Origin of the sequence: Halorubrum marinum (assembly GCF_048381195.1) — an archaeon.
Lineage (GTDB): Archaea > Halobacteriota > Halobacteria > Halobacteriales > Haloferacaceae > Halorubrum.
The window spans coordinates 501608-549072 of sequence record NZ_JBLWMM010000003.1; the positions used below are offsets into that span (position 1 = coordinate 501608).

Annotated in this window: 43 protein-coding genes and 1 tRNA gene (1 of these 44 cut by a window edge); 11 read left to right on the top strand and 33 right to left on the bottom strand. The window is 67.2% G+C overall.

From position 1 onward, the window contains the following. Positions 1–366: the 3' portion of a S8 family serine peptidase gene (locus ACNSN4_RS06325; RefSeq protein WP_418284934.1), read on the top strand. 1455 nt of this gene lie to the left of the window's left edge; only the last 366 of its 1821 coding nucleotides appear in the window; the start codon falls outside the window, past its left edge; it ends in the stop codon at positions 364–366. A 24-nt stretch (positions 367–390) separates the two neighbouring features. Here the strand turns inward: ACNSN4_RS06325 and ACNSN4_RS06330 are convergent, their stop codons facing one another. Beyond that, positions 391–918: a DUF7984 family protein gene (locus ACNSN4_RS06330; RefSeq protein WP_418284935.1), complete on the bottom strand. Its 528-nt coding sequence runs from the start codon at positions 916–918 to the stop codon at positions 391–393. Positions 919–1146: 228 nt separating this feature from the next. Here ACNSN4_RS06330 and ACNSN4_RS06335 point away from each other — a divergent pair, with 228 nt between their 5' ends. From ACNSN4_RS06335 to ACNSN4_RS06345, 3 genes are all read left to right on the top strand, one after another. Then, a complete protein-coding gene (locus ACNSN4_RS06335) occupies positions 1147–3072 on the top strand; it encodes a beta-CASP ribonuclease aCPSF1 (RefSeq protein ID WP_418284936.1) in 1926 nt (641 codons plus the stop codon). A gap of 67 nt (positions 3073–3139) precedes the next feature. Beyond that, positions 3140–3508, top strand: coding sequence for a methylglyoxal synthase (locus tag ACNSN4_RS06340; RefSeq protein WP_418284937.1), 369 nt, complete (start codon positions 3140–3142; stop codon positions 3506–3508). Between the two features lie 89 nt (positions 3509–3597). After that, positions 3598–4167: a DUF7332 family protein gene (locus ACNSN4_RS06345; RefSeq protein ID WP_418284938.1), complete on the top strand. Its 570-nt coding sequence runs from the start codon at positions 3598–3600 to the stop codon at positions 4165–4167. 6 nt (positions 4168–4173) lie between these two features. Here the strand turns inward: ACNSN4_RS06345 and ACNSN4_RS06350 are convergent, their stop codons facing one another. The 10 genes from ACNSN4_RS06350 to ACNSN4_RS06395 all read right to left on the bottom strand — a co-directional run bounded on the left by ACNSN4_RS06350 (position 4174) and on the right by ACNSN4_RS06395 (position 15355). Next, complete coding sequence (locus tag ACNSN4_RS06350; protein ID WP_418284939.1) at positions 4174–4716, bottom strand: DUF6517 family protein; 543 nt, start codon at positions 4714–4716, stop codon at positions 4174–4176. Between the two features lie 96 nt (positions 4717–4812). Further along, the gene (locus tag ACNSN4_RS06355; protein WP_418284940.1) at positions 4813–5133 is read right to left on the bottom strand and encodes a transcription factor S; all 321 of its coding nucleotides are present in this window, start codon (positions 5131–5133) and stop codon (positions 4813–4815) included. A 65-nt stretch (positions 5134–5198) separates the two neighbouring features. Beyond that, the gene (locus tag ACNSN4_RS06360; protein ID WP_418284941.1) at positions 5199–5990 is read right to left on the bottom strand and encodes an alanyl-tRNA editing protein; all 792 of its coding nucleotides are present in this window, start codon (positions 5988–5990) and stop codon (positions 5199–5201) included. 129 nt (positions 5991–6119) lie between these two features. Then, entirely contained in the window at positions 6120–6929 is an 810-nt protein-coding gene (locus ACNSN4_RS06365; protein WP_418284942.1) for a DUF7289 family protein, read from the bottom strand. After that, positions 6926–7435, bottom strand: a complete 510-nt coding sequence (locus tag ACNSN4_RS06370; RefSeq protein ID WP_418284943.1) for a DUF7266 family protein — start codon at positions 7433–7435, stop codon at positions 6926–6928. Before ACNSN4_RS06370 ends, ACNSN4_RS06365 begins: the two co-directional genes overlap by 4 nt. After that, positions 7428–8411, bottom strand: coding sequence for a DUF7261 family protein (locus tag ACNSN4_RS06375; RefSeq protein WP_418284944.1), 984 nt, complete (start codon positions 8409–8411; stop codon positions 7428–7430). Before ACNSN4_RS06375 ends, ACNSN4_RS06370 begins: the two co-directional genes overlap by 8 nt. Next, complete coding sequence (locus ACNSN4_RS06380) at positions 8399–9004, bottom strand: DUF7288 family protein (protein WP_418284945.1); 606 nt, start codon at positions 9002–9004, stop codon at positions 8399–8401. Before ACNSN4_RS06380 ends, ACNSN4_RS06375 begins: the two co-directional genes overlap by 13 nt. A 2-nt stretch (positions 9005–9006) precedes the next feature. Beyond that, positions 9007–9579, bottom strand: coding sequence for a DUF7287 family protein (locus tag ACNSN4_RS06385; RefSeq protein ID WP_418284946.1), 573 nt, complete (start codon positions 9577–9579; stop codon positions 9007–9009). Further along, complete coding sequence (locus tag ACNSN4_RS06390) at positions 9569–11608, bottom strand: type II secretion system F family protein (RefSeq protein ID WP_418284947.1); 2040 nt, start codon at positions 11606–11608, stop codon at positions 9569–9571. Before ACNSN4_RS06390 ends, ACNSN4_RS06385 begins: the two co-directional genes overlap by 11 nt. A gap of 27 nt (positions 11609–11635) precedes the next feature. Further along, on the bottom strand, positions 11636–15355 hold the full coding sequence (locus ACNSN4_RS06395; RefSeq protein WP_418284948.1) for an ATPase, T2SS/T4P/T4SS family: 3720 nt from the start codon (positions 15353–15355) through the stop codon (positions 11636–11638). Positions 15356–15489: 134 nt separating this feature from the next. Between ACNSN4_RS06395 and ACNSN4_RS06400 the strand changes: the two genes are divergently transcribed. Then, positions 15490–16170, top strand: coding sequence for a DUF1405 domain-containing protein (locus tag ACNSN4_RS06400; protein ID WP_418284990.1), 681 nt, complete (start codon positions 15490–15492; stop codon positions 16168–16170). 46 nt (positions 16171–16216) lie between these two features. Here ACNSN4_RS06400 and ACNSN4_RS06405 read toward each other — a convergent pair. Together ACNSN4_RS06405 and ACNSN4_RS06410 are read right to left on the bottom strand one after the other, a co-directional pair. Then, a tRNA-Arg gene (locus ACNSN4_RS06405) sits at positions 16217–16289 on the bottom strand. Positions 16290–16342: 53 nt separating this feature from the next. After that, a complete protein-coding gene (locus ACNSN4_RS06410; protein ID WP_418284949.1) occupies positions 16343–16630 on the bottom strand; it encodes a Sec-independent protein translocase subunit TatA/TatB in 288 nt (95 codons plus the stop codon). A gap of 169 nt (positions 16631–16799) precedes the next feature. Here ACNSN4_RS06410 and ACNSN4_RS06415 point away from each other — a divergent pair, with 169 nt between their 5' ends. After that, positions 16800–17279: a redoxin domain-containing protein gene (locus ACNSN4_RS06415; protein WP_418284950.1), complete on the top strand. Its 480-nt coding sequence runs from the start codon at positions 16800–16802 to the stop codon at positions 17277–17279. Between the two features lie 27 nt (positions 17280–17306). Here ACNSN4_RS06415 and ACNSN4_RS06420 read toward each other — a convergent pair whose 3' ends face one another. The 4 genes from ACNSN4_RS06420 to ACNSN4_RS06435 all read right to left on the bottom strand — a co-directional run bounded on the left by ACNSN4_RS06420 (position 17307) and on the right by ACNSN4_RS06435 (position 25030). Then, positions 17307–19340 carry an AMP-binding protein gene (locus ACNSN4_RS06420; protein WP_418284951.1) on the bottom strand — a complete coding sequence of 678 codons (2034 nt, stop codon included), beginning with the start codon at positions 19338–19340 and terminating at the stop codon, positions 17307–17309. A 66-nt stretch (positions 19341–19406) separates the two neighbouring features. Beyond that, positions 19407–21971 (bottom strand): DNA gyrase subunit A, encoded by a 2565-nt coding sequence (gene gyrA / locus ACNSN4_RS06425; RefSeq protein ID WP_418284952.1) that lies wholly within the window; start codon positions 21969–21971, stop codon positions 19407–19409. Continuing rightward, a complete protein-coding gene (gyrB, locus tag ACNSN4_RS06430; RefSeq protein ID WP_418284953.1) occupies positions 21968–23899 on the bottom strand; it encodes a DNA topoisomerase (ATP-hydrolyzing) subunit B in 1932 nt (643 codons plus the stop codon). The genes gyrA and gyrB overlap by 4 nt, the downstream gene beginning before the upstream one ends. Positions 23900–24061: 162 nt before the next feature. Next, positions 24062–25030, bottom strand: coding sequence for a hypothetical protein (locus ACNSN4_RS06435; RefSeq protein WP_418284954.1), 969 nt, complete (start codon positions 25028–25030; stop codon positions 24062–24064). Between the two features lie 212 nt (positions 25031–25242). On the opposite strand from ACNSN4_RS06435, the gene ACNSN4_RS06440 reads away from it, so the two are divergent. After that, positions 25243–26454: an iron-containing alcohol dehydrogenase family protein gene (locus tag ACNSN4_RS06440; protein WP_418284955.1), complete on the top strand. Its 1212-nt coding sequence runs from the start codon at positions 25243–25245 to the stop codon at positions 26452–26454. 28 nt (positions 26455–26482) lie between these two features. Here ACNSN4_RS06440 and ACNSN4_RS06445 read toward each other — a convergent pair whose 3' ends face one another. The 5 genes from ACNSN4_RS06445 to ACNSN4_RS06465 all read right to left on the bottom strand — a co-directional run bounded on the left by ACNSN4_RS06445 (position 26483) and on the right by ACNSN4_RS06465 (position 33073). Then, on the bottom strand, positions 26483–27739 hold the full coding sequence (locus ACNSN4_RS06445) for a carboxypeptidase regulatory-like domain-containing protein (RefSeq protein ID WP_418284956.1): 1257 nt from the start codon (positions 27737–27739) through the stop codon (positions 26483–26485). Positions 27740–27907: 168 nt separating this feature from the next. Then, positions 27908–29410 (bottom strand): MATE family efflux transporter, encoded by a 1503-nt coding sequence (locus tag ACNSN4_RS06450; RefSeq protein WP_418284957.1) that lies wholly within the window; start codon positions 29408–29410, stop codon positions 27908–27910. Positions 29411–29532: 122 nt separating this feature from the next. Continuing rightward, a complete protein-coding gene (locus ACNSN4_RS06455) occupies positions 29533–29964 on the bottom strand; it encodes an EamA family transporter (RefSeq protein WP_418284958.1) in 432 nt (143 codons plus the stop codon). Between the two features lie 30 nt (positions 29965–29994). Further along, on the bottom strand, positions 29995–31785 hold the full coding sequence (locus ACNSN4_RS06460; RefSeq protein ID WP_418284959.1) for a sensor histidine kinase: 1791 nt from the start codon (positions 31783–31785) through the stop codon (positions 29995–29997). A 154-nt stretch (positions 31786–31939) separates the two neighbouring features. Further along, positions 31940–33073: a UbiA family prenyltransferase gene (locus ACNSN4_RS06465; RefSeq protein ID WP_418284960.1), complete on the bottom strand. Its 1134-nt coding sequence runs from the start codon at positions 33071–33073 to the stop codon at positions 31940–31942. A 191-nt stretch (positions 33074–33264) separates the two neighbouring features. Here ACNSN4_RS06465 and ACNSN4_RS06470 point away from each other — a divergent pair, with 191 nt between their 5' ends. Continuing rightward, entirely contained in the window at positions 33265–34029 is a 765-nt protein-coding gene (locus tag ACNSN4_RS06470) for a VOC family protein (protein ID WP_418284961.1), read from the top strand. A gap of 9 nt (positions 34030–34038) precedes the next feature. Here the strand turns inward: ACNSN4_RS06470 and ACNSN4_RS06475 are convergent, their stop codons facing one another. From ACNSN4_RS06475 to ACNSN4_RS06515, 9 genes are all read right to left on the bottom strand, one after another. Beyond that, a complete protein-coding gene (locus tag ACNSN4_RS06475; protein WP_418284962.1) occupies positions 34039–36834 on the bottom strand; it encodes a hybrid sensor histidine kinase/response regulator in 2796 nt (931 codons plus the stop codon). A gap of 124 nt (positions 36835–36958) precedes the next feature. Further along, the gene (locus ACNSN4_RS06480) at positions 36959–37405 is read right to left on the bottom strand and encodes a Zn-ribbon domain-containing OB-fold protein (RefSeq protein WP_418284963.1); all 447 of its coding nucleotides are present in this window, start codon (positions 37403–37405) and stop codon (positions 36959–36961) included. After that, entirely contained in the window at positions 37402–38568 is a 1167-nt protein-coding gene (locus tag ACNSN4_RS06485; RefSeq protein ID WP_418284964.1) for a thiolase domain-containing protein, read from the bottom strand. The genes ACNSN4_RS06480 and ACNSN4_RS06485 overlap by 4 nt, the downstream gene beginning before the upstream one ends. 72 nt (positions 38569–38640) lie before the next feature. Continuing rightward, complete coding sequence (locus ACNSN4_RS06490) at positions 38641–39393, bottom strand: proteasome assembly chaperone family protein (RefSeq protein ID WP_418284965.1); 753 nt, start codon at positions 39391–39393, stop codon at positions 38641–38643. A gap of 90 nt (positions 39394–39483) precedes the next feature. Then, a complete protein-coding gene (locus tag ACNSN4_RS06495; RefSeq protein WP_418284966.1) occupies positions 39484–39672 on the bottom strand; it encodes an RNA-protein complex protein Nop10 in 189 nt (62 codons plus the stop codon). 32 nt (positions 39673–39704) lie between these two features. Beyond that, positions 39705–40505: a translation initiation factor IF-2 subunit alpha gene (locus ACNSN4_RS06500; protein WP_418284967.1), complete on the bottom strand. Its 801-nt coding sequence runs from the start codon at positions 40503–40505 to the stop codon at positions 39705–39707. 17 nt (positions 40506–40522) lie between these two features. Then, positions 40523–40696, bottom strand: a complete 174-nt coding sequence (locus ACNSN4_RS06505) for a 30S ribosomal protein S27e (protein ID WP_418284968.1) — start codon at positions 40694–40696, stop codon at positions 40523–40525. Positions 40697–40698: 2 nt separating this feature from the next. Then, positions 40699–40980: a 50S ribosomal protein L44e gene (locus ACNSN4_RS06510; protein ID WP_418284969.1), complete on the bottom strand. Its 282-nt coding sequence runs from the start codon at positions 40978–40980 to the stop codon at positions 40699–40701. A 107-nt stretch (positions 40981–41087) separates the two neighbouring features. Continuing rightward, a complete protein-coding gene (locus tag ACNSN4_RS06515) occupies positions 41088–41768 on the bottom strand; it encodes a cyclase family protein (RefSeq protein ID WP_418284970.1) in 681 nt (226 codons plus the stop codon). Positions 41769–41901: 133 nt separating this feature from the next. Between ACNSN4_RS06515 and ACNSN4_RS06520 the strand changes: the two genes are divergently transcribed. Then, positions 41902–44019, top strand: a complete 2118-nt coding sequence (locus tag ACNSN4_RS06520) for an alpha/beta hydrolase family protein (protein ID WP_418284971.1) — start codon at positions 41902–41904, stop codon at positions 44017–44019. Between the two features lie 52 nt (positions 44020–44071). On the opposite strand, the gene mce is transcribed toward ACNSN4_RS06520, so the two are convergent. Then, positions 44072–44458, bottom strand: a complete 387-nt coding sequence (gene mce / locus ACNSN4_RS06525; RefSeq protein ID WP_418284972.1) for a methylmalonyl-CoA epimerase — start codon at positions 44456–44458, stop codon at positions 44072–44074. 86 nt (positions 44459–44544) lie between these two features. Between mce and ACNSN4_RS06530 the strand changes: the two genes are divergently transcribed. Beyond that, positions 44545–44859 carry a YbjQ family protein gene (locus ACNSN4_RS06530; RefSeq protein ID WP_418284973.1) on the top strand — a complete coding sequence of 105 codons (315 nt, stop codon included), beginning with the start codon at positions 44545–44547 and terminating at the stop codon, positions 44857–44859. A gap of 36 nt (positions 44860–44895) precedes the next feature. On the opposite strand, the gene ACNSN4_RS06535 is transcribed toward ACNSN4_RS06530, so the two are convergent. Then, complete coding sequence (locus ACNSN4_RS06535; protein WP_418284974.1) at positions 44896–46572, bottom strand: acyl-CoA mutase large subunit family protein; 1677 nt, start codon at positions 46570–46572, stop codon at positions 44896–44898. A gap of 124 nt (positions 46573–46696) precedes the next feature. On the opposite strand from ACNSN4_RS06535, the gene ACNSN4_RS06540 reads away from it, so the two are divergent. After that, positions 46697–47362, top strand: a complete 666-nt coding sequence (locus ACNSN4_RS06540) for an O-methyltransferase (RefSeq protein ID WP_418284975.1) — start codon at positions 46697–46699, stop codon at positions 47360–47362. Positions 47363–47465 lie beyond the last annotated feature (103 nt).

Consider the following 47465-nt stretch of genomic DNA (forward strand, 5'->3'; position numbering starts at 1 on the left):
GACACCGGGGGCGCCTCGGCGACGGACACCGCGACCGTCACGGAGACCGAGGACGGCGGTGACGGGGGCGACGGCGATACCGCACCCGTCGTCGACGAGTTCACCGTGAGCGACGACAGCAACCCGAACTGGTCGCGTCACATCGTCGACTGGGCGGTCTCGGACGCCGACGGCGACCTCGCGACCGTCACGAGCGAACAGCTCACCGGTGACGGGGGCGTCGTCGACGACGCCTCGACGAGCGTGAGCGGCGACGTCGCGTCGGGCACGCACGATCTCGGGAGCCGCCGGACGTCGGTCACGGAGGTGCGGCTCACGGCCGTCGACGAGGCCGGGAACGAAACGGTCGAGACCCGGAGCGTCTGAGGACCGACGAGACCGGTCTCCAGATTAGGCCTCATCGGCCGACTCGACCGCGAACGGGCTCTCTCCCTCTCGCCACTCCCATCCGGGAAGTCGCGTCTGGAACCCCGCCGCCAGCGCGGCGTCGAGGTCGTCGGAACCGGCGGTTCCCGCGCCCCCGTCTCTATCGGGGTCGTCCGCCGTCGCGCCCCCGTCGACGTGCACGTCGACGAAGTGGAACGTCGCCTGCGCGAGCAGCGACAGCGGCCGCCCGCCGGCGATCGTCGCGGCGAGCTCGCGGCCGAGCACCTCGTCGACGATGAACCCGGGATAATCTCCCTCGACGTCGAGGTCGCGAAGCACCCCGACGTAGCCCGCGACGTTGACCGCGACCTCGCCGTCCGCGAAGACGATATCGACCTCACGTCGGTAGGTTTCGACGGTCACTGCGTCGACATCGGTGTCGAACAGATCGCCGAGCCGCTGGCGGGCGTCGTTGAGAATCGGGACGACGACGGGCGCGCGGTCGCGGACCCACGCGTGCTCCTCGCGGACCGTCTGTGGCGTGACGCGCATGGCTGGCGATTGGCGGGCAGGGGGCTTGCCCTTTGCGAAGGGTTTTATAACAACCGGGATATATCCACAGCTAAGCGGGTTTTCGCTGGCTGTTCCCGCACGGTACCACCTACGGACAGTACTACCACTATGCCTACCCCGTCACGGTCGACCGTTCGGCGACGAGCCGCGTACCGGCACGCGGACACGTTCGACGGCGATGGCGACCCCGACGACCCGCGGTAAGATATGAGTCAAGTCGATAAGCAACTCGATACCCTGAAATCAGAGATCGAACAGGAGATTCCGAACGATATCACGGTTACAGATGTCAAGTACGAGGGCCCAGAGCTGGTCGTGTACACTCGCGATCCGAAGCGGTTCGCCGGTGACGGCGACCTGATCCGCCGGCTCGCCTCCAAGCTCCGGAAACGAATTACTATCAGACCCGACCCGAGTGCCCTCTCACCGCCGGGACAGGCCGAAGAGGAGGTTCGAAACGTGATCCCGGATGCGGCCGGGGTCACGGACCTCGACTTCCACGAGGACACCGGCGAAGTCGTGATCGAAGCCCAAAAGCCCGGGATGGTGATCGGACGCCGCGGCTCGACGCTTCGCGAGATCACCCAAGAAGTCGGGTGGACGCCCGAAGTCGTCCGGACGCCGCCGATCGAGTCCGCCACCGTCTCGAACGTCCGCGGCTTCCTGAAAAACGAGCGCGAGGAGCGGCGAGACATCCTCGAACGCGTCGGTCGCCAGATCCACCGCGAGGAGATGTCCGACGACGAGTGGGTCCGAATCACGACGCTCGGCTGCTGTCGCGAGGTCGGTCGCGCGGCCTTCATCCTCTCGACGCCCGAGACCCGAATTCTCATCGACTGCGGGGACAAACCCGGCGCAGAGGGTGAGGTCCCGTACCTGCAGGTGCCGGAGGCGCTCGGTGCGGGAGCGGCGACGATCGACGCCGTCGTCCTCACGCACGCGCACCTCGATCACTCGGCGCTGGTCCCGCTTCTGTTCAAATACGGCTACGACGGCCCGATCTACACGACGGAGCCGACCCGCGACCTGATGGGCCTGCTCACGCTCGACTACCTCGACGTGGCCGCCAAGGAGGGACGGACGCCGCCGTACGAGTCGGCGCAAGTCCGGGACGCGATCAAACACACCATCCCGCTGGAGTACGGCGACGTCACCGACATCGCGCCGGACATCAAACTCACGTTCCACAACGCGGGCCACATCCTCGGTAGCTCCGTCACGCACTTCCACATCGGCGACGGCCTCTACAACGTCGCCTTCTCGGGCGACATCCACTACGAGGACACGCGGCTGTTCAACGGCGCGGTCAACGACTTCCCGCGCGTCGAGACGCTCGTGCTGGAGTCCACCTACGGCGGTCGGGACGACTACCAGACCGATCAGGCCGACTCCGAGGAGGCGCTCAAGGAGGTCATCAACGAGACGTACGATCAGGGCGGAAAGGTCCTCATTCCCGCGTTCGCCGTCGGGCGCTCCCAGGAGATCATGCTCGTCTTGGAGGAGGCGATGCGGAAGGGAGAGATCCCGACCATGCCCGTCCACCTCGACGGCATGATCTGGGAGGCGACGGCGATCCACACGACGTATCCGGAGTACCTCCGCGACGACCTCCGCGACCGCATCTTCCACGACGACGAGAACCCGTTCCTCGCCGACCAGTTCAACCACATTGACGCCGGTGAAGACGAGCGACAGGACGTCGCCGACGGCGATCAGTGTATCGTCATCTCCACCTCCGGGATGATCGAGGGCGGCCCGATCATGTCGTGGCTTCGCCACATCGGACCCGACCCGGACTCGAATCTCGTCTTCGTGGGATACCAGGCGCAGGGGACCCTCGGCCGCCGGATTCAGAACGGCTGGGACGAGATCCCCGTCGACGGCTGGGGCGGCGGGAGCCGCGGCGACACGCTCACCTTGGAGATGGGGACGGAAGTCGTCGACGGCTTCTCCGGTCACGCCGACCGACAGGGCCTCGAGAACTTCGTGAAGACGATGAATCCGCGGCCCGAGAAGGTGCTGTGCGTCCACGGCGACGAGCGCTCCGTGCAGGACCTCTCGTCCGCGCTGTATCACGACTACAACATGCGGACGTTCGCGCCGAAGAACCTGGAGACGTTCCGGTTCAAGTAATCGCTCCGGGCAGACGACCTCTTGCGTCGACGCGAGTTTTTAAGCGCCACCGCGGTAACGTCGCGCTATGCGCATCGCGCTCATCGCCCACGACGAGCTGAAAGACGAGATGGTCGAGTTCGTCAACGCCCACGCGGCCGCCCTCGGCGACTGCGAACTCGTCACGACGGGGACGACGGGGAAACGGATCGCCGACGAGACGGGACTTCCCGTGAATCGACAGGCGTCCGGGCCGTACGGCGGCGACCTCCAGATCGGGGGGATGATCGCCGACGACGCTATCGACGGGGTCGTGTTCCTCCGCGACCCGCTCACGGCACAGGCTCACGAGCCCGACATCTCGGCGCTGCTCCGCGTGTGCGACGTGAAAGACGTGCCGCTGGCGACGAACGTCGCCTCCGCGGAACTGCTCGTCGCGGGACTCCTCGAATCGTAGCGGATCGGAGGACCGGACTCGCTGCCTGCCTATCAGAACCGATACCGAGCGCCGCGTCGTTTTAGTACCAGCCGGCGTAGCCGAACCAGATGCACCCCGGCTTTCGGTCCCACGCGGTCACGGCGACGCTCGCCCTGTCGGTCTGCGTCGCGGTGGCCGTGGTAGTCGTGGTAGTCGTGGCGGCCTCAGCCGGTGCAGCCGCCGGAAGCGGCGCAACCGCCTCGGACGCGACCAGTGCGCTCGACGGCGACGACCGCGGAACGATCGACGGAGAGCGATCCGACGAGGCCCCCCGCGACGGCGTCGGACCTCTCACGCGGTGTTTCGACGGTGAGGGATACCCCGTCTCGATCGGGGACGAGGGAGCGACGATCGACGCGCTCGTCCACCTCTCCGTGCTGACCGACCCCGCCGTCGGCAACGAGTTCGGCGTCGAGGCGGTCGGCGCGATCGGCGGCGATCCGATCGTGACGCTCGCCGCCGGCGTCCGCCTGACGGCGCGGGAAGCCATCGCCGACGGAGTAAATCCGTTTGCGGCGTTCGACGTGCTGTACACCTACGAACTTCGGCTGCCGATGTTCGACGGCGCGGTCGGCGACACGGAGTACCGCGATGAGGGGTCGCCGATCACCTCCGCGGCGGGAGTCGTTCCCTGTTAACTACCGTCATACATTCTCGGCACGCTCCGGCGGTCGCGTCCCCCGGATCAGTCCGAGCAACTCGCGTCGATCGCGCTCCGGATCGCCTCTGAGCGAATACGCCCCACCGGCGAGCAGATACTCCCCGGCTTCCCACACCGCGAGCAGCGCTTCGACGGGCGTCGTCGTCGTCACTCCGCCGTCCTCGACGCGGCACGTACCTCGGAACGTCGAGAGCGTCGCCCGTGAGGCTCGGAGGTCGTCAACCGCTATCTCGCGGGTCTCGCCGTGATCGACGGCCTCGATATCACGCCCGGCGAGTCGGTCACTGAACCCGGCTCGGGCCTGTCGTTCGACCAGTCGAGTGAGTGCCGGATTCGGCGCGGTCGGCGGACGGATCCGGAGGCGACTCGCGAAAAAGAACGGGTGCGGCGGATCGCCGGTCGTCCGCTCGTACCGGACCGTGCCCGCGGTGACGGATATAGGCCCGGCCGAGAACGGTCGCTCGGTCGTCTCGGCAACGTTCCGCCACCCGTCGAGACGGTCGGTCGGGACGCCGGGCGGTTCCATGGTCGGCGTTTCGGCCGGGAAGTAGTTAAAAACGGACGGAGACGCGAGTGCGGGGTCGTCGTGCGGGCGCGAACGCCCTATCGGGGTGAACCCGTGTCAGTGGTCGTCTTCGCGCCACTTGTGCTCGCATTCGGTACAGACGAAGAACCGCGTCTCCGACTCGTCGGCCGACCGGATTTGCTGCATGTACCAGTACGCTCGGTCGTTACCGCACTCCGGGCAGTGAGCGGTCGTCTTCGGGAGCCCTTTGTCCTCCGCGTCGCTCACGTCGATGACTTCCGATTCCACCTGCGACTCCGTGGTCCACTCGTCGTCGCCCTCGTCGCGACCGATCTCGTGGCCGCAGGAGTCGCACAGCCAGTGGTCTTCGCCCTCGCCGGACTTCATCATCGAACCGCATTCGTCGCAGAACTTCATGGCCAATCCAACCGCGGATCGCATATAAACGGCGGGATTGCGGGCGAGGATCGGATCACCGCTTTTCAGTCGTCTTTCGGGTCGACGTGGTCCGCGAGCGAGAACCGCACGCGCTCCTCGTCGCTTCCCTTCGTCTCCCGGCCCGTCACGACGACCTCGCCGATCTCGCTCGTGTTGTCGACGTGGGTTCCGGCGCAGGCTGTACGGTCGTAGGATCCCTCGCCGTCAGTTCTTCCGATCCCGCCGATCTCGACGATCCGGAGCTCCTCGATGGAGTCCGGCAACAGGTCGATCCGGGTCCGCTCCGTGTCGAGCGTCGCTTCCGCCTCCTCGCGCGCCATCGTGTAGCTCGTCACGGGCCGCGCGTCGGCGACGAGGTCGTTCAGTCTCTCTTCGATCCGCGCGAGGTCGTCCGCGTCGAATCGATCGTACGCGGCATCGAGGTGCGCGTGGTCGTGGTACAGCTGGTTGCCGGTCGTCTTCGCGTCGAACTCGTCCAACAGGAGCGCCGACAGGAGGTGCTGTGCCGTGTGGTACTTCGAGTGAGCCGCCCGACGCGGCGCATCGATCTCGCACGCGACTGCCGTTCCGGGACCCGGCGGGGATACCGGTTCCTCGCCCTCGGTGACAGCCGGCTCGACCGTGTGATACACCGTGTCTTTCATTTCGACGTCGACCACGCGCCAGCGGTCGTCGTCGCCGTCGACGGTGCGGATCAGGCCGGTGTCGTGCGGCTGGCCGCCGCCGGTCGGGTAGAAGTGCGTTCGGTCGAGGACGAGCCGATCGTCGAGGACCCGCTCGACGGTCGCTTCGAACGTCGTGACGGTGTCGTCGTCGAGGTATAGCCGCTCAGTCATACTACGGCAAAGCGTCGCGGACGGCTTAGCTCATGCGCTCGGACCGCGGGAGACGAGGTCTCGTCCGAGCGTGATGAGCTGTCGAGTCACACCGCGACTCCACCGCGGACGCCACGTTCGACCCGGGCGTCAGCGCCTGAGCGTCACCCGTATCGAGACGACGTGAACGTACACCGTGTCCACGTGTTCGAGCCGGGCGACGGCGACACCCTCCTCGCTGGCCGACGTCTCGTCGACGAAGCCGTCGGTTCGTTCGAAATACCGCTGCCACGCGGCGGCGCGCGGCGATTCCACGCGAATTGAGACGTTCTCGGACTCGCCGACGTCGAGTTCGGGCCGCGTGACCGACCGAAGCCGATCCGCGTTTATCTGAACGGTCGCGTCGCCAGCGACCCGTCGGTCTCCGTCCGCGGTGAGCACGACGATCGGGAGCGTCGTCCGTCCGTCTTCGGCGACGAATCGCGGTGCCGACCGCATCACCGTCGCGTCTCCGTCCGTTCTGAACCACGCGCCCGCCTCGTAGGCGATGGTCGTGTCGCCGGTCGAGTACGTCACCGGATTCATCTCCCACGGACCCACCGGGAGCGGGTCCCCGCTCTCGTTCACCAGCGAGATCCGCGTCGACTCCGCGGTCGACAGCGTCCCGCCGCTGAGACGGATCTCCGTCGACCGACTCGGGTCGTCGTACCGCTGTACGTCTCTGAGGTTGTCGTCGAACACGTCGAACGCGCGCTCGACGTTCGCGACCTGCTCGGCCTCCTGCCGCTGTTCGACGCCGGCGATCCCCACGGCGAACACCGTCCCGATCGTCAGCGTGACGAGCGAGAACACGAGCACGTACCCCACCACGTTGCTCACCCCGCGATCGTCCGCGATCGGTCCGTCGCCGAGCCGACCGCGTCCGCCAACCGCGATCGAGCGCCGAGGTCGGTCCCTCATCGCTCGGTCACCGCCAGCTGACCAGTCGCGTCGGTGTACGTGATCCGAAGCGGTCCCCCTCGAACGCTCGTCCGGGTGACGTCGAGATCGGCCGCGTGCGACACCGTCACGCTCGCGTCTGGGTTGTCGGTTCTGAGCGTGACCGCGTTCTCATCGATCACTATCCGATACGGTATTCCGGCCACCCGTGTCGGGAGGTCGACGTCGATCGACACGGTCACCTCGCCGTACCCGTCTCGATCCGACTCCGCCGCGCGGGCGAGTCGGTCGGCGCTTTCGAGGTTCGCCACGGTCGTCTGCCCGACGACGGCGAGGTCGCCGCGGACGGTTCGGTCCGTCTGCGAATCGATGACGCCGCTCACGCCGATGACGACACCAGAAAGGACGACGGCGCCGATCGCCAGCGTCAACACGTATCCGACGGTCACGCTGACGGCACGGTCGTCGGTCCGAAGTGCGAGGCGGCTATCTCGGGAGGGACCCCTACCCCCGGTTCGGTCACGCATCGGGCTCACCCGGGGCGACCCGGACGCTCGTCTCGAAGCGTAGTTCCGCGGTGCGGTAACGGATATCGATCACCGCGTCGTACACCGCTGACGTCGCGTTAAGCGCTGTCCCGCCGGTCGGCGCCGTCGTCGACAGCACGGTCGCGGTCAGTTCGACGTCGACGCTATCCGCGTTGGCGAATTCGATCGCGTACCCGCCGTTCGGGTCGATCAACGGTTCCGGCCACAGCCCGGGACACGGCTCGCCGCCGAAGCGGCCCTCGGTGAGGTCGACGAGGGCGCGGTTCCCGTCAACCGTCGGCCGACGGCACCGCTCATTCAGCTCAGTCCCGTTGGTGCCGTTCGCGACCACGAGGTCTCCGTTGTCGACGTCCTCGTACACGTACACCTCGTGGGTGGTGTTCGACGTTGTTCGGTTGAACACGACGTGGAACGCCTCGTCGTTCGCAGTCGAGGCGTTCGCCGACGCGAGATCCGCCGTTGCGACGTTCAGCGCGACTCCCCGTGCTCGGACGACGTTGCTGACGGCGGTCGACGAGTTCACCGGACCGGAGAGGAACCGGCCCTCCCTCAGCGTGCCGTTCTGCGGCTCGACGCCGGCGATTCCGCCGCGCCGAGCGTATCCGGCGGCGATTTGCCGGTCCAACTCCCCGACGCCATCGAGGACGGCGCCCTCAGCCTCACCGTAGCCTCCTGGGTCGTTCCGATTCGTCGCGTCGATCAGCGTTCCGGTGCCCTCGACCGCCGCCGCCCGGACCTCCAGCGCCTCCCCGTCGGCCGCTTCAACGCCGCGCGTCGCGACGTTCTCGCTATAGATCGTCGCGTTCAACAGCACTACGAGCGCCACCAGCGACACCGCCATCACGAGCCCGGCGATGAGCAGGAGCTGTCCCCGGTCCGCGTCGCGCAACCGCTCCCCTTCGTCGCCGCCGCGGAGCCGACTCGGATCCGGCGGCGAGATGCTCACATCCGCCATACGACGATGTGCACCTCCACGTGACCGTAGAACTCGCCGTCGCCGGTGTCGACCGCGTAGAACTCCGTTCCCGGCTCGTCAGTGACCTGCCCGAGAGTCCGCGTCTCGTATCCCGGCGCGGTGAGATTCGCGTCGTCGGCGAGCGGGACGCTTCGAGTCGCACTGACCGCGTTGTCGCTCGGCGAGCCCATGTTCACCATCCGCGTCCTGTTCTCGTTTCGGTCGCCGTGGCGGAGCTCCACGTTGAACGCGATCCGTCTGTCGAGGAACGCTCGGTCCAGCGCGTCGCCGAACCCGGTTGGCGGTCCACTTTGGGTGTAGTACGTAAACTCGGGATGGCTTCCCGCGAACGTCTCGTTTTCCGGGTTCCAGTACAGCACCGCCTCGGCGAGGTCGCCGTTCTCCGCGCTCGTCTCCAGTAAGTCCGTCGCGACCGCCCGCTGCTGGTTCTCGATGTGCTGGTTCGACGTACTCGCCGACAGCGGCGTCACCGCGGTCGCCTGAAGGGCGAAGACCAGACCGGCGATGAGCAGGATCGCCGCCGCGAACGCCTCCAAGGTGTGCGCCTGTGCGCGGTCGTTTGGTATCGTCATCGTCACCACACCCGCACCGTGAGCCGGAACTGGTCACCGTCTATCGACACGAGTCGCTGTGAGACGGTGACGTCGTCGGCCGCGGTCCCACTCGGGCCCTCCGTGGGCCGGATCAGCTCGACGTCGAAACTCCCCTCGGCCGTTACGATCGACACGTTCGCCGGGTTCTCGCTGGGGTTCGTTTCGCTGAGGCGGTGTACGATCACCTGTACGTCGCCGTCGAGCCCGAAGTGGTCTGCGGGGGTCGCGGCGACGTCGGGGTGGCAGTCGGCCTCGGTCCCGAGCGTCGCGTTCGCGCTGAAGAAGGCGACCGTACAGGTCGGCGACAGCACGCCCGGTTCCGCCGGCGACGCAGCGAGCAGATCCCCCGCAACGCCCGCGGCGACCCGGTCGCTCACCACGGGCGAGGCTGTCTCCGCGGCCGAGAAGGGGTCGAACAGCGTCGGCACGAAGGCGATGACGAACGCGAGCGTGAGCAGGAACACGCTCGCGCCGACGGCGAAGTCTATCGGGGTTTGACCGCGGTCACTCGCCGATTGCGGACGACTCTCAGTCACTCTCTGCTTATCCGACATAGACCCACACCCCCAGTGCCAGCGTCATCAGGATCACGGCGAACTTGACGCCGGAGACGATGTCGGCGTTTCGGAGGTATCCGCTGATGAACCCCGACAGCGCCGCCTGCAGCGTCACGGCGTGGAAGAAGAGCATCGAGAGCACGTCGGGATCGACGCCGCCGCCCCCGAAGCTCGGGCCGCCGCCCGCACCGCCGCCCCCGCCGTCGGCCTGCGAAGAGAGCCCGCCCATCACCTCGATGAACTGCGTCTGAAGGATCGCCATCACGCCCAACAGCGTCACGTACGTCATCACGATGATCGCCACCTGCATCAGCGTGCGCGAGCGGCGCTCTCGTTCGATGTCGTCTTGGTTCTCCGAGGCCTGCGCCGCCGTGGTCAACACGTCCGTGATCTGCGAAGAGGCCTCCTGTGCCTCCGAGATCAGTTTTATCGTCCGAGCGAGCCGCGGCACCGCGTACTTGTTGTTGAATTCGACGAGGGCGTCGCGGAGGCTCATCCCGTAGTTCACCTTCGCGTGGACGACGTCGAACTCCTCGGAGAGCTGTCCGGATGACGTCGCCGAGACGGTCTGGACCGATTCGAGCAGGGTCTGTCCCGTGTCGTTCGCGGAGGACAGCTTCCGGAGGCTCTCGGAGAGCTTCCCCGTGATCGCTCGTTTCGACCGCTGATCCCACTCGTGGAACACCGCGAGCGGGACCATGATCACGTACGCCGGCACGTAGATCCAGACGAACGCCGACCACACCGGACGGGACACCCAGCCGTCGAACGCCGTCGGCGCGTTCCCCGTCAGCGCAGCGATAGAAACGATCGCGAGCGCCGTCGGCACCGTGAACGCGAGGGTGTACAGCGGGTTATCGCGCAGGAAGTGATGCGGCGCCGCGATGATCTGTTTGGTCTTGTAGGTCCCCTCGCGGTCGCGGATCCGGTCGAAGACGCCGAACGTGCCGACGAACGCCTCAACGAGCCCGAAGTGGAGCAGACCCTCTTTGCTCGTCTGTTGGAGCCGCTCGCTACCGCCGTCGGGGTGGAGGTAGCCGTCGCCCGGCTCGTCCTGTTTGACGGTCGAAACCAACACGAGAAAGCCGACTCCGGTCAGCGGGATGAGGACGTACACCGTCGCGTACAGCAGGAAGTCGTCCGACTCGCCCATCATCCCCATGATGACCAGGATGATGATGAGAAGCAGGGGGAACAGCGAGAGCGTCATGTACATCTCGCCGAACAGCTCCAACGTCTCCAAGGTCATCTCGCGCTCCTGTTTCGACGTGCGGAGGTGTTTCTCCTTTTTGTCTTTGAGGAAGCTCTCCATGTCGCCGCCGGAGTTGACGATAGAGAGCATGTCCGCGAGGAACTGCGAGAGCTCGTCGGAGGGGGTCTCCATCGACTGCTGGCGGATCGCGTTCCGGTAGTCGGTCCCGAAGTACTCGGTCTCGTTGATAATGCTCTGGAACTCTCGGGACACCTCACCGTAGGTGTCCTCGGCGGCCGCCATCGCTCGCAGGATCTCGAGCTGATTGAGCCCGCCCACGGACAGCGCGTACATGAACGACACGGAGTCCGCGAGCAGGAGGTTGATCTCGCGTTCCCGCGACGACGCCCGCGAATACGGGATTGCGATCACTGCGCCGAACCCCGTCGCAAAACCCAGCGAACCGAATATCAGTCCGCTGAGGAGCACTGCGGTCGGCACGACGAGCGACCGGAGGAACACCTGCATCTCTGGCGTCGGCGCCGGGACGCCGAGCGAGAGCGAGTTCGGATCGATCAGTCCGAGCGAGAAGATGCCGTAGCCGACCAGCGTGCCGAGCGCCCAGAGCAGGCCGCCGACCAGCAGTCCGGCTCCGAGCGCCCGCGATATGTACATTTCGACGTGGTCGGGCATCCGGGCTTTGGTGAGTTTGCTCTCGACGTCACCGACGAAGTCGCCGTCGGAGTCGAACAGCAGCTGGAAGACGGGGTAGAACAGCTCTGCGAGGATGTCACCGTCGGCGGAGCCGTCGCCCACGCCTGTGTCGAGGCTCATCGCGTCCACCTCGGTCGGGCCATGACGTTACCGGTCCTCCGGCGATTCGACTGTCCCGAATCCCCAATCGTCGATATCGTCGGCGTCTTCGTCCGCTTCGTCGTCAGCGTCTCTCTCCGCGTCGTCGGTATCCTCCCCCTCCTCGCCGGTGTCGTCGCCCGCCTCCGCTTCCTCGTTCGGTCCGTCGTCGACGCCCCCGCTCGCTTCGTCTTCTCCGTCTGTTCCCCCTCCCGTTCCGTTGCCACTCGTGGGCGGCGTCTCCGTCGCCGGTCCCAACACGTCGATCCCCTCGTCGAACGGCTCGTCGAAGTCGATCCCGACGCCGTTGTCGTCACCGACGCCGTTGGACGCCTCGGCGTCCGCCGGATCGCCGTCGGATGCTTCCGCGTCGGCCAAAGCGTCGTGCGGGCCGGAGTCTGTCGGTGTCACGTCGGCGACGCCCTCGAACGCGTCGTGGGGGGCCGGTCGTCGTGCATGCGACGATGCCTCTTCCGACGAGCCGTCCTCAGTTGCCGGCTCGTCGATCGGAGCGTCGTGGGGGATGTCGTGGACGGAATCGCGGTCGCGGTCCTCGGTGGAGTCAGTACCGTCGTCATCTCGTTTGTCGGGGCCGCCGTCGTCGCTTCCGAGCGCCTCAGCGTCGCGCGTGTCCGCCTCTAGAGCGGCCTCCGCGAGCGCCTCTCGGTCGGTTCCGGATCGCGCTTCGATGTCGCCTGCGAGCTCGACGTCGAGGAGGGCATCGGCCACGGAGTCGGGCATCCGCCCGCGGTATTCGGCGAACAGCGGCTCCGCCGATTCGAGGATCGACTCGACCTCCTCGCGTCCGGCCTGATCGGGGTCCGGACGCGGTACCAGCGCTTCCTTGTCGCGGTCGACGTTGATCAGGACCGACTCCATCTCCCGGAGGTCTTCGAGCGAGCGCTCCAGTTCGTCGTTGGCCATCAGCGCGAGCACCGTCTCCGGGTCGTTAATGAACGCCTGGAACGTCGCGGCCACCTGCGCGTAGCTGTTGAGTCCGCGGTCGATGAGGTACGCCAACACGACGCGACGCTTCTGCAGCTCGTCGTCGAGCGTCTCGCGGTTCCAGCCGCGGTCGAACATGATCTCTTCGAGCGTGTTCGAGTCGCCCATCTGGAGGAACTCGTCCGTCTCCGCCTGCCACTGGAACACGTCTTGAACGTTGATCTCGTCGTTTTCGGCGTCGTAGTGGTTGATCTCGGTCAGGGACTTGTTCCGCCGGACCTTCTTACCCTGCACGCGGGTCGACGTCTGCACGGAGACGAGATCGAGCGCGGTGAACATCGTCTTCGAGACGTTGATCGGGTCGGTGGTGAACCGCTTGAGCACCTCGCCGACGGAGTCGGCGTGGAACGTGGTGTAGGTGGTGTGGCCGGTCGACATCACCTGGAACGCGGTTCGACCCTCTTCGCCGCGGATCTCGCCCATCACGATGTAGTCGGGACGCTGACGGAGCGCGGCCTCCAGCAGGTCGAACTCGTCGATGTCCCCCTTGTCGTCGTCCGAGAAGGAGGGCCGCGTGACGGAGGCGATCCAGTTGCGCTGCGGGAGTTCGACCTCGCGGGTGTCCTCGATCGAGACGATCTTCGCGTTCGATGGGATGAAAAGCGAGACGGCGTTCAGGCTCGTCGTCTTCCCGGAGGCGGTCCCGCCGGCGAAGATCAGGCTCTTGTGGTTCTCGATGGAGAGCCAGAGGAACGCCATCTCTTCCAAGGAGAACGTCTTCCAGTTGATCAGGTCGATCGGGGTGAAGGGGACGTCGTTGAACTGTCGGATCGTGTAGTTGGTCCCGTGGTCGGACACCTCGCGGCCGAGCGTGAGCTGGGCGCGGGAGCCGTCCGGGAGGGTCGCGTCGACCTGCGGCCGGCGCTTCGAGATCCCCTTCCCGGAGCGCTGTGCGAGCTTGACGACGAAGTCGTCAAGCTCGTCGGTACCGTGGTAGATGTTCGTGATCACCTGCTCGTACCCGGAGTGGTAGACGAAGACGGGCGAGTTGTACCCGTCACAGGAGATGTCCTCCACGTTGATGTCGTACTTGATCGGGTCGATCCGTTCGTAGCCGATGAAGTCCCGCTTGAGGTAGTACAGCAGCTTCTCGATCTGGTGTTCAGACAGCGTATCCGCGTCCTCCGCGAGCACGGCCGGCTCCGGACGCGCGAGGATCTCCGGAGCGGACGGGGGCGACTCCATCGGCGGTTCGTAGCCGAGCGACTCCGCGATCCGCCCGACGATCCCCTCTGTGACATCGAGGCCGAAGCGATCGACGAGGTCGTCGGCGAACTCGGCGCCGGAGCCGCGGCCGTCGTCCGGACGATCGTAGAGGTCGTAGCGGTCCAGCAGCGTCAGCGTCTCGTCGACGATCACCTGCTTCCGGAACGCCTCGTCGCCGCCCGCGATCGCCTCGTCCGCGTATTTGATCGACGTCCGGAGCTTCCCGGTGAGGAACTCGACGAGGTCGGACTCGATCTCCGTCCTGTACGGCTGGACCGCGTAGTACTTGACCTCGTTCTCCTTCGTCGAACGAAACATCATCACGAACGCGTACGGCTTGTTCACCCAGTACCGCTCGATTTCGGTGAAGTGAGTCTTCTTCGCCATCGGGACGGCCTTCTCCAGGTCGTACCGGTTCGCGAGGGTGGTGTGTCCCTCGTCCGTCGAGAAGAACGCGTCCTCGTCGACCTCGGGGTCCACGTTTACCGTCCGCTCGTCGACCAGCTCCGAGAGTTCGGCCGCGGCGCCGCCGCCGGCTCCAAGCAGCTCCTCGGTTCGGTCGGGGTCGAAGCCGAGCGCGTCCGTCTTGTCCTCGTGGGTGAACGAAAGCGGCTCCTCGTCCTCGTCGGTCGGGGGATTTCCCTCCGCGTCGAGGAAGAACTCCTCGCGGTAGTCGTCCCACGTGTAGCATCCCTTGAGGACCGGCACCTCGTAGAGGTCGTACCGCGCCGAGCACAGGTCCCAGAGGGCGTCGCCGACCGCCGCCGCAGCACCGACCCGGAACGGGGTTTCGCTCGGGTCGAAGCCGAGGAACTCGCTCGGGTCGACGGCAACGCGCTCCCACTCCGCTGGCGTTGGGGACCGGCGCGGTACCGTCTCGATATCCGACCCCGAGGCGACGACCGTACCGTCGACGCCGAGGCCGTCCATCTCGACGACCGGGGCGTCCACCGCGCCGTCGCCGTCGCCGTCGCTGTCGCCGTCGTCGCGAGCGTCGTCCGCTTCCGCGTCGTCTGCGTCGTCTGCTTCCGTGTCGTCTACGTCGTCTACGTCGTCCGCTTCCGCGTCGTCTGCTTCCGTGTCGGTCTCGATCGCCTCTACGTCGTCCATCTCGACAGCGTCTCGGTCGCCCGACTCCGTAGATACGCTCGTCCCGCCATCGGCGACGACCGCGTCACCGGCGATCACGACATCGTCGCTCCTGACGACGACGGTTCCCGCGTCCGGCGTCCCGTGACCGGGGACGGCCGTGCGCCCGTCGGCCTCGAACGGTTCGTCGATGCCCTCGGCGCGTATCACCCGACCGACGCCGCCGGGAAAGTGCGCGCGCACCGCACCCGCCGGGACGACCGGCGCCTCGCCGACATCCGCGTACAGCTCCGCAGCCGCGTCCTCGCGTCCGCGGTCCCGAAGGAAGGACCGCCACGAGTACCGACCCAACGCGACCGGCGGGGCGGACGCCGACGACCCTTCCGCGTCCGGAGACGGAGGCGAGTGCTCGGCGTCCTCGGTTGCCATAGCGAGTGAAACGAATCGCCCGTTGAAAAAGGTGTCTCGCAAAACCCCGCGCGTGATAATTGCCGCCGATTGGCGGTTTTTTTAAGCACAGTGGCCGCGGATCGGTTTTCGTGAGAGTCCCAGACGGTCCCTCGATCCGACGCTCGCTCCGCCGGCTCACGGAGCCGACGGTCCGCCATCGCATTCGCGCGGCGGTCACCGAGGAGCTGCTCGGGACGCCGGCGAGCCTCGGGGTCGTACTCGTGCTCACCGCGTTCATGGCCGTGGTCGGCGTCGGCTACTACGTGCCGACCGCCGACGCGGTACCGGTGTGGCTGTGGCCGCTGTACGCCGATTCGGCGGTCGCGGTTCTCCTCGGCGGTGGCGTTCTCATCGCGCTCGTCCCGACTGTCCGAGCGGACGGCCGCGTCACCGAGGACGCTCCGGCGTCCAAGCCCCTCGCGTACCTCCAGACGCTCGCGTTCGTCTGGTTGATCCAGTTCGGTCTCTGGCCGCTCGTTTCCCTGAACCTCGCTGTCGGGGAGTATCTCGCCGCGCCTGCCGCGTGGATCTACTACTGGGGCGTGCTCGGTACGCACCTCTGTTTCGTCGGTCTCGCGCTGTTGTTCCCGGCGTTCGGCCGAACGACTCGCGGCGCGCTCGCGACGGCGCTCCTCCTCGTCATCGGAAACGCCGTCGTCGACTACGGCTTCGGCTACCATCCACCCCTTTTATACGAACCCGGGCCGGTGCTCGTCGGCGCGACGCTCGCTATCGGCGTCGGGTCTGTGTGGCTCGCGAGTCGGTCGTTTCGCCGACTCGATCAGGCCGATTAGCCCGGTCGCGCTCGTGCCCGCTGCTTCTCGCTTCGCTCGCAAGCAACGGGCACGGCGGGATTCGAACCCGCGATCGAGAGGTTAGGAACCTCTCGCCCTATCCGCTAGGCCACGCGCCCAGTACGAAGGAGAAAACGTCGGGAAGGGGACCGATCGGCGCTGTAAATTCGGATTACGCGCTCGTCTCTTTCTCGGTTTCGAGCTCGTCCAGCTCCTCCTCGTCGTCGAGCGACGAGTCGATCTCGTCGTCGTCGATGTCGTCGCCGTCGTCGCTGTTCATCTGTTTCAGTTCGTCCTCGACCTCCTCGCGGCCTTTCTTGAACTCGCCCATCGCCTGGCCGGTCGACCGTGCGAGTTTCGGGATCTTGTTCGCCCCGAACAGAAGGACCAACACGAGCAGGATGATGAGGAGCTCCGGGCCCGCCGGGATACCGCCGATCAGTGGAATCGCGCTTGCCATCTCTATACCGCAGTAACCCTGTGGCGATTATAGTCTTTTTGCCTTGATAACCCGTCGGCAAACGGCACTCGGAAGGGCGAACGGACCGCCAGCGACGTAATTCGTCAGCACACGCCGCTCCCGTTGTCGCCGTCGAAACCGTGATACGCTTCCGCCGCAACCGACCGGTATGACAGCTGTCGGCGACGACGCTCCCGAGTTCCGTGCCTCGATCGTAGACGGCGACATCGAACCGTTCAGACTCGCCGACCATCTCGGCGACGAGCCGGTCGTGCTCGCCTTTTTCCCCGCCGCGTTCTCGAACACCTGCACCGACGAGATGGAGGCCCTCCGCGACGAGTTCGACCGCGAGCGCTGTACCCTCTTCGGCGTGAGCACCGACCTCCCGCACGCGCTGGCGGCATACCAGTCTCAGTACGACCTCCCCTTCGCACTCGTCGGCGACCCCGACCACCGCGCCATCGAGGCGTACGACGTCATCGAGGCGTTCGAACACTACGGCGTGGAGACGGTCGCACAGCGCGCCGTGTTCGTGATCGACGCCGACGGAACCGTCACGTATCGGTGGCTCGCGGACGACTCCGGACAGGAGCCCGACTACGGCGCGCTCGCCGAGGCGGTCGCGGCGGCGGCCGACGCCGACAGCTAGCGTTCGACTCCGCCGGAGTCGACCGGCTCAGGACGGGTCGCGAAGCCCGGCCAGCGCCTCCGGGTTCTCCATCGACGAGAGGTCACCCGGGTCCGCTCCCCGATACACGGACTCGATCGCGCGACGGATGATCTTCCCGGACTGCGTCTTCGGGAACGCGTCGACGAACAGCAGCTCGCGCGGTCGGAACGGCTTCCCGTGCTCCTCGCCGACGAGCGTCCGGAGCTCCTCGCGCAGATCGTCGCTCGGCACGACGTCCGGTTCGAGGACGACGTACGCGACCACGGCGGTTCCCGTGGTGTCGTCGGGAACCCCGACGGCGGCCGCCTGATTCACGGCGTCGTGGTCGATGAGCACGCCTTCGATCTCCGCCGGTCCGACCTTCCGTCCCGCGACGTTCAGGGCGTCGTCCGCGCGACCGTGGAGGAACCAGAAGCCGTCCGCGTCCTTCTGTGCGAAGTCGCCGTGGTTCCACAGGTCCTCCCACGTGGACCAGTACTCCTCCAGGTAGCGCTCGTCGCCCGACCAGAGCGACTTCGTCATCGACGGACAGGAGTCGCGCGCGACGAGGAACCCCCGCTCGCCCGACTCCCTAACGGACTCGCCGGTCGCGTCGACGATGTCGATGTCCATCCCGAGACCCGGTCCGCCGAGCGTACACGGCTTCAACGGCTGGTTCGGCATCGGCATCAGGAAGCAACCGCAGATCTCCGTTCCACCGGAGATGTTGATTATCGGACACTCGCCGCCGCCGACCGCGTCGTAGAACCAGCGCCACGACTCGGGGTCCCACGGTTCGCCCGTCGAGCCCAAGATGCGGAGCGAGGAGAGGTCGTGGTCGTCCACCCACTCGTCGCCGTGCTTACGCAGCGCGCGGATCGCCGTCGGCGAGATACCGAACTGCGTGATCCCGTGTCGTTCGATCATCTCCCAGAAGCGATCGGGTTCCGGGTGGTCCGGCGCGCCCTCGTACATCACCACCGTTCCGCCGGAGGTGTGATTCCCGATCAGCGTCCACGGGCCCATCATCCAGCCGATATCCGAGACCCAGAAGAATCGGTCCGCGGGCTTCTGATCGAATCCGAAGTGGATCTCCTTGGCACACTGCGTCGCGACGCCGGCGTGGGTGTGGATGATCCCCTTCGGCGTACCGGTCGTTCCCGAGGAGTACAACAGCATGGACTCCTGGTCGCTCGGGAGCCGCTTCGTTTCGTAGCTCGGCGACTGCGATCCGACTGCCTCACCCCACGTGATGTCGCGGTCGTCGGTCCACGGTATCGGGGTGACGGACCCTTCGTCCGTAGCATCGTCACCGTCGGCTGGAGTCGCGCCGAGCCGATCGTACACGACCGTGTGTTCGACGTGACCGGCCTCTTCGATCGCCTCGTCGGCGGTCGCCTTCAGCCGGACCTCGCTTCCGCGCCGATAGAAGCCGTCACCCGTGAAGAGGACCGACGGTTCCGCGTCGTCGATCCGCGTCGCCGTCGCTTCCGTCCCGAACCCCGAGAAGATCGGCACTGCGATGGCACCGATCTTCAGACAGCCGTAGAGTATCGAGACCACCTCCGGCACCATCGGCATGTATAGCCCGACGGTGTCGCCCGTCTCGATCCCGGTCGATTCGAGGTAGTTGGCGACGCGGTTGCTCTCGCGGTGCAGTTCGTGGAAGGTGATCTCGCGGACGTCGCCGGGCTCGCCCTCCCAGATCAGCGCGACGCGGTTGCGGTTCGGGGAGTCGACCGCGGCGTGTCGGTCGACGGCGTTGTGCGCGATGTTGATCTCACCGCCGGGATACCAGTCGGAGAACTGCGGACCGTCGCTGTCGTCCCGAACTACGTCGTACTCGGTATAAAAGTCGATGTCGAGGTAGTCGACGAGCTCGTCCCAGAACCAGTCGACGCCGGAGGCCGGTTCGCCCTCGATCTCCGAGGTGGTCCGTTCGATCAGCTCCTCGTAGTCGTCGATTCCGTACTCGCGCATGAACGCGGCGACGTTCGTCGACTCGGCGAACGCCTCGCTCGGCTCGTGTACGACTTCGTCTATCCCCTCGTACTCGTCCATTCCACGTTGGCGTTTCCCGGGGAACAGTAAGTAACTTTCCTGAACGACACCCGGGACGGAGTCCGTCTACTCCGTCGTCTGATCGGCAGGTTCGGTCTCAGCCTCGTCGTCGAGGGAGACCGCTTCAAGCTCGCCGTCTGCGTCGGCGGCCGACGCTTCCTCGGGCACGTCGTCCGCTGCGTACGCCGCCTCCGGGATGATATCCACGGAGGCGACCTCGTCGTCCGGATCCAGGTTCATCACGATGACACCCATCGTGTTACGGCTGACCGTCGATATCTCCTCGACGCGGCTTCGCATTATCTGTCCCTGCCCGCTCATCGCGAGCAGGTGGTCGCCGTAGGTGACCGCCTCGATGGCGACCGCCTCACCGTTGCGATCGCCGGTCTTGATGTCGATCAGCCCCTTCCCGTTGCGGGACTGCAGACGGTACTCGTCGAGGTCGGACCGCTTTCCGTAGCCGTTCTCCGTGACGGTGAGTACCCAGTTGTGATACTCCTCGTCGATGGCGGCGACGCCCGCGACCGCGTCGCCCTCGCGCAGGTCGATCCCGATCACGCCGCGAGCGGTGCGCCCCATCGCGCGCGCTTCCGATTCGTCGAAGCGGATCGCCATCCCGTTCCGGCTCCCGATGACGATGTCTCGCTCGCCGTCCGTCACCTCGACGTCGACGAGCTCGTCGCCGTCCTCCAGTCGGATCGCGCGGATCCCCGTGGAACGGATGTTGCCGAACTGGTCGACCGCGGTCCGCTTGATGTAGCCGTCGCGGGTGACCATCGTGAGGAACTCGTCCTCGTCGAGGTCGTCGGTGTTGACCACGGCCTCGATCTCCTCGCCGCCGTCGAGATCGAGGATATTGACCGCGGACTTTCCGCGGGCAGTCCGCGACATCTCCGGGATCTCGTACGTCTTCAGCTCGTAGATCTGTCCGCGGTTCGTGAACACGAGGAGGTAATCGTGAGAGTTCGCGGCGAACACGGAGGAGACGCGGTCGCCCTCCTTCAGCCCGGTGCCGATAATTCCTTTCCCACCTCGGTTCTGTGCTTTGAACGTGTCGAGCGACATCCGCTTGATGTAGTCGTCCTCGCTCATCACGACGACGCACTCCTCCTCCGGGATGAGGTCCTCATGGGTGACGTCGCCGACGTCCTCGATGAAGCTCGTGCGGCGCTCGTCGCCGTACTCGGCTTTCATCTCCTCCAGCTCTTCGACGATCACCGCGTCGAGCTCGTCGGGGTCGCCGAGGATCGTCTCCAGCCGCTCGATCCGCGCGGTGACGTCCTCGTACTCCGACGCTATCTCTTGGGTCTCCATCGACGTGAGCGAGCCGAGCTGCATCCGAACGATGTGTTCGGCCTGCGCCTCGCTGAAGTCGTACTGCGCCTCGAGCGCGGCCTTGGCGGCGTCTCGGTCGTCGGAGCCCTGAATGGTCTCGACGACGCTGTCGACCTGTTCGAGCGCCTTCAGTCGGCCTTCGAGGATGTGTGCGCGGTCCTCCCGTTCGGCGAGCTCGTGCTCGGAGCGTCGACGGACCACGTCGCGCCGGTGATCGACGTAGTGTACCAGCGTCTCCTTGAGGTTCAACACCTGCGGCGCGCCGTCGACCAACGCGAGGTTAATGACGCCGAACGTGCGTTCGAGGTGGCTCTCCAACAGCTGGTTTTTCACCACCTCGGCCATCGCGTCGCGCTTGAGTTCGACGACGACGCGAATGCCGTCGCGGTCGGACTCGTCGCGGAGGTCGCGGATCCCCTCGATCGCGCCCTCGTTGACGTCCTCGGCGATCCGCTCGACGAGGCGTGACTTGTTCTGCTGGAAGGGGAGCTCCGAGATGACGATCCGACCTTCTTCCTCGTCGACCTCGAACTCGGCGCGGACGCGGACCCGACCGCGACCCGTCTTGTACGCCTTGTGGACCGCGTTCCGTCCGACGATGTTCGCGCCGGTCGGGAAGTCCGGTCCCTTGACGTGTTCCATCAGGTCCTCGACGGTCGCCTCGGGGTTCTCGATCAACTCGACCGTGGCGTCGACGACCTCTCTGAGGTTGTGCGGCGGGATGTTCGTCGACATCCCCACGGCGATCCCCGACGACCCGTTGACGAGCAGGTTCGGTACCGCCGACGGCAACACCTCGGGCTCTTCGAGGCGGTCGTCGTAGTTCGGCTGGAAGTCGACCGTGTCGCGCTCGATGTCGGCCAGCAGCTCCTCCGCGATGGGCGCCATCCGCGCCTCCGTGTACCGCATCGCGGCCGGCGGGTCGCCGTCGACGGAGCCGAAGTTCCCCTGCCCGTCCACGAGGGGATACCGCATCGAGAAGTCCTGAGCCATCCGCGCGAGCGTGTCGTAAATGGCGCTGTCGCCGTGCGGGTGGTAGTCACCCATCGTCTCGCCCACCACGGACGAGGACTTGCGGTGCGGCGACCGGGAGGTCACTCCCGCCTCGTGCATCGCGTAGAGGATCCGCCGGTGGACCGGCTTGAGCCCGTCGCGCACGTCGGGGAGCGCTCGACCCGCGATGACGGACATCGCGTAGTCGATGTACGACTGCTCCATCTCGTCTTCGATGCGGGCGTTCGTCACCCGCGCTGCGTCGACGCCACTCGGGTCGGCGTCGGGCACGTCGGAGCTCATATATCCACCCACTCCGCTTCGGTCGCGTGTTCCTTGATGAACTGCTTGCGCGGCTCGACCGCGTCACCCATCAGCACGTTGAACATGCGGTCGGCGGCCGCGGCGTCGTCGATCGTGATCCGCTTGAGGATTCGATTTTCGGGGTCCATCGTCGTGTTCCACAGTTGGTCGGGGTTCATCTCGCCGAGCCCCTTGAATCGCTGGGTCTGGTCGGGATTCCCGCCGCACTCCTCTTCGATGATCCGGTCGCGCTCGGCCTCCGTCATCGCGTCGTACGTCTCCGATCCCTTCCGGATGCGGTACAGCGGGGGCTGGGCCGCGTACACGTAGCCCGCCTCGATCAGCGGCTTCATGTGGCGGTACAAAAGCGTCAACAGCAGCGTTCGGATGTGCGCACCGTCGACGTCGGCGTCGACGAGGAGAATGATCTTGTTGTACCGGACCTCGTCGATGTCGAACTCCTCGCCGATCCCCGCGCCGATCGCGGTGATCAGCGCGCGGATCTCGTCGTTCTCCAAGATGCGGTCGAGGCGGTGTTTCTCGACGTTGAGGATCTTGCCTTTAAGCGGGAGGATCGCCTGATTCTCTCGGTTTCGGCCCTGTTTGGCGCTTCCGCCGGCGCTGTCACCCTCCACCACGAACAGCTCCGCCTCGCTCGGATCGCGGGTCTGACAGTCGGCGAGCTTGCCGGGCAGCGCCGTCGACTCCAGCGCGGACTTCCGACGGGTCAGTTCCTCGGCCTTCTTCGCGGCCTTGCGCGCCCGCGCGGCCTCCGCGGCCTTGTGGACCACCTTCCGGGCGGTGTCGGGGTTCTCCTCGAAGAACGTGCCGAGCTTCTCGTGGGTCGCGGACTCGACGATGCCGCGGACCTCGCTGTTGCCGAGCTTCGTCTTCGTCTGACCCTCGAACTGCGGGTCGGGGTGTTTCACCGAGATGACCGCCGTGAGCCCCTCGCGGACGTCCTCGCCCTTGAGGTTGGCGTCGAGGTCGTCGACGAGCCCGTGTTCGTTGGCGTAGTCGTTGACGGTGCGCGTCAGGGCGGTCTTGAATCCGGTGAGGTGCGTGCCGCCCTCGCGGGTGTTGATGTTGTTCGCGAACGCGTGTACGGAGCCCGATAGCTCCTCGGTCGCCTGCATGGCGACCTCGACGTGGATGTCCCGCTCCTCGTCGGCGAAGTAGATGACGTCGTCGTGGATGGGCGTGCGCGTCTCGTTGAGGTACGCGACGAACTCGCGGATACCGCCCTCGTACTGGAACGTCTCCTCGTCGCCGCCGTCGTCGCCCTCTGCGCGCTCGTCAGCGAGCGTGATCGCGACGCCGGAGTTGAGGAACGCGAGCTCGCGGAGCCGGTTGGCGAGCGTCGAGAACGCGAACTCGGTCGTCTCGAAGACGTCCGCGTCGGGCCAGAAGCGGATGTACGTGCCCGTCTTCTCGCCGTCGTTCATCCCTCGAACGCGCTCGAATCCGTCCTCGACGGGTTCGCCCCGGGCGAACTCGTGGCGGAAGACGCCGCCGTCGCGTTTCACTTCGACCTCCAGCCGCTCCGAGAGGGCGTTGACGACGCTGACGCCGACCCCGTGGAGTCCTCCGGAGACCTGATAGGACTTGGAGTCGAACTTCCCGCCGGCGTGGAGGACCGTCATGATCACTTCGAGGGCGGGTCGGTCGTACTTCTCGTGAGTGTCGATCGGAATCCCACGACCGTCGTCGCGGACGCTGACGGACCTGTCGTCGTGGATGGTGACGGTAATGTCGTCGCAGTACCCCGCGAGCGCCTCGTCGATCGCGTTGTCGACGACTTCATAAACGAGATGATGGAGCCCCCGACCGTCCGTGGACCCAATATACATCGCCGGACGTTTACGGACGGCCTGCAGGCCCTCGAGGACCTGAATTTGGCCAGCTCCGTATTCACTCTCCTCTGACATAGAACTTAGTTGAGTTAATCAGTGCCCGCTTATAAACCCGGCGTACGCGCGCGGGCGTGTGAGCGAAGGAAAGTATGCAGATTCGCCTGTTCCTGCATCTCGTGTTTGGCACGGCTTATTCCCGAATCCCCGCCCGGCCCTCGTCCCGGCTTTCCGGGAGCGCTACGACCCTTCGTCCGGTGGCTCTTCGAGGAACGCCCGTGCCAGATCGACGACCGCCGCACGGAACCGATCGGCGTCGACCGCGCTGTCGCCCCCGGGTCGGTTTTTACCTGCTCTGCCGGGACGATTTTTAAATCGGACCGGGGTCTCGCGGGCGACAAGCTCGACGGTTCGGTCCGCGAGCGCGTCCACCGTCGCGGCGACGCCGCCGCGCTCGATCGATGCCGCCGCCCGACCGAGTCGGTCGTCGTTCGCGTGCCGTGCCGCGACCGCCGTCACCGAGGCCGACGCCGAACTCCCCGCGTCGGTATCGGCTCGGCCCGCCACGGTCTCATCCGCGAGACCATCGGTCGACTGCCGTCCCCCGGAGGCGCCGTCCGCGACGAGCCTCCCGCGACCGCCGCGCTTGTTCCGAACGACGACTCCGGCGACCGACCCGTCACGCCAGGTCGACGGCGGCATCTCGTAGTCCTCCGGATCGAAATCGCGAGCGTTCACCTCGCGCTCGACGACCGTGACCGGATCGAGGCCGACGCCCTCGAAGATCGCCGCGGTCGCGTCCGGCGGCCGAAACGCGCCGAACTCCCCGTCCGATTTTTCGGAGGCTCCGGACCGCCAGATGTCCGTTCCGAGGAACGGCGGCAGCCGCTCCCAGTCGTAGTCGACCCCACGGTATCGGGTCGCGACCCCGAAGAACACCACGTCCGACGGGTCCTCCACGCTCGCGCGCAGCGTCTCGCGGTCGAACCGGTCCCGAACCGATCGGACCGCGGGGCGAAGCGCGAGCGGCACGTCCGCGACCGTCTCGTAGGTCCGTTCCGGGCCGCCGAAGCGGAGGAGTCCGGACTCGTCCATCCGGAAGCGAAGCCCCGTCCCGTCGACCAGTTCGACGACCCAGAGGTGGCCGGAGAGGAGGTCCTCCGGAGCGTCGAAATCGGCGACGTTCGGGAGCGGCGGAAACTCGCGCATGTGTTCGTCGGTCGGCGACGCGGTGGCAGGGTCCGTGTCGACGCGACCGTATCGGCCATGTGCGCTCCATCGGATTGGGTCTTTGGGAGTCGCGATCGGGGGCCACGGTCGGGAGTCACGGGAGCACCGTGGCGGGTTCCGAACCTTGTGGGCGCGGTAGTGTGTCTCCCGTTCCCACAGCTACAAACCGTCCCCCCGCGTATTCGTGTCCGATGTTACCGATCGCGGACTCTTTCGAACACGAGTATCAGGGCTGTGAGATCCGATACGGTCGCGGTCGAGCCGACGAGCTCGGCGCGGCCCTCGGTGATCGAGGTCTCGACGACGCGCTCGTCGTCTGCGGCTCGAACGTCGGCGCCAACGACGACCTGATGGACCCGATACGCGAGGGACTCGGCCACCGCCTCGCCGGTGTCTTCGATGAGACGACCCCCGGGAAGCGCGTCGAGACGGCGTACGACCTCCTCGACCGTCGGACTGCGGTCGGCGCAGACGTCCTCGTCGCGGTCGGGGGCGGAAGCAGCCTCGATATCGCTCGGCAGGCGACGTGGCTCGACGCCGACGGGAGGGATCTCGACGAACTCCGCTCGGACGCGGAGGCCGCTCCCGGCACGCTCGGTCCCCTGGCGCCGGACGGCGAGCCCTCAGTGCCGTTCGTCGTGATCCCGACGACGTTCGCCGGGGCCGACCTCTCGACGGGCGGATCGCTGGAGGTGTTCTCGGCCGAGCACTCGCCGACCGGCCAGCCGCTCTCCGTCAGCGGCGGTAACGCGATGCCGATCCTCGACGTGGCCGATCCGACGCTGTTCGAGACGACGCCCCAGGCGGCGCTCGCCGGCTCCGCGATGAACGGGTTCAACAAGGGAATCGAGACCCCCTACGCCGCGGACGCCACGCCGGTGAGCGACGCCACCGCGGTTCACGGCCTCCGTCTCTTGAACGGTGCGCTCCCGCACGTGGCGGGCGACCGACCGGCGAGCGCGGCCGCGACGGATCGCGCAGTCGTCGGCATCCTGCTCGTGCAACTCGGTCGCAAGATCTCCGTCATTCACGCGTTCGGTCACGGATTCGCTCGCCGGTACGATGTCCAACAGGGGACGATCCACGCGATCGTCGCCCCGCACGTCCTCGCGTACCTCTTCGACGAGGTGGACGCGAGTCGCCGCGCGCTCGCCGCGGGGCTCGGGATCGAAACAGAGGGCCGCTCCGACGACGCGGTCGCCGAGGACATCGTAGACGCGGTCGCGACGGTACAGGACTCGCTACCGCTCCCGTCTCGGCTGCGCGATCTATCACCCGTCGAGGAGACAGATTTCCCGGCGATAGCCGAGTTCATCGCCGATGATTGGTCGATGGACCGCGCCCCGGAGGGGCTCGACGCGTCGCCGGAGACGATCGAGGGCGTCCTGCGAGCGGCGTGGTAATACGGACCGTCTCCCCGTCTGTGGCCGATCAGGCGGGTCCGTTCCCGCGTCTAGCTCCGACGGCGGCAGCCCCGAGTAGCGCCGCCACCGCGACGACGACACCGAACCCGGGTGCGCCGTCGTCGGTTTCGCCGGAGTCGTCCGTCTCGTTTGCGTCGTCCGCCTCGCCCGCGTCGTCTCCCTCGTCGATCACGTCGTCTTCGCCGACGCCGACGATCGTGATCGATTCGGATCTGACGTCGCCGTCGATCGCGACGACCGTCTGCTCGCCCGGGGCGTCGATCGGGACCGCGAGTTCGCCGCGGGCGTCGGTTTCGCCGACTGCGGTTCCGTCGACCTCGATGGTCGCCCCCTCGACGGGCTCGTCGTAGGCGTTCCGAACCGACACGCGGGTCGTCTCGCCGACCAGAACGCGTTCGTTCGCCGTCGTAAGCGAGAGCGTCGGCGTCCGCTGTGCGGTCACGTTCGCGCTCACGTCGGCCTCCCGAACGGTGATCGTCTCCGGGGCCGGGTCGTACCCGTCTTTGATTATTTCGGCGGTGTACTCGGCGTTCACGGGGACGTTCAGCGATGCGGACCCTTCGGTGACGGTCACTTCGGCGTTGTACACCGACGACCGCACCTGTATCGCCCCCGTTTCGATCTCCGTGGGCGGGTCGAAGTGATCGTCGAAGACCCGGAGGTCGAGCACCACTTCTCCGCGTTCGATCTCGACGGTCGCGTTCCCCTCTCCGTTCACCGTCACTTCCTGGGTCGCCTCGAAGAACCCGGGTTTCACGACTCGAAGGGTGTACGTACCGCGCTCGAGGCGACTCGAGGTGAACGTCCCCGACTCGTCGGTCTGCCCGCGGTCGACGGTACGGCCTCCTTCACGGACCCGAACCCGTGCGTCCGCCTGCGGTCGGTCTCGCGTGTCGACAACGGACACGGTCGCGGTCCCGCTACGCGAAACCGTCACCTCGACCTCCGACTCGCTCGCTCTCTCGACGGTGCGCGGTCGGTTGCGGATGTACGTGTCGTCGTCGACGTCGAGTTCGACGGTCGCATCCTCCGGAACGTCGAGGAACACCTTTCCGTTGCTCGCCGTGGTTCCAGTCGCCGTGCGCGTCTCACCGGATTCCGTCTCCCACGTCGCCACGACCTCGACGCCGCCGACCGGCTCGTCGTCTTGGTCGGTGACGGACACGGTGAGCGTCACGAGGTCGTTTCCGGCTGCGCCACCGGCTGCGAGGACGGCGACGACGAAGACGGCGGCGCCGATCACTGCGAGGCGCTCGAATTTCATGAACAAGAGAATATTCGACGGGAGTGATATAGCTATGTGCACGTTACCGGGTTAGTCGTCGGGCTAACGTGTCCCTCACCGGCGAGTTATCGCGCTCCCCATCGGCGAGTTATCGCGCCCTCGCTGACGAGCCAACTCGTTCGACTGTCGGAACCCGACCCGTCGTGCTCAGTCGTCCGCGGACGTGTTCGGGCGGTACGCCTCGCTTATCGCCTTCCATTTGCCGGAGCGGAACCGCCAGTAGTTGATCGCGGCCGGGATCGTCGTTTCTGCGAGGAAGGCCAGGTACAGTCCCCACAACCCGATCGCCGGTAGTGCGATCTCGGGGGTCGTGGTTCCGATCAGCGGGATGTCTATCGCCGGCGTGGCGTCGTATGCGCCGACGTATGCCAGCGGGATCGAGACGCAAAACATTCCGATGAACTGGCTCGCGAAGGGGATCTTCGTGTCACCGGCCGCGTCGAGCGGCCCTGCAGCCCCCCCAGAGACGCCTTGGAAGACGACGGCGACGCAGGCCGCGTACACGAGCGTGACCGCGATCGGCACCTCGGGGCTCTCCGGGGAGTCCGCGAACAGCACCACGATGTCGCTCGCGAAGACCGCCGTCAGCGCCGCGAAGACGAGGTAGGTCGCCACGGAGAATCGGATGATGTCACGGGCGTACGCTTCGGCCTCCGCGGGATCCTCGCCGCCGAGCTCTTGGCCGACCAGGCTGGAGGAGGCGAGGCCGAATCCCCAGCCGGGGGCGTTCATGATCCCCCAGATGCGGCGGGCGATGACGAACGCGGCGACGGTGTTCTCGCCGAACACGTCGAGGATGGCGAGCATCGGGAACTCCGCGACCGTCCACACGAGGTTGCGCGCGCCGACCGGAACGCCGATCTCGACGAGGTCGTGGAGCATCTCCGGGTTCACGTAGGAGCCGAACGGGTCGATCGCGATCGGGAACTCCCCGATTCCGGGAACCCGCCCCCACACGAGTCCGGCCGTGAACGCGGCGACGGCGAGCACGTTAGAGAGGACGGTCCCGAGCGCGGCGCCCTCGACGCCCCATCCCAGTCCGAAGATGAACGCGGCGCTGAGTACGATGTTCGCGACCGCACCCCCTGCCCGGACCTGCATCGCGGTGTAGGCGTCGTCACAGCCGACGAGCACGCGGCTCCCGACGAGGTTGAGCGCGGCGAACGGGACGCCGAGTCCGACGATCCGAAGGTAGTCGGCACCGAGCGCGATCGCGGCCTCGTTGCTACTCAACACGTCGATGAAGGCGGGTGCGAACGTCCAGAAGACGGCCGAGACGGGGATCGTGATCACGACGGCGAGGAGGACGCTGGCCCGGACGGCGTCGCCGAGTTCCGCGAACGCTTCCGCGCCGAAGCGCTGGGAGACGAGGGCGATGGTGCCGCCCGCGACGCCGCCGCCGAGCGCGAACGCGAGCCCCCAGTACGGACCGGCGAACCCGACGCCCGCGACCGCGCTCGTGCCGACGGCGACGCCGACCATCGCGACGTCGACCGCGTTCTTCGACATCCGAGCGATGCCCGTGACGATCCGCGGCCACGCGAGATCCGTCGTCCGGACCACTCGGTGGCGGTCGATCAGCCCCAGCCTCGCGAGGGCGAAACCGATGTAGAGGATCGCGGCACGGAACGGGTTCGGAAAGCGGGCCACTACGGGTACGCCCCTTTCGCTGTCGGTATTAAAGGGGTTTCGTCACGCGGCGGGCGTTTCCGGATCGGGTCGGGCGCATCCGTCGCCGTGACCACGCCGCACACCCTACAAAAAGGTGCACCTCACGTCCCCGAGACGAGGTACACCGCCAGCGCGGCGAAGACGATCCCGAGCGCCTTGCGAAGCGTGAACGATTCACCGAGGAAAACAAAGCCGATCACCGAGGAGAAGACGAGGAACATCGCGAAGATAGGCGTAACCACGCTTACCGGCCCGAGCGCCAGCGACCGGTACAGCGCGAGGATACCGATCCCGAGGAACACGCCCGCGGCGAGCACGTGGAGCAACTTCGGAGAGCCGAGGTGTGCGGTGAATCCCTGTCCCGTGTAGGCGAGGACCCCGAGCGCCATGGCGACGAGCAGCGTGTTCGATATCACGACCGCCACGTCGCTCGGAACGGCGTTCGGTCCGGTGGTCGCGACGCGCATCAGCGGCGAGACGAGCGCGTACGCGCCCATCGCGAGGAGGGCGTATGGAAGATAAGTAGCGTCCATAGCGACGGATTCGGCGGGCCGGACAAGTGCCTACCGACTGCCGTCGCTGGCCGTGCCACCGGTGGATGTCTCGCTGGCGTTCTCTCCGAGCCGGACAGCGGTCGGATTCCTCGCGTCGTGCGCGGTGAGACCCCCGCCTGCAGTATCGGACCCCGTCGTCGGGAGCGAGACGGTCACGACGGTGCCGCGAGGCTCGCGCCGCTCGAACGACACGTCCCCGCCGACGCGGTCGGTCGCCCACTTCACGATCCACAACCCGATCCCGCTCCCGTGTTCGAGCGGCGTCTCGGTCCCCCGGTTTAACACCTCGTACTCCGTTTCGTCGATGCCCGGGCCGTCGTCGGCGACCACGAGGGTGACCCAGTCGCCGTCGGCGGTCGCGTCGAGCCACACCGACGGCGCGTCCCCGTCGTTGTGACGGACCGCGTTCGAGCAGAGGTCCTCGGCGATGACGGAGGCGACCGCCGGTACGCGCACCGCAGGCAGGTCGTCAGCGACGGAGACCCGTGCGCACGGGAACTCGGCACGGAGGTCCGCCGCGACTCCCGTAAGCGCTTCGTCGAGGGCGACGGGCGGCGGCGTCTCTCGGATCGGATCGAACAGTTCGCTCGCCGTCCGCGTCCGCTCGCTGAGTTCGAGGATCCGAGTCGCGCTCTCTTTGACGACCCTGAGCGCCCGCTCGTCGGTCGGATCCGCCTGGAGCTGCTCCGCGTAGCCGTGGATGAGGTTCGTCTCGGTGCGTACGTCGTGACGGAACACCCTGTTGAGCACGTCGAGGCGCTGTTGCTGTCCGAGGTACTCGCCGACATCGTGGAAGATGACGAGGGAACCGATCGACCGCCCGTGCGCGTCGCTCACGTCCCGCGTCCTCGCCTCGTACGGCCGTCGACCGTCTGCGCCCATAATTGTGAGCGGCGAGGGGTCGGCGTCGTCCTCGACGAGCGCGTCGTACCGCGGCACGACCGCGGCGGCCGGCTCGCCGACCGCGGTGCGACGGTCGATACCGAACGTCTCGGCCGCGGACTCGTTCAGATCGACGACGTACCCCTCGGTCCCCACGACGAACGCCGGATCGTGGAGGTGTTCGAACACGAGCTGCCGAGCCCGACGGCGCGGCGCCGGCGCGAGCGTGAGCAACCGAAACCGAGAGAGCGCGAGCAGGTACGCCACCCCCGAGACCGCGAACGCGAGCGGCGTCGGGTCGAGTCCCGCGACGGGAATCGCCCCGGAGAGGTACAACACGCTGCTCGCCCACGGTGCTGCCGTTCCGACGATAAGCGCCGCGCTCTGCCCCCGAAACGGCCGCGCGTCATCTCTGACGAGCTGGACGATCGGCACTGACCCCAACAGTCCGAGCAGGTACGTGTATCCCGCGATCACGTAGTACCACGGCCCGGGCTCGGCGCGCAGAAACGAGCCGACCGGTGACTCCGCGACCGCGGCGTCCGCCCGGATGAGCCCGCTCGGGTCGCCGACGAGGACGACGGCGACGGTGACGACCGGCGTGACCGCCAACGCGGCGATCACGCCGGGCGTCACGTAGCGATCGCGCCCGGTGTATTCGAGCGCGAACAGCAGCCACGCGACCGGAATCACCACCACGCCGATCCACTGGACGTCGTACCAGAGCGCCTTCGCCGCGAGCGTCGGGGCCTCGAGTTCGAACACGAGGAACGTCGTCCACCACACTTGTCCGACGAGCAGCAACGCGAGCCACGTCGCCCCCGCCTCCGGTCGCTCGCGCCACGCGAGCATCGCCGCGGACGTTCCAGTAATCACCGCGGCGAGCAGCGCGACCGAGAGCGGGCTCAACGCTATCACCGCTTTATTGCAAACAGGGCGGATATAAATCATTTTGTTACATTCATCCGACATCGGTTGGACTGCGGCGAAAAAGGCGGTCGCAGGCGACGCTGCGGTCCTCGGTATCGCCGCGGCCGCAGCGAACCTCGGACCGACCGCGACGCGTCTCGGATCAGCCGATCAGGAGGACCCCCGCGAGCAGGACGCCGACCGCGAAGTAACAACAGTCGGGGGCGACCCCGAGCGCTGCGGCGTCGTCAGTTCGTCCCGCGAGCGCGGTGATGCCGACGGACACGCAGACACCGACGAGGAGCGCACCGGCGATCGCTGGCGCAAGCAGCCCGCTCACGCCAGCGCCCGTCACGACCGCTGCAGCGACGATGTCGACACCGTACAAGGCGCGACGGGTCGTAGCGACGCCAAATCTGACCGGCAGCGTCGCGACGCCCACGGCCGCGTCGGCCTCCACGTCCCGGACGTTCGGGAGCTCGGCGTCGACGAACGACCGCAACAGGAAGTAGGTGAATACGACGGCCACGATCGAGGCGTCGCCCGCGACGGCGTCAAGGCTTCCCGCGGGTGCCCCAGCGAGCGCATCGGCGCCTCCAGCGGCGAACGCGATCGGTAGGGCGGTGACCGCGATCGCCCAGCCGAGCGCGACGACGAGCGAGTTGAGAATCAGCACGTCCTTCAGTCGGGGGAGCCGCCGCCGGACCGCACCGACGCGGTCACCCGCGGCCAGCTCCGTGGCGACTCGCCCGACGTTCGGCAGCCAATCGGACGCGTATAACACCCAGAACGTCCCCGGAAGCAGCGTTATCGCGAGCGCAAGCGGGCCGCCGAGCACCGCCAGCGCGACCGCGAGCCCGTACGCGATCGCGGCGGCGATCATGAGCTGATCGCCGTACCGACGCGCGATCGCCGCCCGCTCCGGCGTCGACCGCGCGTCCGCGTCCGCGTCGACGACGTGGTCGACGGTGTACACCGCGAAGGCGACGAGTGCGACCACGGCCGGCGCGGGCGTCAACGGCAGGCCGAGCAGGACGGCCGCGATGAGCGTCTCGACCGCCGCGACCGCCGCGATAAACGGCGCCCCCGACGCGTACGCCATGAGCGTCCGCGCGCTCCGAGCGACGACGCGCTTTGCCGATTTGATACCGTTGGCCGATTCGATACCCTTCGCCGATTCGATACCCTTCGCCGATTCGATACCCTTGACCGATTCGATGTTCCGAGTCACGCTCGAGCGATGCAACGAGTCTGTGCCGTCGAGCGGTGTCGACGGCGGATCTGGTGTGTCTTCCATCGTTTGGGGACCGGCGCCGTCCGCGACGACACCGGTCGCTCGATCCTCTGGACTCGACGATTATCTATCCGGGTGCTGACCGCTAAATGAATGACCGAATACGATCGGATTATACAACCCAGTCGGTCGTCGTGAGGCAGACGGTTCCCCCTTTCAGTACGCTTTTGAGGCGAGCGGACGATCCAGGGGATATGGACGGAACATTCGATCACGTGATGACCCGCGTCGAGGACTTAGAGGAGAGTCTGGACTGGTATCAGACCCACCTGAACTACGAAGAGAAGGGCCGCTGGGAGGCCGACACCTTCACAAACGTCTATCTCGGTCCCGAGGAGATGCACGAGGACGGAGCGATGTTGGAGCTGACGTACAACCACGGCGATCACACCTACGAGATCGGCGACGCGTGGGGCCACATCGCCGTGCGGGTCCCCGAGGACGCCCTTCAGGAGTCGTACGACCAGCTGATGGAGGAGGGCGTCGAGGACTACCGCGACCCCGAGTCGTGCGGGAACCGCTACGCGTTCGTCAAGGACCCCGACGGTCACGAGATCGAGATCGTCAAGCGCGACTACGGTGAGAAGTGGAGCATCGACCACACGATGATCCGCGTTGAGGACGCCGACGAGGCGCTCGGCTACTGGACCCGCAAGTTCGGGTACACGGAGACGGGTCGCTGGGAGGCCGACACCTTCGCGAACTACTTCATGGCCCCCGAGAACGCGTCGGAGGAGGCGATGAAACTGGAACTCACCTACAACTACGACGGCCGCGAGTACACGATGGGCGACGGCTGGGGACACCTCTGCGTCCGCGTGGACGATCTCGACGACGCGTGGGAGCAGCTGATGGTGCGCGAGGCTCCGGACTACCGCGACCCCGAGTCGTGCGACCACAACTACGCGTTCACGAAGGACCAAGACGGCCACGAGATCGAGCTGCTCGTCCGCGAGTAGGGCAGCCCGTCAGCCCGCGGCGTCGACGATCTCGACTCCGCTCACCTCGAAGCACGCGCCGGATGTCGGCTCGTCCCCCGCCCCTCCCTTCCCGCCGTCTCCGACGCTGACCGCCCACCCGTGGGCGTTCGCGACCTGCTCGACGATCCGGAGACCGAACCCGGTTCCCGTCCGTGTCGTCGAGACGCCGGCGTCGAAGATATCCTCGCGCATCGACTCCGAGATACCCGGCCCGTCGTCCGCCACGTAGAACCCCGATCCGTCGTCGAGGGCACCGATCGTGACCGTCACGTCGGGACCGGCGTGCTCGACCGCGTTTCGAATCAAGTTCTCGATCAGCTGCCGGAGGCGGCTCTCGTCGGCCGCGAGGGCAACGTCCCGCTCGACGGTGAGCGTCGCCGCCGCGGTGTCGACGTTCTGCCAGCAGCTCTCGGTGACGGCGGCGAGACTGACCGTCGCGGTCTCGTCGACGCGGTTCCCCTCGCGAGCGAGCGCGAGCAGGTCCTCGATCAGCGTTTCCATCCGCTCGTGAGCGCCCGCGGCGGCGGCGAGGTGGTCGCTGTCGAACTCGTCACGGGCCAGTTCGACACGACCCTGGGCGACGTTGAGCGGGTTACGCAGGTCGTGAGAAACCACGCTGGCGAACTCCTCGAGCCGGTCGTTCTGTCGCTCCAACTCCGCGCTGCGCTCGTGGAGCCGCCGCGTCCGTTCCTCGGACCGGAACGCCGTCTCCGCGGCCGTGGCGAGGATCCGCGCGAGGAACTCGTCGGTCCCGTCGAACACGTTGGGCTCAGTCACGCCGACCGCGAGCGTCCCGTCGTCGCCAATCGGCAGGATCATCAGACTCCGGAGGCCCGTCCCAGCGTCAAACCCATCGTCGACCTCGACGTCCGCGTGGACCTGGACTTCCCCGGCTTCGAACGCCGCCCAGTTGAGGCTCCCGCCGTCGGCGGTAAACACCGTTCGGTCGGGGAGGATCTCGGCCACGGCATCTGATGCGGCCACGGGGACCAGCCCGGCGGCCTCCTCGTCGTACAGCCGAACGGTGGCAACTGAAAAGCCGAGCACGTCCTCGGCGGCGTCGACGATCCGCTCCGCGATCGCCTCGCGGGACTCCGCTCGGATCAGGTCGCGTGTCGCGTCGTGGAGCCGTTCCAAGCTCGACTCGCGGGCCACCCTGTCGAGAGCCGTTTCGAGGTGATTCGCGATGATCTCCGCGATGAGCACGTCGGTATCGGTGAACGTGTGCGGGGTCGACGCGGAGATGACGAAGATACCGTGTTCGCCGATCGGGTGGAGCACGAGGCTCTCTGCCGGCGTCTCCTCCGCGAGGCGGTCCGAACTCGAGAGCTCATCGATCGCGATCGGCTCCTCGCTCCCGTACGCCTCCCATGCGAGCTCGGCGCGAGACCCCTCCGGGGAGTCACGGTCGTACGACGGGGGGCCGTCGAAGAGTGCGCTGACCGAGTCGGCCAGCGCGGCCGGTTCGAGCCGATCGCCCGCCTCGTTCAAGAGATGAATGCCGCTGAGTTGGGCACCGACGATCTCGTCGACGGCGTTGACCGCCAGTCGCGTCGTCTCCTCAATCGTCCGCGTGTAGTTGAGCTGTTGCGTCCACTCGCGGAGCTGTGCCAGCTTCACCTCTCGACGCTTTCTCTCCGAGACGTCCCGCGTGTTAATGACGTACCCTCTGATCGCGTCCTCGGTGTGGCGGTCGCTCCACACCGATTCCAGCCACCGGTACTCGCCGTCAGCACAACGGAACCGGTACTCGACGGCGTGATCTCCTCCTCGTCCCGAGTCCCCTCCTCGTTCCGAGTCCTCATCTCGTTCCGAATCCCCGAATGATCCATAGAGCACCGCCTCGACGGTCTCTCGGTCTTCAGGATGGATGTACTCGAACACGATGTCGCCCAACAGTTCGTCCGGCTCGTAGCCGACGATCTGTTCTGTCGACGGGCTGAGGTACTGGAAGCCTCCGTCCCCGTCGAGCATAGTGACGATGTCGCCGGAGTGCTCGACGAACGCCCGATGCCTGTCGCGCTCGGTAACGTCTCTGAGCATACCGACGAATCGTTTCTCGCCGTCCTCCTCGAACTCGCCAAAGGAGATCGACAGCGGGATCTCGTGGCCGTCGTGGTGTCGTCCGGAAAACTCGACGTTCGACCAGTCAAGCGACCGGTTGTCAGTTTCGAGGAATCGCTCCAGTCCGCGGCCGTAAGCGTCGCGCTTCCGCTCCGGCATGAGCCGCCCCAGCGGCTTCCCGACGAGGTCGTTCGGATCGTAGCCGAACAACCGCTCGACGGCGGGGTTCGCAAATCGGATGGTGCCGCTGGCGTCGATCGTGACGATCCCGTCCATCGAGTGAGCGGTGATCGCCTGAAGGTGCGCTCGCGTTCGTTCCGCCTCGCGCTCGAACCGTCGCTTCTCTACCGCGTCGGCGATGCGATTCGCCAGAATCTCGTACTGCTCGGTGCCGCCGCCTTTCTGCAGGTAGTCGGTCACACCGGCGGAGATCGCGTCGCTGGCGACCGCCTCCGACCCTTTCCCCGTATATAATATAAAGGGCAGGTCAGGGTTTCGCTCGCGAACCAACCGAAGGAACTCGATCCCGTTCCGTCCCGGCATGTCGTGGTCCGAGACCACGCAGTCGATCTCGCGGTCGTCGAGCGCGGAGAGTCCCGCCGTCGCGTCTGTCGCCGTCTCAACCGCGATCCGGTCGTCCTCGCGTTCGAGGAACGACGCGGCGAGATCCGCGAGGTCCGGGTCGTCGTCGACGTGGAGCACGCGGATCTGATCAGTCATCTCGTATCGGTACAAACGATGGCGGTATAACAATTTGGAGGATCGAGCGAGCGTGGAAACGGGTCGAGAGCCGTGCCCCCGATCCGTCGCCTGCACCTACGGTTCGATCCGAACGGAGCCGGGATCAGACGTTCTCGTCGCCGATCGGACGGAATACGACAAGCGGATTCCCGTCCGTCTCGCGCTCCTCGACGCCCGCACGGACGTCCTCGCCGAGATCGGCATCGGTCCCGTCGCCGTCGGGATCGACGCCGCGGAACACGCCCGTGAGCCGGACCGGACCGAAGTCCGCGATGGCGCTCACGTACGGCGCGTCGTCGGCGAATCCCGGCGAGGGAACGTGGACCGTGCTGGTCGTCTCGACGGTTCCGGTCTCCTCGAGCGGTTCGCGGTCGAGCTCCGAGGAGCCGCACTCGGGACAGACCCGTCTCGGCGGGAGCGAACCGTGTCCGTCCGGACAGCACAGCGCGTAGCCGGTCCCCGCCCCGAGCGCGTCGAGCCACTCGTCGTAGCTGGCGTTCTTTTTGCCGTGGCCGGCGTTCGCCTTTCGCTCTTCGCTCCCGTCGCTCATTCCGCCACCTCCAGCACGTGGACGACCGCGCTGGCGACGGTTCCGCCCGCGTTGTGGGCCACGCCGATCTCGGCGTCCGCGACGTGCTCGCTGTTCGGGTGGTCGCCGCGAAGGAGCCGCGTCAGCTCCGCGATCTGTGACCCGCCCGTCGCGCCGACCGGGTGTCCCTTCGCCTTCAGGCCCCCGGAGAGGTTCACCGGGAGGTCGCCGTCTGCGGTCGTGACCCCATCGCGCGCCGCCGAGAGTCCCTCGCCGGGCGCGAAGAAGCCGAGCGACTCCAGCGCGAGCACCTCAGCGATGGTGAAACAGTCGTGGACTTCGGCGACGTCGACGTCGTCGGGGGTCACGCCCGCGTCGGCGTACGCCGCGTCGGCCGCGTCGTCTGCAGCGGGCGTGCGCGCGAGATGGTCGCGGTCTGCGAGCGCCATTCGGTCGGTCCCCTGTCCGGTACCGGTCACCGCGACGGGCGCGTCGATGTCGTGCTCGTCGGCGTACTCCGCCGAGACGATCAGGAGCGCGCTCGCGCCGTCGGTGATGGGACAGGCGTCGTACAGGTGGAGCGGCTCGGCGACCGGCGGCGCGGACAGGGCGTCGTCGACGGACACCTCCCGGCGGTACTGGGCGTACTCGTTCGGCACGGCGTTCGCGTGGTTCTTCGACGCGACGTGCGCCAAATCGCGGCGGCTCCCGCCGTAGGCGTCGAAGTACGCGGTCGCCATCAGGGCGTACGCGCTCGGGAACGTCACCCCGGCCCGCACCTCGAAGAGGTCGTCCGCGGCGATGGCGAGCCCCTCCGTCACCTCGTCGGTCGGGAGGTTCGTCATCCGCTCCATCCCGCCGGCGAGAACCACGTCTGCGTCGCCCGCGCGGACGGTTCTGACGGCTTCGCGGACGGCGACGCCCGCGGAGGCACACGCCTCCTCGTATCGCGTCGCGGGACAGCGGACGCCCGCGGCCTCCGCCATCAACGGGGCCTGATGGCCCTGGTGCTCCGCGAGCGCGCCCATGAAGTTGCCGTAGTTCAGTTCCTCGACGTCCTCGCGCGGGACGCCGGCGTCCTCGAACGCCCGGAGCGCGGCCGTCGCGAACAGGTCGCGACCGGTCCGCTCCGGGTGGCTCCCGAAGTGAGTGAGGCCGACCCCGGCGACGCGTACGTCGGTCATACACGAACGATAATCGGGGACCGGTTTATCGCTGCCGGAACCAGCGAGGGCGGGGAGCCGCCGTCGCTTCCCTCAGCCGATGTACCGGAGGTCGTCGTCCGGCACGGCCGGTCCCTCCTGCATCTCGCGGATCTTCCCGACGACTTCCTCCATCTCCTCGGCGCGGTCCTCCAAGCTCTCGTAGTCGACGTCGAAGTCGAGCACCTGTTGGAGCACTTCGAGCACCGCTCGCGCGCTCTTGGGATCGACGAGGTACCCGCTCGTCTCCCCCATCAGGCAGGCGGCGGCGAGTCCGCGGCGCTCGCCGAGCCCGAGCACGAGTCCGGAGACGCCGACGATTCCGCCCGCCGGTTCGTCGGGGCGGAACTCGACGCCCGCGTCTTCGAGCCCCTCGACGAGTTCCTTGTCCGAAACCGCGCCGAGCACGGTGTACTCCTCGACGAGTTCACCCGTCGGCACACCGCCGAGCGCGTACGCGCGAGTCGTCCCGAACGACTCGGCGATGTCCAGAAACGTCGAGGTGAGCCTGTAGTGGCCCGCGTTCGAGCCGGCCTGATGATCGCCGGTCAACACCAGCATGTCGGCGCCGTCGGTCTCGACGGCGTGAAACTCGGCACAGGTGAGCTCGGCGACGCCGTCGCCGTCGACGTTTACCTGCGGCGGGAACTCCGTCGAGTACACGCGACGCACCAGCTCACTGTCGAACTCCTCTAATAGGTGCTCCGCAGCGAGCTTCCCCACGTGGCCGACGCCCGGCAACCCCTCGATGAGCACCGGGTCGTCGAGCTCCGGCGTCGCGACCTCGTCGATCTCGATGTCGTCCATACCGGGTCCGTCCGGGCGGCGGTCACAAGAGGGTGGCTATTCCGGCGGGACAGCGAGAGTGGAACAAGAGCGGTGTGCGATAGACGAGCGCTACTCGGCGGTGGCGTCTCGTCGTCGAGCGCGGCGCCGATACTCCCCGTACGGGTCCTCGGGACTGAACGGTGCGGGCGCGCTGTTCGCCGTCGGGGCGTCGCACTCGGGGCAGCGGTCGCCGAGCGTGTACACCGGACGGTCGTGGACGCGTTCCCAGTCGGCGCAGACGCGGATATCTGATTTCACGGAGTGACTCTAAAGGGGAGCGGATACCGCGACTACTCGTCGTCTTCGCGGCGCTCGCGGTGGAAACCGCCGAAGCCACCGGCGGCTTCGATAGCCGCGCGGGCGCGCTCGGCGGCCGCTTCGAGCTGGTCTTCCGCCGTCTTGTAGTCGGGCGCGCGAACCTTGATGCGGTACTCGGGCGAGCCGACGTAGCCGACGTCGAGCTCCACGCCGTCCGGGACCTCGCCGTTGCCCTCTGCCGCCTCGAGCGCGGCCTTCACGTCGTCGACGCCGTCCGGCGCGGTGGATTCGAGATCCACGTATCCGGACACGTCGACGTACGGAACGGAGACGTTGTCGCGGGCGGCCGTGACGATCGCCTCGGCGGCCTCATCGTCGATGTCGACGTCGTCGAGGGCCTCGCTTCCGCTGATCGCGGCCGCCTCGAAGGCGTCGTACAGGGACTCGTACTCGACGAGGAGCGTGTTTGCGACCTCGGTGTAGCGCTCGTCGTCGACGTCCTCGCCGAGCGCGATGAGCATCCAGTTGTCGGCCTTCTGGGCGTTCTTCCAGGCCTGTATCTTGTCCTTCCGCTGGTGTTCGTTGACGTCTTTGATCGACAGGTCGATCTGGTTCGCGGACTCGTCGACCTCGAGCACCTTCGCGACGACGGTCTGTCCCTCGCGGACGTGGTCGCGGACGTTCTTGATCCAGCCGGAGGCGACCTCGCTGATGTGACAGAGACCGCGCTTGTCCTCGTACTCGTCGAGGTCGACGAACACGCCGAAGTCGGCGATCTCGTCGACGTCGCCGACCACGAGCTCGCCGGGTTCGGGCCAGCCGCTATACTTCATAAGCGGGTGTGAGGCGGTTACCGCGCCTCAACGGTTTCGACGATATCGCCGTGCAGTTCGGCCTCGCCGCCGGTCGGGGTCGCGAGCGTCGTGCCGCAGACCGCACACGACACCACGGAGGAGGCCTTGCTGAAGACGACCTGTTCGTTCTCGCAGTCGCCGCAGGCGACGCGGTGGAAGCTTCCCGCCATGGTTACTCCTGGAACGTCAGCCGGCCGGCGCGCCATCCTTTGCGCATGTGGGCCTTGCCGCAGTCGCCGCAGCGGTACTTCAGGTGAGTCTTCTTCGTCGGCTTGTCGCCACCGGGAACCTTCGAGTACCCGCCGGCGTTACCGATCGTCGCGAGTGCGCGGCGTCGCTGTCGCGCGTCGCGTTTCATTCCGGTCGCTCGACCCGATCGAACCTTCTCCACTTCGTGCTCCTGATGGGAGTCACAGTGTGGACAGTACGTGTTGAAACGACGTGGCATTTCCATGGATATCTACCTTGGAACGCGGTTCGTCGCCGACGCTTAAAACGGGTTTGGTCTGTCTCGCGGGCGGGGACCGGCGCGAACTCACTTCGCGTCTCCCACTCCGCAACTTACGCCTCCCACTCCGCAACTGCCCGCACCGGAGCGCCGTCACCGCCGCGGAGCCGCAGGGGGAACCCGAACAACCGAAACCGTTGAGGGAGCCCGTCGAGCCCGCGGAGATTCTCGACGACCGCGAGCTCGTCGCCCAAGAGAACGTCGTGGGCCGGCGTCCCCTGCGACTCAGCGTGCTCAGAGGCCACCGAGGCGGCTTCGCTCGCCGACGGCGTCGGGTCCGGCCCGAACGTGTCGAGGGCGACGCCGACGCCCAGTTCACGGCAGCGCTCGGCTGCTGCCACGGTCAGATGCGGGTGGTCCCGGTACCGCGGCGTGCCCCAGTGCTCCGCCCAGCCGGTCCGAAGCACGAGGAGGTTCGGCGGCGAATCGCTCTCCGTCCCGAGTTCGTCCGGGAGGATTTCGGCCCCGATCGGTTCTCGGGGCTTCAGCGGTCGGCAGTCGACCAGCTGCGCGTCGAACGCGAACGCGCCGACGTCGAGGTCGTCGAGCGTCGCGCCTCCGTCGATCGTGTGACGCGGGGCGTCGACGTGGGTACCGGCGTGGGTCCCCGTTCGGAGCTCGCTCGTGGCGTAGCCGTCGGCGTCGTGAGACGCGTCGGGCGTCAGCGTCACGTCGGGGTCGCCGGGATACGTCGGCATCCCCGACTCGATCGGGTGGGAGAGATCGCGGAACACGTGTTGCCGTGACGACGAGGAGACACAAAACGACGGCGCCGACGACCCGCCGGGGCTCCGTGGTCCGCCCACGACGACCCGCCGACGTTCCGCGGCCAGAACGTATTTGCACCGTCCGGCGTTCGGTGCGTCCATGTCGGAACTGTCGCTCGACGCGTACTACGAACTCTCGCAGATCGGCGAGGTCGCCGTCTCTCCGTCCGGCGATCGAGTCGCGTTCACCGCCACCGAATACGACCAGTCCGCCGACGAGGCGGTCGCCTCGCTGTTCGTCGTCCCGACCGACGGCTCTCGCGACCCGCACCGGCTGACGAACGCCTCCGGGGCCTCCTCTCCCGCGTGGAGCCCCGACGGCGACCGCCTCGCGTTCGTGGCTGCCCGCGACGAGGACGCGGCGCGACGAGTCGGGTGGCGCGAGCGGGGCGAGGAGAGCGAGACCGACGGCGATGCCGAAGACCTCGGAGACGACGAAGCCGGGGACGACGAAGCCGGGGACGACGAGCCGAAACCGCAGGTGTGGCTCTTCGACCTCGCGCTCGGCGGCGACGCCAGACAAGTCACCGACCGCGCGGAGGGAGTCGCCGACTTCGACTGGTCGCCCGACGGCGACCGCCTGGTAATCGAGTCGCGAGACCCGACCGACGAGGACTCCGACTACCTCGATCAGGTCCGCGAGGAAGGCGGCCCGATCGAGACGACTCGGCTTCAGCACAAGCTGAACGGCGTCGGCTGGACCGACGACGTGACGACGCACCTCTTCGTCGTCGACCTCGACGACCCCGAACGCGAACCGCGACGGCTCGACGACGCCTACGGCGGCGGCGCGTTCCAAGACGTCGCCGGGATGGACCCGCACTGGGGCGATGACGACCGGATCGCGTTCACCTCCTGCCGGCTCGACCGGCCCGACGACACCACCGTCCGCGACGTGTACGCTGTTTCGCCGGAGGGCGGCGACGCCGAGCGCCTCACCGACAGCGCGCTGACACACGGCGCACCGACGTGGCGACCGGGCGGCGACGACCTCGTGACTGTCGCGAACGATCCGGCCGATCCGCCCGCGCCAGCGCGGGTGTATCTCGTTGACGGGGAGGCGAATGCCACTGCCGACTCGACCTCGCTCACCGCCGACCTCGATCGGACGGTCGCGCGCGGCGGTGACCCTGTGTGGGTCGACGGCGCGGTGTACGTCCCGATCGCCGACGAGAGCCACACGCGACTGGTCCGAGTCGACACCGACGGACGCGTCGACCGCGTCTTCGAGGCGCAGGGCCGAGACCGCGCGCTGGCCGGGTTCGACGTCTCGGCCGACGGCACGACGGCGGTTGCCGTCCTCTCTGATCCGACGGGAGGCACGGACCTGTACGCCGTCGCCGTCGACGCTCTCGATCGCAGCGGGGGAGCGACCGACTCCCTCCGCCGGCTCACTCGGGTCAACGAGTCGCTGACCGACGAGTTCGCGATGCCCGAGGCGACGCGAGTCGAGTGGGAGTCGGACGGCTGGACGATCGACGGGGTGGTATACCACGACCCGGAGACCGACCCCACCGAGGGAGGCCACCCCCTCGTGGTCGCGATCCACGGCGGCCCGCTGTCGTACGACGAGCCGGTCTTCAGCTTCGCACACGCGGCGCTGACGAGCCGAGGCTATCTCGTCTTCCGACCGAACTATCGGGGCGGTACCTCCCGGGGTCGGGAGTTCGCGTCCCACCTGACCGGCGCGTGGGGGACGACGGAGGTCGAGGACATCGCGGCGGGGGTCGAGGCGCTCGTCGATCGCGGCTGGGCCGATCCGAATCGCGTGTTCGGCCACGGCTTCTCGTACGGCGGCATCGCACAGGGGTTCTTGGTCACGCGGAAGCCGGACCTGTTCGCCGCCGCCGCGCCCGAACACGGCATCTACGACCTCCGGTCGGCGTTCGGCACCGACGACACGCACACGTGGTTCGAGACGGAGTACGGCCTCCCGTGGGAGAACCCGGAGGCGTACGACGCCTCGACGGCGATCCTCGACGCCGGAGATATCGAGACGCCCCTCCTCGTGATGGCCGGCGGCGAGGACTGGCGGTGTCCGCCCTCGCAGTCCGAGCAGCTGTACGTCGCGGCTCGCAAGCAGGGCGTCGAGGCGGAGCTCGTCGTCTATCCGGACGAACACCACAACATCGGCGACCCGGACCGGGCGATCCACCGGCTGGAGAAGATCCTCGACTGGTACGAGACGCACGACCCGGCGGTCGACGGCGGCGACTAGTCGCCGTCACCGTCGCCCCGGAAGAGTCGCCGCCCGCGAGAAGCCGTCGTCCTCAGTGCTCGACGAACTCCACGAGCACGCCGCCCGTCGACCGCGGGTGGCAGAAGGCGACCTCGTGGCCCCACGCGCCGGGGCGCGGCTCCTCGTCGACGAGGTCGACGCCGAGGTCGCGGGCGCGGTCGAGCGCCTCCTCGATGTCGTCGGTCGCGAGCGCGACGTGGTGGATCCCCGGTCCCTCGCGGTCGAGGTAGTCGGCGATCGGGCCGTCGTCGGTCGGCTCTAAGAGTTCGAAGTACTCGCCGTCGTCGAGTTCGAGGAAGACCACGTCCATCCCGTCGAACGTCTCCTCGTGAGCGATCGGCGCGTCCAGCAGCCCGTCGAACAGGTCAGCGAGGTCGGCGGCGTCTCGGGTCGCGACGCCGACGTGATCGAAGCGCATACGTCTCCGATCGCCCGCCGGAGACTTATATACCGGCGTCGATCCGGTGTCAGTATTTAAGCCACCAGTCGTCGTAGCGTGGCGGTATGCAGCTCTCCAACACCGATTCGATCGCCGGCACAGATATCGACGAGACGCTCGGCGTCGTCCGCGGCAACACGGTCCGCGCCCGCAACGTCGGTCGCGACTTCACGCAGAGCCTCCGCAACCTCGCGGGCGGCGAGCTCAAAGCGTACACCGAGCTGATGACGGACGCCCGCGATCAGGCGCAGGCGCGGATGGTCGAAGAGGCGGAGGCGCTCGACGCCGACGCCGTGGTCAACGTCCGGTTCACGACCTCCTCGATCGCCGACAGCGGCGCGGAGATACTCGCGTACGGGACCGCGGTGCGGCTGCGGTAGGTGACGACACCCGGAACTGACCGCTTTCTCGGCCGCTCACCGCCCGGGCGTGTACTCCCCGAACTCGTCGCGGAACACGTCCGAGATCTCTTGGACCGTCGCGTACGCCTTCACGGCGTCGACGATGTGCGGCATCACGTTCTCCGTGCCGCGCGCGGCCTCGCGCAGCGACCCGAGCGCGTCGTCGACCGCGTCGCTGTCGCGATCCTCTTTGACCGCTTGGACGCGTTCGCACTGATTCTGCTCTTGCTCGGGGTCGACCTCCTCTAAGTCCATCTCGGGCTCCTCGTCCACCGCGAACTCGTTGACGCCGACGATGATCCGCTCGCCCGCCTCGATCTCCCGCTGCCGCTCGAAGGCGACGTCCTGGATCTGCCGCTGGACCCACTGGCTCTCCACGGCGTCGAGCATTCCGCCGCGTCGGTCGATCTCCTCGATGATCTCGAAGGCGTCCGCCTCGATCCCGTCGGTGAGGTCCTCCACGTAGTACGACCCGGCGAGCGGGTCGATCGTGTCGGCCGCGCCGGACTCGTGCGCGAGGATCTGCTGGGTGCGCAGCGCCGTTCGAACGGACTTCTCGGTCGGGAGCGCGAGCGCCTCGTCTTTCCCGTTCGTGTGGAGGCTCTGGGTCCCGCCGAGCACCGCCGCGAGCGCCTGATACGCGACGCGGACGACGTTGTTCTCGATCTGCTGGGCGGTCAGGGTGGAGCCGCCGGTCTGCGTGTGGAACTTCAGCTGCTTCGATTTGGGGTTCTGCGCGTCGAACCGCTCTTCCATGATCTGCGCCCACATCCGACGGGCGGCGCGGAACTTCGCCGCCTCCTCGAAGACGTTGTTGTGCGCGTTGAAAAAGAAGGAGAGCTGCGGGGCGAACTCGTCGACGTCGAGCCCGGCGTCGATCGCGGCCTCGACGTACTCGATTCCGTTTCCGAGCGTGAAGGCGATCTCTTGGGCGGCGGTGGAGCCCGCCTCGCGGATGTGGTACCCCGAGATGGAGATGGTGTTGAAGTTCGGCGTCTCGGCGGCGCAAAAGTCGAAAATGTCCGTGATGAGCCGCATCGACTGCTCGGGCGGGTAGATGTAGAGGTTCCGCGCGATGTACTCCTTCATGATGTCGTTCTGGATGGTCCCCCGGAGCTCCTCGCGCGGGACGCCCTGTTTGTCGCCCATCGCGACGTACATCGCGAGGAGGACGCCCGCGGGGGCGTTGATCGTCATCGACGTGGAAACCTCGTCGAGCGGGATGCCGTCGAACACCGTCTCGAAGTCGTCGAGCGTGTCGATGGCGACGCCGGAACGCCCCACCTCCCCTTCGGCCATCGCGGCGTCGGAGTCGTACCCCATCTGGGTCGGGAGGTCGAACGCCATCGAGAGCCCGGACGAGCCCTGATCGATGAGGTAGTTGAACCGCTCGTTCGTCTCCGTCGCGGTGCCCATCCCCGCGTACTGGCGCATCGTCCAGAGCCGGCCGCGGTGCATCGTCGAGTAGACGCCGCGCGTGTACGGCTCCTCGCCCGGGTTTCCCACGTCCTCGCGGTAGTCGTGGTCGGCGATGTCGGCGGGCGTGTACAGCGGATCGACTTCCTGCCCGCCCGTGTCGGTCGTGAACGTCTCCTTGCGCTCGCCGAACCGGTCGACGGTGTCGCCGTAGGTCCCCGACTCCCACGACTCCTTGGCCTCCCGGATCTCGGCCAGTTCCTCAGGGTCGTACATTATCGAATCGGTCGGCCGACCGCGACTTAACAGTTGTCAGGGTCGGTCGGTCGCCGCCACGCCGGGTGCGACCGCTCCCCGTTGCGCGGCCGGTTTTTAAGTGTTCGGCGTGCGAACTGTGCGCATGGACGTCCTCGCCGACCCCACGGAGCGGTTCCTCGCCGCGACGGCACCCGAGCACACCGCGACGCAGGCGGAGATGGCCGCCCTCGCGGACGACTGGGGCTTCCCGATCATCGGTCCGGAGTCCGGCGCGGTGTTGCGGCTGCTCGCGCGACTCACCGACGCGAAGCGCGTCTTCGAGTTCGGTTCCGGCTTCGGCTACTCCGCGACGTGGTTCCTGCGCGGTGGCGCCGACGCGGTCGTCTGCACGGAGTTCGACGAGGAGGAGGCGGAGCGCGGGGTCAGGTTCGCCGCCGACGGGGGGTACGCCGACCGGGTCACGTTCGAGGTCGGCGACGCGATGGAGACGGTCGAGCGCTACGACGGCCCCTTCGACGTGGTGCTCATCGACCACCAGAAAGAGCGGTACGCAGACGCCTACCGAACCGTTCTCCCAAAGGTCCGGACGGGCGGCGTGATCGTCGCCGACAACATCACCAGAGGCCCGATCGACTTCGCGGACCTCGTCGCCCACTTCGAGGACGGCGCGCCGCTGCCCGACCCCGAAGTCGACGCGGAGACACGGGGAATCGGCGAGTACGTCGGCACGGTGCGCTCCGACGACGCCGTCGAGACCGCGATCCTCCCGGTCGGGTCCGGGATCGCGGTGTCGACGAAGGTGGCGTGAGAGCAGCGTCGTGAACTGCTTATAAATAAATCAGCTGTCGGCGCGCCCCGGTGAGCGGCCTAGCAGGCCGCTCACCGACGGTGCGAGGGACGCGGGTGGGGGG

What these genes read in the sequence shown, in the direction of transcription:
- ACNSN4_RS06330 (WP_418284935.1), bottom strand. Translation starts at nt 918, where the DNA reads ATGCGCGTCACGCCACAGACGGTCCGCGAGGAGCACGCGTGGGTCCGC.
- ACNSN4_RS06335 (WP_418284936.1), top strand. Translation starts at nt 1,147, where the DNA reads ATGAGTCAAGTCGATAAGCAACTCGATACCCTGAAATCAGAGATCGAA.
- ACNSN4_RS06340 (WP_418284937.1), top strand. Translation starts at nt 3,140, where the DNA reads ATGCGCATCGCGCTCATCGCCCACGACGAGCTGAAAGACGAGATGGTC.
- ACNSN4_RS06345 (WP_418284938.1), top strand. Translation starts at nt 3,598, where the DNA reads ATGCACCCCGGCTTTCGGTCCCACGCGGTCACGGCGACGCTCGCCCTG.
- ACNSN4_RS06350 (WP_418284939.1), bottom strand. Translation starts at nt 4,716, where the DNA reads ATGGAACCGCCCGGCGTCCCGACCGACCGTCTCGACGGGTGGCGGAAC.
- ACNSN4_RS06355 (WP_418284940.1), bottom strand. Translation starts at nt 5,133, where the DNA reads ATGAAGTTCTGCGACGAATGCGGTTCGATGATGAAGTCCGGCGAGGGC.
- ACNSN4_RS06360 (WP_418284941.1), bottom strand. Translation starts at nt 5,990, where the DNA reads ATGACTGAGCGGCTATACCTCGACGACGACACCGTCACGACGTTCGAA.
- ACNSN4_RS06365 (WP_418284942.1), bottom strand. Translation starts at nt 6,929, where the DNA reads ATGAGGGACCGACCTCGGCGCTCGATCGCGGTTGGCGGACGCGGTCGG.
- ACNSN4_RS06370 (WP_418284943.1), bottom strand. Translation starts at nt 7,435, where the DNA reads ATGCGTGACCGAACCGGGGGTAGGGGTCCCTCCCGAGATAGCCGCCTC.
- ACNSN4_RS06375 (WP_418284944.1), bottom strand. Translation starts at nt 8,411, where the DNA reads ATGGCGGATGTGAGCATCTCGCCGCCGGATCCGAGTCGGCTCCGCGGC.
- ACNSN4_RS06380 (WP_418284945.1), bottom strand. Translation starts at nt 9,004, where the DNA reads ATGACGATACCAAACGACCGCGCACAGGCGCACACCTTGGAGGCGTTC.
- ACNSN4_RS06385 (WP_418284946.1), bottom strand. Translation starts at nt 9,579, where the DNA reads ATGTCGGATAAGCAGAGAGTGACTGAGAGTCGTCCGCAATCGGCGAGT.
- ACNSN4_RS06390 (WP_418284947.1), bottom strand. Translation starts at nt 11,608, where the DNA reads ATGAGCCTCGACACAGGCGTGGGCGACGGCTCCGCCGACGGTGACATC.
- ACNSN4_RS06395 (WP_418284948.1), bottom strand. Translation starts at nt 15,355, where the DNA reads ATGGCAACCGAGGACGCCGAGCACTCGCCTCCGTCTCCGGACGCGGAA.
- ACNSN4_RS06410 (WP_418284949.1), bottom strand. Translation starts at nt 16,630, where the DNA reads ATGGCAAGCGCGATTCCACTGATCGGCGGTATCCCGGCGGGCCCGGAG.
- ACNSN4_RS06415 (WP_418284950.1), top strand. Translation starts at nt 16,800, where the DNA reads ATGACAGCTGTCGGCGACGACGCTCCCGAGTTCCGTGCCTCGATCGTA.
- ACNSN4_RS06420 (WP_418284951.1), bottom strand. Translation starts at nt 19,340, where the DNA reads ATGGACGAGTACGAGGGGATAGACGAAGTCGTACACGAGCCGAGCGAG.
- gyrA (WP_418284952.1), bottom strand. Translation starts at nt 21,971, where the DNA reads ATGAGCTCCGACGTGCCCGACGCCGACCCGAGTGGCGTCGACGCAGCG.
- gyrB (WP_418284953.1), bottom strand. Translation starts at nt 23,899, where the DNA reads ATGTCAGAGGAGAGTGAATACGGAGCTGGCCAAATTCAGGTCCTCGAG.
- ACNSN4_RS06435 (WP_418284954.1), bottom strand. Translation starts at nt 25,030, where the DNA reads ATGCGCGAGTTTCCGCCGCTCCCGAACGTCGCCGATTTCGACGCTCCG.
- ACNSN4_RS06440 (WP_418284955.1), top strand. Translation starts at nt 25,243, where the DNA reads ATGTTACCGATCGCGGACTCTTTCGAACACGAGTATCAGGGCTGTGAG.
- ACNSN4_RS06445 (WP_418284956.1), bottom strand. Translation starts at nt 27,739, where the DNA reads ATGAAATTCGAGCGCCTCGCAGTGATCGGCGCCGCCGTCTTCGTCGTC.
- ACNSN4_RS06455 (WP_418284958.1), bottom strand. Translation starts at nt 29,964, where the DNA reads ATGGACGCTACTTATCTTCCATACGCCCTCCTCGCGATGGGCGCGTAC.
- ACNSN4_RS06465 (WP_418284960.1), bottom strand. Translation starts at nt 33,073, where the DNA reads ATGGAAGACACACCAGATCCGCCGTCGACACCGCTCGACGGCACAGAC.
- ACNSN4_RS06470 (WP_418284961.1), top strand. Translation starts at nt 33,265, where the DNA reads ATGGACGGAACATTCGATCACGTGATGACCCGCGTCGAGGACTTAGAG.
- ACNSN4_RS06475 (WP_418284962.1), bottom strand. Translation starts at nt 36,834, where the DNA reads ATGACTGATCAGATCCGCGTGCTCCACGTCGACGACGACCCGGACCTC.
- ACNSN4_RS06480 (WP_418284963.1), bottom strand. Translation starts at nt 37,405, where the DNA reads ATGAGCGACGGGAGCGAAGAGCGAAAGGCGAACGCCGGCCACGGCAAA.
- ACNSN4_RS06485 (WP_418284964.1), bottom strand. Translation starts at nt 38,568, where the DNA reads ATGACCGACGTACGCGTCGCCGGGGTCGGCCTCACTCACTTCGGGAGC.
- ACNSN4_RS06490 (WP_418284965.1), bottom strand. Translation starts at nt 39,393, where the DNA reads ATGGACGACATCGAGATCGACGAGGTCGCGACGCCGGAGCTCGACGAC.
- ACNSN4_RS06500 (WP_418284967.1), bottom strand. Translation starts at nt 40,505, where the DNA reads ATGAAGTATAGCGGCTGGCCCGAACCCGGCGAGCTCGTGGTCGGCGAC.
- ACNSN4_RS06505 (WP_418284968.1), bottom strand. Translation starts at nt 40,696, where the DNA reads ATGGCGGGAAGCTTCCACCGCGTCGCCTGCGGCGACTGCGAGAACGAA.
- ACNSN4_RS06510 (WP_418284969.1), bottom strand. Translation starts at nt 40,980, where the DNA reads ATGGAAATGCCACGTCGTTTCAACACGTACTGTCCACACTGTGACTCC.
- ACNSN4_RS06520 (WP_418284971.1), top strand. Translation starts at nt 41,902, where the DNA reads ATGTCGGAACTGTCGCTCGACGCGTACTACGAACTCTCGCAGATCGGC.
- mce (WP_418284972.1), bottom strand. Translation starts at nt 44,458, where the DNA reads ATGCGCTTCGATCACGTCGGCGTCGCGACCCGAGACGCCGCCGACCTC.
- ACNSN4_RS06530 (WP_418284973.1), top strand. Translation starts at nt 44,545, where the DNA reads ATGCAGCTCTCCAACACCGATTCGATCGCCGGCACAGATATCGACGAG.
- ACNSN4_RS06535 (WP_418284974.1), bottom strand. Translation starts at nt 46,572, where the DNA reads ATGTACGACCCTGAGGAACTGGCCGAGATCCGGGAGGCCAAGGAGTCG.
- ACNSN4_RS06540 (WP_418284975.1), top strand. Translation starts at nt 46,697, where the DNA reads ATGGACGTCCTCGCCGACCCCACGGAGCGGTTCCTCGCCGCGACGGCA.